The following is a 56626-nucleotide window of genomic DNA, read 5'->3' as shown; positions in this document are numbered from 1 at the left end:
TAGGAAGTTGGTGACGAGGTTGCCGCCGCGCCTGGTCGCCCCGGGTCGGAACAGGTAGACGTCCCGATTTCCTGGGCACCTGGTCTGGGCCGCCAGGATTGACTCCCAGGGGGGTCGGCACACGATAAGGCGGCTTCGTTTCCCGCGGACCGCCACGACCGTCGGCTGGTCCGTGTCCTCCTCGTCTTGCATGGGCGCATAGGTCGGCTTGGATCGGATAGCCCTCGGCATCGGCGAACAGCGCCAGCTTGGTCAAAGCACCTAACAGTTCGCCCGCCGGATTCCGGGCGAACGGCAGCGCGGCGGCCATAGCGCAGCGGACTTCGCCGGCTACGCGTCGCCAACCCGGTGGGTCGTCAGCAGGCAGGTAGCTCGCGACGACGCCGTCGAGCCCGTTGGTCACCTGGGCGAAGCTGACGACGCGTAAGGTCCGTCGACGCCATATACCGGATCAGATCGGGCGATATTCGGCCAAAGGGTCGGGGCTGGCGGTGCTGGCTGCTTAGCCGCAGTGAGGGTGAGGGGGTGTAGGAGGCGGTAGCCCCACCCGCGAGGCGAGCCGTGGCAACAGTCCGGGCACCACATGGGCGGGCAAGACCCTCCTCGGCGGTCCGATCGGCGAGCGGCGGCGGCGCGTGTTCAACGAGCGGGCCCTACCTCACGCCTACCCGGCAGTTGGCTCGCAAGGCCGCCAAGGAGGTCGCCTCGCACGGTCGTACGGGTCTTTACCGATCAAGGTTCACCCGGGTAGGTGCGGCCGTGAACTCTCGGCAAGGAGGCGTGCAATGTACGAGTCGAGAGCGGATCGCGGGATACGTCGAAGCTTCCCGATCTTGATTGACTCAAGCTGGCCGGTACGTAGAAGGTTGTAGACACGATCACGGCCGATGCCCAACATCTCAGCGGCCTGCTCCACGGTAAGAGCCAACCGTTCCACCTGGCCAGGTCCTTGGCCCTTGTTCGCACGGAGCCGGTCCTCGGTGGGGCTTGCAGACTCTGCCAGCAGGATCGGCGGCGGCCCAGTGGTGATTTCCATATCGAGCAACAAGGTCAGCCGGTACTTCCCTACAGAGATATTTTCAAGCTCCAGCTTGCACATAGTGATTCCCCGGCAACGTTCGTTGAGCATTGAGTGTCGGCTAAGTTACCTTCCGTGTAGCACCCCTGCAGGTACTAACCGTTCCCGGTCTGGGTCTACGCGGCTCCGCCCCTCTTAGGGTGTTGGTGACGGCCGCTAGCTATGGGTCCTTGTAGGTCAGCCAGCGAGTGTCTGCGAAGGTGGGTGCCGTCGGCGGAGCGGCGTCGAAGAGAGCGAGGACTCTGGGCGTCGCCGGTGTCGAGGACGCCATGAGACGGGAATCACTGCCAGGTCGCATTCGCTCATCCAGCAGATACACGGCGGGTAGTTGACATGGGCTCCCTTGCGAGTTCTTCTTCGCGGGCGCGGGCGCGGGCGCGGTGCGTGTGCAGGTGGCGGACGCGCCTCGGGTCTCCAGTACAAGTTGGATCGTGCCCGTAGGTAGCTGATGTGTCGCTCGTGCAGAAACATATGGATGGCCCGTAACAGTGCTGCCAACCTGTCCGGTCAGGTGGTGGAATGGACTCCTGTCGGGCAGCGTCATTAGGCTGCGGCCCGTGAGATCGGACAGGCAGGGCACCGCATGACGGGGGCGATTGACAATCCCATCCTCAACTCGCCGTACGAGCAACCAGACCGCTACTACGAGATCGGACCGCAGGGGCCGACGGGCGAGATCAAGGACGGGCGCCGTCCCAGCGAATCCTTCATCCCCATCGCTGTCACGAAGAAGGGCAAGAAGGGGAAGGACGGGTCTGAGCAGGCGGTCTTCGACTTCGACGTAACGGGAGAGCGTCGCGAAAAGAACAGCCTGATCAATGACATCCGCCGTGACGTGGCCAGGTGGCGCCGCGGTAGCGAGTACGCCGGGGTCACCCCGATCACTCGCAAGCTGCTTCAGCACTGGGCCGATCCCGACCGCGAGAACCGCGTCCTCTTCGCCCAACGGGAGGCGGCTGAGACCGCGATCTTCCTGACTGAGGTGGCTGGCCGCACCCACGGCTACGCCGACTGGCGCAAGCGGCTCGAACCCGAGAACGAAGCGCACAACGCTGGTTTGCCGCGCGTGGCCCTCAAGATGGCGACGGGCTCTGGCAAAACCGTAGTGATGGCGATGCTCATCGCCTGGCAGACTCTCAATAAGGTCCAGTCACCGCGGGATGCGCGCTTCACCAATCGGTTCCTCATCGTTGCGCCGGGCATCACCATCCGTGACCGGCTCAGGGTGCTGCTGCCGGAAGACACGGAGAACTATTACGACCTGCGCGACCTCATCCCGACCGATCTCAAGGGCGGGCTCGAGCACGCGCGAATCGTGATCATGAACTACCACGCGTTCCAGCTTAAGGACGCCAAGGAGATCAAAAATGTCGCCAAGAACACCCGCCTCCTGCTGAGAGGCGATCGCAAGGACGACCCTTTCAAGGAGTCGCCTAAGGCGATGGTCAGCCGCGTCCTGCGGGACCTCGGCGCTGACAAGCAGCAGATCATCGTCCTCAACGACGAGGCGCACCACTGCTACATAGACAAGCCGCTCCCGGCCGGCGAGAAGGCAGATAAGGAGCAGGCGGCTGCGAACGAAGAGGCCAGGGTCTGGTTCAAGGGCCTGCAGGCCATTGCGAAGCACGTCGGGGTGAAGCAGATCTTCGACCTCTCGGCGACACCGTTCTACCTGAAGGGGTCCGGCTACAACGAGGGCCACATCTTCCCGTGGACTGTCAGCGACTTCTCGCTGATGGACGCCATCGAGTCCGGCATCGTGAAAGTGCCCCGCACCCCGGTCGACGACGACGCCGCCCATGAGCTGGTTACCTACCTGCGGCTGTGGGACTTCGTCGGCGATGCGCTCCCGAAGCGGGCCGCAAAGGACAAGGTGAAGGACTGGCTTCCACCTCCGGAGCTGGAGGGCGCTCTGCGCAGTCTGCATCGCAGCTATGAGAAGGCATTCAAGCACTGGAAGGCCGAACTAGAGCAGCACGGGGAGACCCCGCCGGTCTTCATCGTCGTCTGCCCCAACACGGTGGTCAGCAAGTTGGTCTACGACTGGATCGCCGGGGAGCAGATCGAGGTCGACGGGGAGGTCATCGCGCACAAGCCGGGTAACCTCGAATTGCTCAGCAACGTCGAGGACGGTCAGTCGCTTGCGCGGCCGCGGACGATCCTCATCGACTCCGCACAGCTCGAGTCGGGGGAGGGCATTAAGAGCGACTTTAAGAGGGTCGCTGGCGCCGAGATTGCGTCCTTCAAGGCGGAATATCGCCGCCGCAAGCCTGGCGCCGATGTCGACAAGATCACCGACGAGGACCTGCTCCGTGAAGTGATGAACACCGTCGGCAAAAAGGGCAAACTCGGTGAGCCGGTCCGCTGCGTCGTTAGCGTCTCGATGCTCACCGAGGGCTGGGACGCCAACACTGTCACCCACATCCTCGGAGTCCGCGCTTTCCGTAGTCAACTGCTCTGCGAGCAGGTCGTCGGACGCGGGCTGCGTCGACGATCGTACGCCGTTAACGAGCAGGGCTACTTCGAGCCCGAGTACGCCAACGTCTACGGCATCCCTTTCCAGTTCATCTCTTCGGACAAGCCCATCGTGGACCCGCTCCCGCCCAAGCCTGTCCAGCAGGTCGCCGCCGTCGAAGGACGCGAACATCTTCGAATCGTGTTCCCCAAACTCACCGGCTACCGGGTCGAGCTCCCGGACGAGGACATCTTTCTCGACCTGGACTCCGCACCGACCTTCGAGATCGGTCCTAACACAGTCCCTCGCTGGGTGGAGATGCAGGGCGTCGTCGGCGCCGGTGAACGCGAGCGCGGTGAGGACCGCGACTATCGGACCAAGGAGGTCGCCTTCGCCCTAGCGAAGCGCATCCTCGACACTCAGTACAACACCGTCGACGACAAGCGGCCCTGGCTGTTTCCCAAGCTCGCGCAGATGTGCCATGACTGGATCGAGCAGAAGGTCCAGCTCGCCAAGGGCTACACGCTGGCCTACCTCATGACGATCACCGAGGCACAGGCCGAAGCTGCCGAGAAGGTGTGGGACGCGATCATCCAGCTCGCCGATCGGCGCGGCCGGCTCCGACCGATGCTCAACCGCTTCGACCCTGAGGGCTCAACCGGCGAAGTCGACTTCCCGACACGGAAGCGGACCGTCCCCACGGAGAAGTCTGAGGTCTCGCATGTCACCCTCGACGGCAAGGACGGCAACACCTGGGAGCAGCTGCTGGCCGCCGAGCTCGAGCTCAACAAGAACGTTGATGCCTACGTCAAGAATGACCACCTTGGCTTCACGATCCCGTACGTCTACAAGGGTCGGACCCACTCCTACGTCCCGGACTTCCTGGTTCGTCTCAAGAGGCTGGAGGGAGAAGCCTTCGACCGCACGCTGATCGTCGAGGTCTCGGGAACCCACAAGAGCCCAGGCCCTACTCAGGCGAAGGCCACCACGGCCCGGGACTCTTGGTGCGCGGCGGTCAACAACCACGCAGGCTTCGGCCGTTGGGGATACATCGAGATGACCAACCCGCTGGAGTTCAAGGCCCGACTCGCTGACGCGATACAGCTGGTCTACGGCGATGCGCCGATCATTGGCGACCCAGACCTGCTCGACTTCGATGACCACAGGAGCGCTCGTGGCGCGTAAAGACACCCCCAAGGGCCCGACTCCAGTCGACGCCATCAAGCACAGTGACAAGCGGACCAACATCCCGACAGCCGATGCGCACGAGTTCGTCGACCCCGCGATCGAGGAGGTTCGCACGGTCCGCTACGCCCGCGACGAGAGCCTCGACCCGCAGCTCGTCTGGCGCGGTAAGTACCCGCCTGCCGACACCGTCGACGGCTACAACAATGACCTCATCACCGACGCGCCGCCGATCTACATCCAGGAGAAGATCGACCCTCGCGTGCTGATCGAGAACCTTCGCCGCACGACCGCCAGGCCCGAGGACGAGCCGGAACTGACCCTCTTCGACACTTTCGACGGTCTCAATGAACTCGACCAGATCGATTTTTACAAGCACGACGCCAACTGGTCGAATCGCATGATCCTCGGCGACAGCCTGCAGGTGATGGCCTCGCTCGCCGAGCGAGAGAAGCTCCGCGGCAAGGTCCAGATGGTCTACATCGACCCTCCCTATGGCATCAAGTTCGGATCCAACTGGCAGGTCTCGACGCGGAATCGAGACGTTAGCGATGGTCGCATAGAAGATGCTGTGCGGGAGGCGGAGCAGATCAAAGCCTTCCGGGACACATGGGAACTTGGCATCCACTCTTACCTCAGTTACCTGAGGGACCGACTAGTGGTGGGGCACGATCTGCTCGCGCTATCTGGATCATGCTTCGTGCAGATGGGCGACGATAACGTGCACTTGGTCCGTGCGCTGCTCGATGAGGTGTTCGGGGCAGAGAACTTTGTGGCACAAATTGCCTTTACAAAGACCGCTAGCTTCTCCTCCGATCTGCTGAGCAGGACCCACGACCACCTTTTGTGGTACGCCCGCGACATCGAGTCGATCAAGTACCGCAGGTTGCTGACGCCTTTGGTCGAAAAGACCGATGGCGGAACATATACGTGGGTTGATATCCCCGGCAAGGCGCCGCGCCGATTGACGCGTGACGAACGGCGGGGAATTGTGCAACTCCCCGAGGGGTCCCGGCGCTTCAGGGCGGACAATATTACGAGCGCCGGTGCGAGTGAGAAAGGGTCCGTCGGAATCGACATTGATGGGAAGACCTATTTCCCGAGTCCCGGCACGCACTGGAAGACGACGATCGATGGTGTGAAGCGGCTTCATGCAGCTGGCCGTGTCTCCAAGACGGCGAATCGCCTCGGCTACCGGCGTTATCAGGACGACTTCCCGTGGATGACATACACGGATGTGTGGGAAGACACCACGATCGGAACGTTTTCGGAGAAGTGGTATGTTGTGCAGACGGCGGCTAAAGTCATCGAGCGTTGCCTGCTGATGTGTACCGATCCTGGCGATCTCGTGCTCGATCCAACTTGTGGGAGTGGCACGACTGCCTTCGTAGCTGAGCAGTGGGGTCGGCGCTGGATCACGGTGGACTCGTCGCGCGTCGCGCTCGCCCTTGCACGGCAGCGAGTTATGGGTTCGCGTTTCCCTTGGTACTACCTTGCTGACTCTGCGGAGGGCTACGCCAAGGAGAAGTCACTTACAGCACACTTCCATCCTCGTCAGATCTTCGCAAATGACATTCAGGAAGGCTTCGTCTACGACAGAGTGCAAAGAATCACGCTGGGCTCCATCGCGAAGAATCCCGATATCAGAGAAGGTATGTCGCGTGAGGAGATCGATGCTGCGATTCGTCGCCATGCCGAGTTTCAGCTCCTCTACGACAAGCCGTTCGAGCATCCCAAGAAGGTGCGCGTCGCGGGCCCGTTCACTGTTGAGTCATTGAGTCCCCACCGCTCGCTCTCATTCGGTGACAGTCCAGAATCGCTGTCCGAGACGGAGGCTGCGAAGGATGCCGACGCTCCTAATTTCGAGCAGTCGATCCTCGACAACCTTGCGAAGGCCGGCATCCAGAACGGTCGCAAGCAGGAGCGAATCGATTTCGCGTCGTTCGAGACCTACGCTGGCGAATACATCCAAGCGATCGGCGAGCGTGTAGCAGGTGAGGATGACGCTCCAAGCCGAATCGCGGTCGCCATCGGGCCGCAGTATGGCACTGTCAGCCCGTCGTACGTGAAGAAGGCCGCTCGCGAGGCGATCAACGCCGAAGACATTGACCTCCTCGCCATCCTTGGCTTCGCCTTCGACCCGCAGGTCACCGGCCTGACTGAGGACGATGGCATCAGCGTGGAGGCGTCGGACGAGGGTTTCGCCAACGTCGCCAGCGTGCGTAAGCTCGGCCGCATCCCGGTGCTCATGGTGAGAATGAACGCTGACCTGCTCATGGGCGAGGAGCTCAAGAAGACCGGCGGCGGCAACCTCTTTACGGTCTTCGGTGAGCCTGACATCGAGCTCATCGACACGCCCAACGGCTTGGTGGTCTCGCTCAGGGGTGTGGACGTCTACGACCCGACGACGGGCGTCGTCCGCAGCAACAGCACGGACCAGATCGCGCTCTGGATGATCGACACCGACTATAACGAGGAGTCCTTCTTCGTCCGCCACTGCTACTTCACCGGTGGGAACGACCCCTACAAGAAACTCAAGACTGCGCTGAAGGCGGACATCGACGAGGACGCCTGGGAGTCGCTCTACTCAACTGTCTCGCGACCTTTCCCGAAACCCGACAGCGGGAAGATCGCGGTCAAGGTGATCAACGACTACGGCGACGAAGTCATGAAGGTCTTCGAGGTATGACTCGTGATCAAGCAGAGTGGCGGTAACCGTCGCGCCAGGCAGTCTAAGTGCGCAGCACTCGATGAGAAACTCAGTCAGATGAAGGCTGCTCTGGAAGCAGTCAATCGGGAGCGGAGTAAGACTGCGCCAGAGAAATCTGGGTGTTTGCAGTCCACCGACGCTATTCGGAGAAGGTGGTCGCTCCGGCGCGAGCGGATGCTTCTCCTGTGCGTCGACAAGATAACAACTGCTGAACGCGCCAAACGCCCCCTGAGCGGAAAGCGCATGGTCCAGGGATCGGCAAGCGGAGTACGCACAGTTGTTCCAGGGTGGTTCGCTCGGTCTTGGCCGACGATCGTGACTGGAGCCCGACCGTGACGACCTACACCGCGGCTCAACAGGAGGCCATCGCCTGTCTGGATGAGCCGCTCCAAATCATCGCGTGCGCCGGCTCAGGCAAGACACAGGTGATCTCGCAGAGGATCGCCGCCATCCTCGCCCAGCCCGACATTGAGCCGAGAAACATCATCGCGTTCACCTTCACCGAGAAGGCCGCAGCCGAGCTCAAGGACCGCATCCTCTCGATTCTTGAGAAGGATGGCCTCGATACGCTTGGGCTTGCCGAGATGTATGTCGGCACGATGCACGGGTACGCGCTCGACCTCCTGCAGCGGCTGGTGCCGGAAACCTTCAAGTTCTCGGTGCTGACCGAGATTACCGCCCGGATGTTCGTTGATCGGAGCAGCCGCAAATCCGGCTTGACGGTGTGTCCGACCAATTCCAGCGGTACCCCATACCTCCGTAGATTCCTGCACTCCCGACTTTTCCTACAGGCGACGAGCGTCCTGCGCGAGGACTCCGTTGACTGGAACCTCGTTCCTGGGGGTGTGGTCTCGTCGTTCGGCGACTACATGAAGCTGCTGTACGGAAATGCCTACTTCGACTTCACCGAAATGATTCACCTCGCGGTGCAGTTCCTGGAGGGCGACGTCGACGAAGACGAGAGCGCCGGCGTCGTCCAGCAGCACATTCGTGACGACATTCGCTACGTGGTCGTAGACGAGTACCAGGACGTGAATCCGCTTCAGGAGCGACTCGTCCGCGGGCTGACACAGTTCGGCGCGAATCTGTGTGTCGTCGGCGACGACGATCAGACTATCTACCAGTGGCGCGGGAGCGAAGTCTCCAACATCGTCACTTTCAAGGACCGCTATACCGGCGTCCGTCAGGTCACGCTCGCGGAGAACTTCCGCTCGAGCGAGGGCGTCGTCGAAGTTGGACGCTCGGTCGCTGAGCGGATTCCGGATGATCAGCGGCTGCTCAAGGCAATGGTCCGGGCCGGGCACCAGCGGTGGAGCCGCGGCGACATGATCGCCCGTGAGTTCGCCGACGAACGCGGGGAGGCTGCGTGGATCTGCGATCGCATCGAGGCGATGCGCGGGCTAGCCTTCAACGACGCCGCCGAGTCCGAAGCACGTGGCCTCTCCTGGTCTGACTTTGCCGTCCTCTATCGGTCTGTTGCTAACGATGCTGGCCCTCTGGTCGAGGAGATGCGGCGCCGGGACATCCCGTACGTCGTGAAGGGACTCAATCGGCTTTTCGACAGTCCGGAAATCCAGGCTGTCGTCGGTATCTTCCGCTACATGGCTGGCCTCACCTCGGCGGCGGGCCTGCGCAGCCTCTGGGACGACGCCAGGCTTGTTCCGTCCTCCGGGTCGTGGGAGGACGCGCTTGCCGTACTTGATGAAGGCCGCGACTTCGACCGAGGCGAGCGATGGGGCGTCTACAACGTTCAGCGCCTCTACTTGGAGTTCCTGGAGGCGCTGGGGCTCCGCGAAGAGACCGTCTCCGGTGAACCGGTCCGGCGCGAGCTTGTCTTCTACCAGCTTGGGAAGTTCAGCCAGGCGATCTCAGACTTTGAGCAGATCTACTTCAACACAGCGCCGCGGCAGAAGTACGAGTCATTCGCTGCGTGGCTCGAACACCAAGCACCCGGCTACTACGCGGAGTCCGACGCCGACGTGGGTTACGCGACGCCCGACGCTGTGACGCTGACGACGGTCCACCAGGCCAAAGGTATGCAGTGGCCGACGGTCTTCCTGCCCTGTCTGCGGGCGAATCGTTTCCCCGCCAAGCGGCAAGGCGGGCTTGGCCTGTTCCACGTCATCCCCGAAAGCGCCATCGACAACGCGGAACGGTACAAGGGCACGCTGGAGGACGAGACTCGACTTTTCTATGTCGCGGTCACCCGGGCGCAGAAGTATCTCTTCGTGTCCTTCTCACCCGGGTCGAGCCAGTTGTACCGAAGGCGATCTGTCTTCTTTGATCATTGCGCCGCGCAACAGTGGTTCTCGACCCGAGACCAGGGCGTCCCAGCAGATACGCTGCGGCTTGAACCGCGGGCTCGGCACGAGACTCCCAACGTCACGCTGTCGTTCTCCGAGTTGAAGTACCTCTTCGAGTGCCCCTACCAGTTCAAGCTTCGATTCCTCTACGGGTTCAACCCGCCCCTCCACGAGGCACTCGGCTACGGGAAGGGCCTCCACGACACGCTCGCCGAGATCCATAAGCGGGCGATCAACGGCGACCTGGCTTCACGCGCCGAGGCTGAAGACCTCGTTACCCGGCATCTGCACACTCCGTATGCGTACCCCGAGCTCAGGGCGACCCTCCACCGCGCGGCCGTCGCGGCAGTCCAGCGCTACCTCAGGGAGCATGAGACTGACCTACAGCGGACGGTGCACAGCGAAAAGCAGGTACAGGTGCACGTGGCGCCGGGGATCACCGTTGACGGCCGAATCGACCTCGTCCGCAAACTCGACACCGACGAGCTCTCGATCGTCGACTTCAAGTCGACGGCTCGAGCTCAGGACGAAGACGTGACCCGAGACCAGCTGCACGTCTACGCGGTGGGCTATGAGGAGCTGACGGGTGAGCGCGCGGATCTCATTGAGGTGCTGAACCTCGATGAGGAGGGGAAGACGATCCGCGAAGAAGTCGAGGATCCACTGCTCGTCGGTATGCGGGAACGGATCAAGGAAGCTGGAGACTCACTGCGCGACAACAACCTCCCTCGGTTGTCCGTCTGGACCGAGCAGTGTGGCAAATGCGACCTGGCCGAACTCTGCCGAGACGTGCCAATGGAGGTGAAGCGGGACCGACGGGCGGCGACGGGGCGTTGACGTTAGTCGGCAGTGGTTGAGTGTCCCGGTGATTGACCGAGCAGTCTCCGCGTCGAGGGAGCGGTCGGGGTGCCTGACTCGTCGCGCTCGACGTCCGGTTCCGCAACGTCCTTCCAGCCACCGTCGAATCCGAAGTAGTCGATCCGGCTGGCAGGGTTCTGGACACGGTAGATCTTGAAATCGTCGTCTTGTGCGTTCTCGACGACGTAGAGCCAGAACAGGTCTCCATCCTCGACCGCCTGCTGATGCTGACGGCGCGACAGCATGACGCCAGCGGTGGACCACTGGCCGCCCGTCGACTTGATCTCGATCCGCCTGGCGAGCTCGCCCCGCTTGTCGTATGACGCGACATCGAAGCCTGCGTTGCTGTGCGCCATCTCGCGGGGCTCACGGCCGCACTTGCGTTCATATTCCAGTACGCGCGCAACGCCGGCCATGTCGATCGGCGACAGGTCGGGAGCCTCGTCACCAACGGCCCCGCGATCGCCCTCATCCTCATCGGTCTCTACGACGTATGAGCGCAGGCGAGTCTGTCGCCCGGTTCGGACATCCGATCCACCGCCGTTGCGCATTCGCGCGCCCTGTCTCTTGCCATCGCCGACGCCAGCGCCCAGACCACCGCCGACCGTTTCTGCGCGGCGGCGGCTCTCTCCTCCGTCGTCAGGAGCCTCCTCTCTGCCTGGCTCCATGGCTTCACCGTCGCTGCTTCCAACGACGTTGCCCTCGTCGTTGGAATCCGCCGGCGTATCGTCCAAGTGTTCGGCCGCGGTGGCTTCGTCACCCACGTCTGCAGCGGGGCTCCATGAGGCTTCGTGCTCGGTCGTGTCGAGTTTTGCGATACCGAAGTCATCGAGCGCGCGGTGTGCCTCGTCGGGTGAGGTCGCACTCAGGATTGGCTCAAGCCGCATGGCGAGTGGCCCAGGGTCGTCGTCGGGCGCGATGGCCCGGGCAATTTCTCGCGCGAGTGCTCGATCCGATGCCCCATCCGCGTACACGAGATGGTCCTCGTCAGGTAGGTATATCGCGTCGGCGCCTTCCGGACCGATCTCATACGGATGGCCGAAGAGCTCGGCGCGATAGGAAACCTGGAGCCGGGTTGCGCGCAGGATCGTGAGTTCTTGTAGCTCATCTAGGACCTGCTCGTCGTCAAACACCCGCCGGAGGGCACTGAGACGGCCTGCGATCCTGCTTGGGAGCTTGGTGTCGACCTGGGGATCGACGTCAACGAGCTTGGCCTTGATGAGTTCCTCAACCCGCCGCACTCCGGCTTCGGTAAGGGCCGGCCAGGTGCCATGAACACGAGGGATCACGTTGTGAGCGAGCTGCGGGAAGCGCTTGTGAAGCGCTCGGCTGTCCTCGAAGAACAATCCGTCCGGCCGCTCCAAGAGTCTGCGTGGATCAAGGGTTGAGCGGATGCGCCCTAGAGCAGGGAGAACACTGCTGGCCTCGGGATGCTCCAGGAGCTCGGACAGCCGGCTCCAGCAGCCGTGGATGGCCTCCGCTCCGTCCTGGTCCACCCAGTCTGTGCCGTACTCGGCAAGGATCGACCGCAGTACCGCCGCGATCTCGGTCGGTCCGGGTTCCTGCTTCACGCCGACTACATCGAAGAATGGCTTGTACGGAAGCCACTCCTCGGGAAGCGTCGTGGCCCACCTGCCGAAGGGCGACTGCTGCCAGAATGCGGTTGCCGGTATCACAAAGCGTCCTCGGCCGACGTGTACGCACGGCGTCCCTCGCAGTTGCTTCACGGCTTGTTGATCTGCGTTGTTGCTCAGCACCCGATAGACGTCTGGGTGCATCTCGCTGCCGATGGTTGCACAATGTTTCAGGTGAGCCACGACCGTCGCGACCGGCGGAGCCGGCGGCATGCCGAGCCAGGTCAGTTGCGCGAAATAGCGGTTTTGGAGGTCCGGGGCTAGTCCGAATTCGTTGCCCTGCATGCCGTACAACTGGCGGGCGTTGGTGGGTAGCACCTCGCTGGGCTTCGCTCTTCCGCCGCGCTTGAGTGGAAGCCATCGTTGTGCGGTCAGGAACTCGGGTGGGCTCTTCGGCAGGTCAGCACGTGCCTGGAGCGTCCGCAACACCGCCTCGACGACGGAGGCGTCCGGATCTTCGTCTGCGATGGCAAGACTTTCGGCCGCCACGGCGAGGGCGTGATCGGAGGGTGCTCTCCGCACACCGAGCCAGTCCAGGACAGCGGGAGCTACGCCGACGCTGAGTGCGACGGGCAGCTGGGGCGCCAGCGTCGATATTTCCCGGGATGGCAGGTGTACCTCCGGCGCCGGGTGTAGCCGCTCGTCGGTGCAGGGCACGAGTGCGACTGATGCAAGGCTCTCCCGGAGCCCGGAGAGCTCCTCCTGGTGAACGGCGATTAGCTTGAGGAGCTCGGTGGCCTGGCTGATGGAGATTCGCCGCGACTCTGCCGCTGGGAGAGCATGGACGCGGATGTAGTCGACAATGTTGAGCGGCCGCGCGCCAAGCGTGCTCAGAAGTTTGTGATAGTCGAGCGCCGCAGCTTCGGCTACCAGGCTCGCGACCCCAATCGGGTCCCGGAAGTCGTTCGGAAGCGACAACTTCGTCAAGGGCTCAAACCCAGAGGCGGTCGGGAAGATCGGAAGCTCGGCGATCTTCCGACATGTTGTGGCGTCAGTGATCCCCGCCATGTTTCGGTTCAGCCATTCGAGCAGATCGTCAGCAAGTACGCCGAGCGCTTCGGTGCCTACCTCCAGCAGAATGCGCGCGGCAGACGCTATGTCTAGGAGCGAACATGCCTCCCGGAGCCCCGGGCAGTGCGTCTCGATCGTCTCCACATCCGCAATCAGCAGATCGTCGTCCAAGACCTCGAACAGGGTGCCGTCGTCCTCCGATGCTGGCCACACGACCTGAGATGGCGGCGCGAACATGCCATTGCGGCAAGGAACGATCGCCACATCCCCGATGCCATCGACGTTGGCAACCTTTCCCGGTAGACGTTTGAGCGCGTCGAGAAGCTGGATCAGATCATCGCGGCCGAGCGGGCCGGCTGACGGGTCGAATGCCTCGGTGATGCCTTTCAAGTGGAGTTGATCGACGACATTCCGGCTGGTCAGCAGGCGTATTCCAAACGCCGTATATACGGTGTTCGTGTGTAGGCGCCGGTGCAGGTGCGGCGCAACTATCGGCAGGCCAATCTTAGCCAGCGCCTCGGCAGACTCGTAGAGCTCTGAGTCTGCCGGAAGTAGCGCGTCCGTCGGCAGCGCATATGTGCCGTCGATCGTGTCGACGACGGGAAGGCTCGGGACAACCTGGCGCAAGGCACTGAGATACGTCACAGCGTGGTTCGGTTGGTCGATGCTCGCTCCACGATCCAGATCCGTGATCCCGCCTAGGAACTCCCAGAACGCTGGCACGCCAAGCCGCTCCGCGATGCTGCCTGCTTCCTCCGCTATGCCTCGTGCGGCCGCAGAGATTGCTGCGCGGTTCCATTCCGAGTGGTACCCGGAGGACTCGAAGCGGACTGCCTTCCGGTCAGTGCTGGGAAAGAAGGCGGCATTGACGTTGGCGGGTAGTCCACTGGGAGTCTGGGTCGGCAGCGTCGCGTAGAGCACACCGGACTTGATGCTCTGATCGACCGGCACGGCGATGGTGACCGTCGTGGGTCGCTCCGGATTGATGAGGCCATCTGCACGGTCTACCAACAGGCGAGCATCCGTCTGGAAGTCCGACTGGAGGGTGAGCCACCGCGTGCTGGAGGCCGCATCGCGGACGACCAACCCGCCCTTGACATCTTCGCGCTCGACGCAGGACCTGCCCCGCGAGGTTTCGAGTTCAATGCGGGTCACGTGCTGCAGAAACAGCACCGTGGCGTGAGCGTCCTCAAAGAGCGCTGTCTCAAGTTCCGCGATCGTGTCGTCACTTACCGGCGGGACTTCGAGTTTCTCCCGAAGTCGACTGGCGACGCGGGCCCACGGCAGAACGAATGTTGTTCCTGGCCCTCCATGCCTTCTGGTGCACTGCCCGTCGCATGATCGGAGGCGTTGGTCCTGCTGGGCAGTTTCATCAAGAATCCAGTGCTCATCGCCGTACAGAAGCTCAGGAGCATCCGTGATCTGGTAGACCGAGGTAAAGCCCACCCCGAAAGCTCCAGTTGTAGATACGTCGGCCGCCTTGGTGCGGCCGGCGAACCGGCGGAAGGCGTGAAGGTCACATCGCCTTGACCACGGGCAGTTGTCGCCGTCCTCTCCGCAGTCGGTGAAGGTGCCGTCATTCCAGACCGTGAGCGCCTCGTCGGTCACCGTGAATCTGATGGTGGTGGCGTTGCCAGCGTCGTCGGCGTTCTGGGTGAGCTCATGAGGGATAGTCGTCGCCCCACCAAGGTCTCGCAGCGTCGTCGCTAGCGCGTCGAGATAGTCGGAGGACTTGGAAAGTGTCCGGCGCATCTGCCTGCTCACGACAGGCGTAGCTGGTCGTCGAGCGGGACGGTCATGAGGGGGAGCGTCATAATCAATAGCTCGTCAGCGGATCGTTTTCCTGCGCGGCCGGCTGCCGTGTGGCGGGTAGTTACCAGAGGCTTGCTGATTCGCCAGCGGCGTACACCGAGCACCTCGCGGTCGACCTCCGATGGGGTCATGCGGTTGCACGCACACAGCCACGTGCTTTGTGTGAGCATCGGTAGTCGTCGTAGCTGAGCAGCCACCTGAGTTGCCCCTCCGTTCGCAGGTAGTCAGCGGGGCTAAGGTGGAGTATGTCATCGCTGGGTCGGCAGGCACCCAGTCCGTCACCCCGTAACCGCACAGCGGGTCGAATGAGGTTCGGTAGACGACTGACGACTTCTCGACGAATGACCGGTCCAGGTATGCGACCACCCGAGGCGGTAGAGGCTGTGGGTAGTGCTCGGGGACGTCATCGAGGGTCTGGCGCCAATCCTTGCGCCGGACGTCTACGAGGCGTCCGAAGTCATAGAGATGGCCGATGTATCGGAGTCGCTCGGTGATCGCGTCGGGATTCCAGCGGCAGCCGATCGGGTAATCACTGGTCTCGGTACGTCCGCCGACGATTCCTCTCACCGTTGCCTCCCTCCATCGGCCGCACAGTAGCCCCGCGCATCCGCCCCAGTGGCTTCGATCCTGGGTTGTTCGAGACGCTACACGTGGCCACGGACAGATAGTGTCGGCCACAAAGGGGCTGGCGTGTAGATCTCGCTGAGATGTCCTTGAATCCTCCGTGGCGGGAAGTTCGAACGGATTGGTGAACTAGCCGGGTAGCCAGACTGGCCTAGCGTAACCGGATAGTGCGTGTCACCGGTACGACGTAGCGAAGTGGATCTCGAACCACTTCGCGGTCGAGCAAACGGTTGATCGCCCGCGCCAAAGTTTCCGGCACGCGACTCGTCGCTAGCCTTCATGAACGGCCCAAGCTATCGGTCGAATAAACGCCCAGGGCGCGTCCTCACCCCCGGGAAGGAGACCATCGAGTAGAACAGACAACAGGGCCAGGACCTGGGGAATTACTTGAGCACCATCATTGGGAAATTACGTGGCGTTCGACACGGGTTTCCCCTGCCAAGACATCAGCCACGCCGGCCGGGCGCCGGGATCAGGGAGGGAACCCGCAGTGGGCTGTGGCTTATCATCGCCGAAGCCCTTCGGCTACTACGACCCGGACTCGTGGTTCTGAAGAACGTGGCCGCCCTGCGAACACGCGGACTCGCCACTGTTTTTGGGGGACCTGGCCGCGCTCGGGTACGAAACGACATGGACGTGCGTACGTGCCGTCGACGTAGGAGCCTCGCACCGCCGCGACCGCATGTTCATCGCTGCTGCCCACCCGCAAGCCCACGAATCACGCGGCCGGCCCTGTGCCCAGCGCCGCGGACAGCAAGGGCGCCAGGTGAACCTGTGCGATGTGGCGTGTGCCGACCTGCTGCCCACGCCGACGCCTGCAACGCCAACGATGGCGAGACGTTGATCTCCTGCCTGGGCTGCAGGGGCCGGCAGCAGCCCAGCTGCGCTATGCCGATCAGTATTGCCGTACGATTCCTGCCAGCCCCTCGCGCCAGCGACGCGACCAAAGGCAGCTCGAACCAGCACGGCTCCGAAGGCGACCTCACCCTGCCCTCAGCGGCACTCAACCTGCCGCACTGGCGACCTCCGTCGAATGGGGCGTGTACGAGCCGGCGATCCGCAGATGGGAAGCGATCGTCGGCCGCCCCGCGCCCCAACCCACCGAAACCGGCACCACCGGAACAGGCGCGCCTGAGCGCACGGTTCGTCGAATGGATGATGTGCCTGGCCGCTGGTCGGGTCACCGGCCTCCCCTTCACCCGCACCGCCCAGATGCGCCTGCTCGGCAACGGCGTCGTACCTCTACAGGCCATCACCGCCCTCCGCGAGCTCGATGGCAACCTGCCTGCTGACACGCCCGGCTCCGCTGGATGCCTCTCGTGACCGCGCGATCCGGAATCGAGCGCCGCACGCCAGTCGCGGGAGCTTCGTCCGAACGTCGCGCGAAGATCACGCTGCTGTTGAGCAGCGGCGATGCGAAAGACTTCGGCAGGCGGCACCGCAAGGCGGCAAGAGGCGGAAATGCTAGCTATTCGTTCGCGTCTTTCGACTGTCCACAGGTTGTGGATAAACAGGGATGGAATCGCAGCCGTTGCCGGGCGGCTGTCGCTTCTGAAGCTGGCCCTGGTGGGGTCGTATGACTCCCGGGCCGCAAAAGGGCTGCTCAGGGGCTCCCGAATCGGGTTCAGCTCCGTACGGTGACGGGAACGGCACGGACGCGCTGCCTCGGGAGGCTGGCGTCACTGGGCTGAGCGAGTCCGCTGTCAGCGAGAACGACGGCAGCGATCAAGCGCTGACGGTTCGTGCAGAGTTCGTCGCGGTGGGCGGAAGCGAGGGCGAGGCGTTAGAAGCCCGTCAACTCGCGGTGATACGGGAGATTCTTTTATGGCAACATCGGCAAACCGCCCCACCGGTATTGGGAGAGTAACCCGACCTGCCGAGGCCGCCGACGTGGTTCTGCCCTGGAGGCGAGGCGACGAGAGCTCGGATCCGCTTGAGGGGGTGGCTGACGCCGGGCTACCGGTGCCAGTGGCCTGGCTGGGCCGTACGTCCACCGAAGATCAGCAAGACCCATCGCTCTCCCTCCCCCGGCAACTGCGCAAGTCGCGGCAAGCGCTCCCTGACGGATACGTCATCGTCGCCCACTTCTACGACGTGGAGTCGGGCCGCAAAGAACTGGGGGATCGTGGGTACAGCCGAGCCCATGAGCAGTTCGACATCGCGATCCCGCGCGACGGCGGCATCCAGGATCTCCTCGCGGAAGCTGGTCGGCCAGACCGGCGTTTCGTTGCCGTCATCTGCGAGTCGATCGACCGGGTGGCGCGCCGCACCTACTTCGGCACGAAGATCGAATACGAGCTCGAGCAGAACGGCGTGCTGCTCCTGGCGGCCAACGAGCCGATCGCTCCGGCTGCCGGAGGCGGTCAGCGGTCCCGGAAGCGAGCCGGCCCGATCCTCACCCGGAGGATCAACCAGGCCATCGCCGAGTGGTGCGTCGTTCAGATGCTCGAACTGTCTTGGGACGGCTTCTGCGAGCACACCGAGCAGGGTTGGAACATCGGCCGCCCTCCATACGGCTACCTGGCTGAAAAGCGTCCGCATCCTGTGCCGGCGAGGCGGGCGGAGGGCAAGACCAAGACCCGTCTGGTCCTTGACCCGGCCAAAGGGCCGACGGTGACCCTGATCTTCCAGCTGCGGGCTCTGCAACGGCTCGGCTATGACGAGATCGCCGATCGACTGAACACCGATCTCACGCGGCACCTGCCTCCCGAACCCGTCGATCCGCGGCGTGCGGTCGGCCGATGGACGGGTTCCGCAGTCCGCGGCATTCTGGCGAATCCGAAGTACACCGGCCACATGGTCTGGAATCGCCGAGCGAGCAAGAAGGGTGGTCGTTGCAATCCGCCCAGCGAGTGGGTCTGGTCGCCACGCCCCACCCATGAGCCTTTGGTCACCGAGGAACTGTTCAAAGCCGCCTCACCGGTGGCCAAGTACCGGCAGGGCTCCCGCACGGGCGCCGGAATTAATCACCACCCACAGGCGAAGCGCTCTTACCGGCTGCGTTCCTATGTCACCTGTGACCTCTGCGGCCGCCGTATGTTCGGGAAGACCAGACACGCCATCGCCTATCTCGCGTGCGAGCCCCAGCGGCAACATCACAAGGGACGCGCCGACTGGTTCGGCGATCACCCCAAGAGCCTGTGGGTACGCGAAGAGATTCTCTTGGAGGCCGTTCGAAGCTTCTTCACCCAGCGAATGTTCGCCCCGGACCGTCGGCGGCACCTTCGTGCCCCGCTTCAGCGTTCCGCCAAAGATCAACGCAACGACAGCGCGACCGACCGGCACAAGCAACTCACTCGTGAACTCGCAGGACTCCAACGCCGCAAGGAAAACCTCATCGACCAACTGGAGAACTTCGAAGCCACCGCCGACGCCGACGCCGACCGGGAGTACCGGCAATCCATCCAACGACGCTTCGCCGAGCTCACCACTGAACGGCGCACCAAGCAGTCCGAACTCGACCAGATCAACATCGATGCACCAACAGCTGGAGATGCCGCCGACCTACTCGATCAGATCTCTCGGTTGCGGGTCGATTTGACCGAACTCCCGGAAGGCCTCGAACGCAAGCTTTACGACGCCTTCCACCTGAAGGTCCTGTACAACCGGACTCGCCACGAAGCGACCATCCAGGTGATGATCCGGGAAGACACGATCACGATGTCCGCGAAGGCGACACAGGGCAGGTGAGATGCAGGAGAGGCCGCGCCGAACCATGAACGTTCACCGGGTGTGATGACACGCCCTTCGAGGTCAGCGACACCGTGGTGATCGGGTCCCCGCGCTACCCGCTTGCCGGCGGCCTCTGATCCCAGCGCTGCGGGTCGAAGTCGTAGGTGTCCAGGTCGCCAAGGCCAGCAGTGCCTACAGCACAGTCGGTGAGCGAAGTCATCATCGCGACAGCATCCGCATCTTGATTGGTATCGGCGCTTGCAACCTGGATTTCGGTGATTTCCTTCCTTGCGGCGCCTCACGCCGAGTGCGATCCTTCGGACAGCGGAGGTGAGGGGTAGCGATGACTCAGGGATGGTCGGTTGACTCCGGCGCGACGTTCGTACGACGCCTCGGGAAGTCTGCGGCCGAGTTAGGCAATACGAGTCAGGGCAAGACCTGCCCCGACGTGTGGGAGCTGAGCAACGGCGACATCGCTATCGTCGGAACCGACGTGACTGAGGCTTTCGCCGACCGTCTGCCGGATGATGTATCTGTCGGAGCTCACGAGCGGCTGGTTGTGATCCCACGGAACATGGTCATTGCGGCCAAACCAGAACTTCCCGATGATTGATCTCATACCTGACATATCGGGGCCCGAGCTGGATTTGGCCTCTTACTCAGACGCCTTTGATGAGGCATACAAGCAGATCGTCTTCTGGAAGCTGGAACGGCGGCAGATCTTCCGGGAGCCCGGCATGCCGAGCTGGGAGGCGTTCGCTGCGGGCGACTGGGACCGCGCGCTGGAACTCAACGAGCGCGAACGCGACACGGTGCGCGCGAAGGTCGCCGAAGACGAGAGCCTCGGAGTGGAGTCGCGGCGACTCCGTGTGGTGGAGCATCCGGTCACGCCGTATCTCCAGTGGGAGATGCAGTACTTCCGGCTCCTGGCCGAAGCCGGCGAGGACCTGCGAGTCATCGATGCATCCAGTGTCCGGTATCTGGAAGCCGATCGCCTACTGCCAGAGATCGTGATCCTCGGGGACCGGGTCCTCTTCGAGGTGCTGTATGACGTGGAGGGAACGGCGTACGGTGCTCGACGGATCGATGATCCACAGGTGATCACGGAGGCTGGCAGGGAGGTGGCCGACCTGTACGCTGCTGCCGAGCCGTTGCTCGATTACTTCGCGAGAGAAATAGCTCCACTTCCTGCCCCCGCGCTCTGACGAGGGAAAGTTTGATATGCGGCGCGGCGCGCCGGGTTCGAGCAGGGTCTCGCTGATCGTTATCCTGCTGCTCATCGTGGTGCTGAGCGTTGGTCTCATCGGCGCTTCGCCGCTTGCGCTCGATGTCTTCCATGGCTCGACGAGTCATTGGAATCGCCTGAGCGCGATCGGCCAGACGTACGGTGCTGCATCGGCCATCCTGTCAGTGCTGGCCGTCATAGGCGTCGCCGTGACTCTGGCTCTCCAGGCACGCGACTCCAGAGCTCTCCGGCTTCAGGCGATCCGTGAATCGCACATCCGCCTGTTGGAGATGGCGATGAACGACCCTGAACTCAACAAGGTCTGGGGCCCATCGGGACTGTCGGATCCATTCATCCAGCAGCGTCAAAGCATGTATGCGAATATGATCCTTTCCCAGTGGGAGATGTCCTACGCGACGCGTACGCTGACAGACGACCACCTCAAGCTGCTGGCCACTGAATTCCTCTCTGGCACCATCGGAAGAGACTTCTGGTCCCTTGCGCGTCAGGCGCGCCTTGATACGTCAGAGACCAAACTTAATCGGCGCTTTCACGAGATCATTGACGATCAATACCAGCGTTTGCTCCCAACTCCAGCCATACCGCCGCCCGAGCCGGAAGAACCTTCACGCGGCGCAGACCGCCGTCAGCGAGGTACGCTCGCCATCGGCGCAGCGATCGTCGGCCTTGGTGTGGTGATCCGATTCATCCGGCGCGGTAAGAGGCCTTGAAGAGCTCGGCCTGTTTGGCTTCGCCCGACAGTGATTTCGGATGGGGCGAATTCGCTGAACGCTGGGGGCTGACCCTGCCAGACGCGTTGGCCTACATGGTCAGCAGCGGACGGCGAGCGGCGTTCATTCGTCGGAGGTCTTGTGTGATGTGAAGTCGACGGAAGTAAGCATTCTGTGGCCTTCACTCCACTGCAGTCTGCCCTCATACTGCAGCCGTCCCACGACGATTCCAGGGGCGATCTGTGCGAACTTGGCAAATGCTTCGATGTTGCGGAACGGTTTGGGGTGCTCGCTGAGTCGGCGGTACTGCTCGGCGTAGGCGGGAGGTATAAGGGTGTCGGCGGCGAACCTATTGGCCTCCTCCTCTTCGGCGGAGACACCGCTTTGAGCGGCGGGATTCTCATCGAGAAAGGTTAGACGCTTTCCGTGTAGAACGATGTGTCCGACTTCGTGGAAGAAGGCAAACCAGAACTGGTCGATTTTTTTGAATCTGTCGCTGAGGGCGAGCATGACCTTGTCCGTAGCCAGCCAGCGGGTGGCGCCTGACAGAAAAGTTCTTGGCATGGCCGGCTCAAAGACCACGGCGACGCCCGCTTGGGCGCATATTCTTGGTAGTTCAGCGAGCCAGTGTGCTGGTTCGGTCAGGGTGAGAGCCCGTATCTTTGGGATAAGAGCGATAAGTTTTCCTCGGCTGTATGGATCGCACTTAATCTCGCGAGCGGAGCGCAGGGCCAGCTGGAGCCAGACCGCGGTGGCATAGTCGTCGGGGACCTTGGTTGTCGAGCGGCGGAATGCAACCTTGTAGCTTCCCCATACATTCTCGGCGGCCTCTGGTGTACCAACCTCCAGGAATTCCAAAAGCAGGCGTAGATTGTCGACCGTCTTCGCCCGATTGGGGATGATGCGGCGTGCTACCAGTTCACGCAGGGAGAAGTTGTCCAGCCACGACAACCTCTCCTGAAGCGCTGCAGCATCCTGGCGACGTTGTTCCTGGGTGCGCCAGCTCGCCTCCAAGGCGTTCCACACGTCGGCGGGAACGTCCAAGACGCGTTCCAGCAGAATCGCGGTCTCGGGGGTGAGGACAGCAGCACCCAAAGCGATCTGATTAATATGCTTAATTGATAGGCCGGTTCGCCGCGCGAGGTCGGCCTGGCTGATGCCTAGGAAGTCCAGGTTCTCCTTCAGGGTCTCCCCGGGCGGCTTCGCGTTCCGTACCTCGTAGGTGATCTGGTCGGCGCCGGCGCTCATCGCGTCGTCTCCCCTCGGTGTGGGCCGGGCGGTGGATGCCGCAGGGGGATGTGCCTCGGGTGTTCTACCCATCATGCGACGGCCACCTCGGTCACGAGAAGCTCCGTGACTTTCTGTTCGTCCAAACTCCCGTCAAGGAGTAACGGGACGAGGCCGCTGCGGAGCTGAACCCGCAGGTCTGCTCCCTCCCCGAGGGCGACGAGCAGCCCGCCCTCCTGCGCCGGGTCGGAACGCAGCCGTGCGGCCGGAATTCGCCGGAGCATGGCCAGGTGCGTGGCGGCCACCATCTCGCCGAGCCGCCGGTGCAGCACCGACGCCAGTGCTCGCCCATAAGTGCGCTCGCTCGTGGCCTCGTCCGCGCACCTACGCGCGAGGTCGGTGCTGCAGAAGAAGACCTTCAACCGCCCACCTCAGCCGTCGCATGCCCACCTACCGGAATGCATCGTATAGAGCCTCGGTCCTTCAAATCGCATGAACCTACGAGTTCCATGCTAGCCTCTGGCTCGTTGGGTAGATCAGATGCACCTGCTGGGTTCATGAGATCACTTAAACGCTGGCAGCAAGGCCGTAGATGATCTTGTTGGGTGCCATCGCCGCTCGTGTGTATGGCGCGAATCCACCTTGGGTGTGTGACGGGGAGAGGGGAAACATGGCGGGGGTCGAGCCAGGCGTGCAGGGGAGGAGCGACGCTGGGCACAGCCACAGCGTCGAGATCATCAAGGAAGTGGCGGCGTTGGGCTATGACCCGGTTCCGTGGAAGCCCGACGTGCCCTGCGCTGGCTCCTTCGAGCGCGTCGACCAGTGCCCCGGGCGGGGCACCTTCATCAGCGGTCAGTGGGTGGAGGACGGAGAGGCCGGATGAAGATCCATGAGTGCGTGCTGGCGGAGGAGGTGGTGGGCGCCGACTCGGCGGAGCGCGGGTTGTGGGAGGCCATCATCGTGTCGGGCGACATCAAGGAGCGGCTGCGTAACCAGGCTCTGTTGTCTTTGACAGTGCGGCCGGTCGTGTCGTTCGCAGTGACGGCGCTGCATGGGCTGTGCACGCTGTACGGGCCGCCCGGCACGGGCAAGACCACCCTGGCCCGGGGTCTGGCGGCGCAGATCGCCGCCTATGTCGCGGGCGGCAAGGTCCGGCGGATCGAGATCGACCCGCACGGGCTGATGAGCCCGGAGCACGGGGTATCACAGCAGCGCGTCAGCGAGCTGCTGACCGAGTACGTGCCGGCGTTGGCATCGGACGGCATTCCGACCGTGGTGGTCCTCGACGAGGTGGAGTCGATGGCGGTCGCCAGGTCGGCGGCCTCGCTGGCCGCCAACCCGGCCGACGTACACCGCGCCACCGACGCGGTGCTCACGGCGCTGGACTTCAACGCCGACAGGTATCCGCACCTGTTCTTCGTCGCGACTAGCAACTTCACCACCGCGCTGGACGAGGCATTCCTGTCGCGATCGGACGCCGCGATCTTCGTCCCGCTGCCGCAGGCCACAGCGCTACGGGAGATTCTGGCGTCCACGCTGCTGTCCCTGGCCGGCACGTATCCGGGGCTGCGGGCGCTAGCCGAGGCGCCGGGACTGGACGGTCTCGCCCAGGCCGCCATGGGCCTGGACGGTCGACGGACCCGCAAAGTGGTGTTCGAGGCCTTGGCCCAGCGGCTGGACACCGTCCTTGACCCCAGCGTGCTCACCGAGCAGGACCTCTCCGCGGCGATCCGCAACGCGGTCAGCGGCACGGACGGTGACACCACGCATGTGGAGGCCGCCAATGCTGCGCACTAGGGAGGTGGCGGCCGCGCCAGTGCGCAGCGCGAGCGCGACCTGGGCAGTGATCGCGACGCTGGTCGCCGACACTGTCGAGCGTTCCTCGTCTCTGACCCGCGCGGAGGCCGAACAGGCCATGGATGCGGCCGCGCCGGTCGGGCGGATGCTGGTGGCCGGAGGCCATTTGGACCGCCGCCCGGTCACCCTGATCACCGGAATGGTGTACTGCCAGATCAGCACCGTGTCCGGCACGGCGGCCCTGACGCTGCAGGAGAACCTCAACCCGGTCCCCGGAGCGGCGGGAGCGAAGGACTTCACGGTCTACCTGCCCTCCCCCAGCCCGCTGGAGGGCCTGGTCGAGGCCGCCGCCGACGGTCATCCCCGCCTGTCCGCGGCCTCGCCGCGGAAGGTGCCGCAGCCGACGCAGGCCGCCGCCGGCTCCGGCTCGCTGATCGACCAGGACGCGCTGCGAAGGGCCGCAGGGCGATGACCACCACCCACACCTACAGCTACACCCGCACCCATACCGCCACGCACCTGACCGACGTCATCCTTGGCGCGATCGCCGACATTCTGTCCGACCTCGGCATCGGCACCAGCCGGCTGACCAACGACTGGGTGCAGAACGAGAACGCGCTCAAGGCGTGGATCGAAGAAGGCTCACTCGACATGGTCGTGCTGGAATGCCACCAGCCCTCCGGCATCGTGGCACCGGTGCTGGAGTTCCCGGTCTCCTACACCGCATCCGGCTCCGGTGATGCGGAGTTCACCGCGTCCCGCGCGCGCATGGCCCGCTTCCGCACCAAGCTCGACCACGTCCCTGCGGGCACCACGTACCGGCTCTTCTGCAGCTTCAACGGCCCCCGTACCCCCCAGCCGGGGTGGGGCCCGGGGCTGCGAGCCAGTACCGACGGACTGCGTGGCATCACCTTCGGCACGCTCGGCTCGGCGCCGCACGCCTCGGCCGGCATGCGCTACCTGCACACCTAGGAACAAGGACCGGTATGGGCTACATCGACGACGCCTTCACCAAGCTCAAGAACAACCTGGAGATCACCAAGACGGAACAGGATCTGGCCAAGGCACGGCACGCGGCCATCCGCGACTTCGTAAAAGTGCATTGGGATCTGACCGACGACTTCCTGACCGGCAGCTACCGCCGCGACACCAAGACCAAGAAGCTCAAGGACATCGACATCTTCATCGTCATCGACGTCGACGGCCCGCAGGGAAAATTCCGGGACCAGTCGCCGATCCAGGTGATCGACGCTCTGGAGACACTGCTGCACCGCAAGTGGGACGGCGCCCACCGCGACGGCATGGCGGTCGTCATTCCCTACGGCCCCGACGACGAGGTCATGTCGATCGACGTGGTGCCCGCCTTCGAACGCGAGGGTGAGGGTTACTTCATCCCCAACCCCTCGGCGGGCAACTGGCTGGCGACCAATCCCAAGCGGCACCACGAGCTCAGCATCGCCAAGAACGAGGAGTGCGGCGGCAAGTACGTGCCGCTCGTCAAGATGATTAAGGGGATCAACCGAGAGTTGGGTGAGCCAGTCTCGCCGTCGTTTCTGCTCGAGGTCATGGCGCAGCAGCTGATCAAGCCACCGTTCGGCCGTTATCAGGACGAGATCGTGCTGTTCTTGGCCACCGCCGCCGAGCGTATCTTCGATGTCTGGCCCGATCCTGCGGGCCTAGGCGGCGACGTCAACGCGGTCATGAACGCCACGCAGAAGCGGCTCGCCGCCGACGCCCTCAACCAGGCCCGGGTCATCGCCGAACGCGCGGTTGACCTGGCAGACGAGGACCAGGAGCACGCCTCCTACGAGCAGTGGAAGAAGTTGTTCGGCGGCCGGATGACCCGGCCATGACCACCCCCGGTACCCCCTCGTACGCCGCTGCCCACGGCGGCGTACACGGTGTGCCCGCACGCCCCATCCACGAGCGGCAACTCGATGACGAGATGCTGCGCTTGCAGCGTGCCGCGTCGGCAAGCCATCAGCGGGGGCAGTTCATCGAGGCCATCCGGGTCGGAGCGGCCGCCGTCCTCGCCGCCGCCGGCGTCCTGGCTACCCTGCTCGGTCACGGGCGGCCCTGGGTGTCCATCGCCGGGTTCGTGTGGTTCTTGATCTCCGCCTTCCTGCTCAAGCGTATGGCGGCGGCCACTGCACGCCAGGGCGCGCTGCTTCAGGAGATGTTCGACACCACGCTGTTCCTGCTGCCCTGGCGTTCCACTGTGGCGGGCGACCCCGTACCCGACCCCGACATCCACCGACTCGACCGGAAGCTACAACGCGGCTCGGCCAAGGACCAGCGCATCACCGACGGCTGGTACGACTCCACAGCCGATGTCCACCACCCGTACGACGTGCTCATCGCCCAGGAACAGAACCTGGCCTGGGACACCCGGCTGCGCCGCCGCTATAGCTACGTGGTCGCAGCCGCCGCGGTCACATGGACCGCCTGCGGCCTGGCAGCAGGTTTGGCGATCGCGGATACGACTCTGCCCGACACGCTGCTCAGCTTCTTCGTTCCTTCGCTGGCCGCCTACCAGATCGCCATCGAGATATGGGCCGGCCAACAGCGCCTCGCGGACGAACGCGAACGCCTCGCCAAGACCGTCAACACCGAACTGCACAACGCACGGCCCGGCCCAATCCCCGATCCCGAGTGGCAGCGCCTGCGCGACGTCGCTCGCGACGTCCAGGACGGCGTCCTCCGCACCCGCCTGGATCCCACCCGGGTACCCGAATGGTTCTACCGCCACTACCGCGACGGCGACGAACGCGACTTCGCTAACACTGCCGAAGGACACCGCCGCCGTCTCGCCCGGAACAGCTCAACATCCGCATAGCCGTAGCAGGCCCGGACGCCAGTGGAAGATGATCTTGCTTGGCGTGGAATCCAGGATGGACACGCCCCTGCGCCGCTGCTGGTCAAAGAGTTTCGTCGGTAGCCCACGCGAGACTGGGCCATCGTGGTCGCCCCCCTTCTGGGGGCTTCCCCGGTGGTCCGCGTCATTTCTCCCGGGGGGACGACCCCCCGGAGCCCCCCGAGGTGGGGGGCTTTCGCCCCCCACGCCCCCCGCGGGTTGTTGTCTGTGATTGCGGGTCGGTCTGGCTACCTCTGGTTGCGGGGCCGTCCGTAGATCTTTTGGGTGGCGGCCTGTGCGGCTCCAGGTGGCTCGCTGTTTTTATGGCGTAGGCCGTCGTAGAGGATCGTGGCGATGGTTGCCGCGTCGTCTTTCCAGCCGGTGGTGCGGATGCCGCAGACTCCGCCGAGGGCGCGTAGAACCAGCCGGCCGGTGATATCGGTGCGGATGACGCCTGCTGCGGCGCCTGCGAGGAGAAGTTCGTCCAGTGCCGTCGCCATCCTTTCGCGGGCCTCGCCGAAGACGGGCGAGTCGGTCGCCATGATGCTCTCCAGCGCCTCGCCCATGCCTCTGCCGACCGCCGCGTGTTCCACGAGCAGCAGCAAGAAGGTGCGCAGTGCCTCCTCGGGAGGTTGCCGGGCGAGCAGCCTGGCGGGAGTCGCGCAGAGCTCCACGACCTCTTGGCGGTAGACCTCGGCGATGAGGGCTTCACGGGTGTCGAAGTGGCGGTAGAGGGTGCCGATCGCCACGCCGGCCCGCCGGGCGATCTCGTCCACGTGAACGTCATCCTCGGCCAGGAGCGCTTCTCGTGCGGCGGCCGGCGGCTGCGCCCCACCGACGCCACCGACCTCGATTCCGCCGGCTCCCGTGTGTACGCCAGCCCAGCCGGTCATCCCTTCTGCCTGCGTACTACCTGAACCGAAACGGGTCGGCCGAGCCGCCACGCGGCCCCAGAGCCTGCACCGCGCCCGTCAACCGCACGTGCGGTCTCCGGCGGCATCGCCTTCAGACGCGTCGCGCCGCGACCAGCACGGGCCCGCCCGGCACCGTGGGGAATCGCCGTTCGTCCCGCAGGCCGTACGCGGTGAGAGTCTTTGTCATCCGGTCCGCGTCGTAGGCGTTGCCGCCGTTGGTATGGCATGCCAGCCGCCGGCCTCGCCGTGGTCCCCCGCAGCCGCCGTGGCTTGGCGCAGCGAACCAGGGGGCCGCGGTGGGCCGTGACCGCTCAGGGGACCCGGGCGACGCCGACGTGGAAGCCGCTGCGCTCGGGTGCCGGCGCCGGGTCCTCCCGGTACCACTCGGTGGCGAACACCAGTCCCGGTGCGACGAGCTCCAGTCCCTCGAAGAAGGGTTCGACCTCACTGCGGCTACGCAACCGCAGCGGGATCGCGCCCTTCTCGTATGCGGCCTCGATCTTCCCCTTCCACTCCGGGTGCTGGTCGGCCGTCCCGTGCGAGAGGAGCAGGAAGCTGCCCGGAGAAAGTGCTTCCACGAGGGTGCGCACGATGCCGTACGGGTCCTCGTCGTCGGTCAGGAAGTGCAGGAGGGCGATCAGAGACAGGGCGATGGGGCGTTCGAAGTCGAGCTGTGCACCGGCGAGTTCCAGGATGGCCGCGGGCTGCCGCACATCCGCGTGGAGGAAGTCGGTGACACCCTCCGGGGTGCTGGTCAGCAGCGCTTCCGCGTGAGGCAGGACGCTCGGGTCGTTGTCCGCGTAGAGGATCCGGGCGTCGGGCGCGATCGCCTGCACGATCTGGTGCATGTTGGGCTCGGTGGGGATGCCGGAGCCGATGTCGAGGAATTGGTCGACGCCGTTCTTCGCCAGCCAGGCGGCGGCGCGGTGCATGAACGCCCGGTTCCGTGTCGCGTTGCCGCGCGTTTCCTCGGGCAGCGCCTGGCCGACCTTCTGGTCGACGGGGTAGTTGTCCCTGCCGCCCAGCAACCAGTCGTAGACACGTGCGGGGTGGGGCTTGCCGGTGTCGATGCCGGGGCGGGATACGCCGGCGGTCATTGGACATTCCTTCCTACGCGGAACCTCGGGCGCGAGTCCCACGCGTGCACTGTGGCTGAGGATCGCCTGCACGGGTTGACCGGATCGGCTTGTTGCCTTCACCGTCTTGGTCATAGGGCAGGCGTGCAGGGAAGCGGTGTGCCGACGAACATGGAGTCCGGGTCCACCGCGGACTTGATGGCGAGCAGGCGTTCGGTGTTCGGCCCGTAGGAGTGGGCGACCTGATCCGGGGTCTCTGGGCCGAGGAAGTTCACGTATCCGCCCGGCAGCGAGAACGGCTCGAGCGCCGCATGCAACCGCTCGACCCAGCGTAGATGCCGGGCCCCGCCCTCACCGGCGCTGTCGTCGCCCTTCTCCCACAACGAGATCAGCTCCGCCATCTGGTGGGGCTCGCGTCGGCCGAAGGCCGTCGAGTCGAGCGGTACCCGGGCGGCGGCCCCATGGAACTGGTGCAGCAGGATCGCGGAGAACGGTGAGGTGAACGCATGGGCCCCCTGCACCAGAACATCGGTAATGGAGGCAGAAATGCCGGATATGTTGCGGGAACGAATTGCGCCCATCCGCCCGACCGGGAACATGGCATCCGTCGCAGCCAGCCCGGCGGAACGAGTAGTCCGCCCGATGTCGACCAGCAATGGCATGCCCAGCCGGGTCAGCGCGTGCACCGGCCCGTTCTCGGTAGCTCCCTCGTCCAGGTCTCCCGACCATGTGGGCGCGACGTAGACCGCAGGGGCTCCGTCCGCGCTGGGAAGAAGACCCACGTCCACCGTCAACTCGTCCGGACCGCCTTGGAGGATCTCGCCGAGATCGCCAAGAACGCGAGAAGCCTGCGATATCGGGTAGAAGATGGTTCCGGTCACGACGGTCGGCACGGGGTGCAGACGAATCCGCGCCGACGTCACGACACCGAAATTGCCGCCCCCGCCACGCAACGCCCAGAACAGGTCAGGCTCGTGTTCGGCGTCAGTGTCCACTCGGGAGCCGTCGGCGAGGACGACCTCGGCGCCGAGCAGATTGTCGGCCGCGAGCCCGAACCGCCCGGTCAGCGGGCCGTATCCGCCGCCCAGCGTGATCCCGACCATGCCCACGGCGCCAGCCGTCCCGGTGACGGCGGTCAGGCCCACCCGCTCGGCGGCGGCCACGACGTCGGACGAGAGCGCGCCACCTTCCACCGTCGCGACTCGCCGGTCGGCGTCGACACGGACTCCGCGCATGTCGGCCAGATCGATGACCAGTCCCCCGGGGCGAAGCGCCCGCCCCCAGAAATCGTGTCCGCCACCGCGTACCGACACCGGCACGCCGTGCTCGCCGGCCGCCCGTACAGCGGCCTGCACGTCGGCCGCGGTCGCACACCGCACGACCACGGCGGGACGGATGTCGGCTGCCCCGTTGAACAGCGTCACGGACCTCTCATACTCCGGACCACCGGTGAGCACGCGGCTTGAGCTGATCGTGGACCGCAGATCTGCCAACAGCGCGGCGTTCACTTCATCACTGCGATCGACGTCGGGACGAGACGGCATGGACACTCCTGCCACAGGTCAAGGGGGTTGTTCGAACGAACGACAACGCGGCGAGGCGTCGTGTCATATTTCGCGTGTATGTATCGCTCACTACACATAACTCAGTTCACGTGGGCGGCGCATACGGAGTGCACCGCCCCCGTGAGCGCCTGGCGGTGAAGGGCGTCCAGCCGTTCCAGCGCCGCGCCCGAACCGGCGGCCACGGCGAGTTGCACAGTGCATGCCGTCGGCTCGGCGCGCAATCGGACCGTGGCCTTCAACTCGCGGAGCAGGTCCGCGGTCAACTGGTCGAGCCGCGTGCGGATCTGTCCTAGGTCGGGACGGGTCGTCGGGGCTTCTTCGGGGTGTGCGGCCCAGCGTGTGAACAATCCTTTTTGTACGACCTTGCTCGCGGTGATCTGGTCCTGGAAGAAGGCCGTTGCCGAAACCGGATCGAGCCCGAGGTCGCCGGCCTGGTTTCGCACCTGCTCCAGAACCTGCTGCTCGCGCGCGGGATCGTCGATCGGTGAGCCGGTGCCGAACTTGGACGCTGCCACGTCATCGCTCACGCGGAGCCGCTGGATGATGAGGTCGGTCAATGGGCCGAGCCTGCCGAGCGACCTGCCCGGCTGGAGGGCGCCGGTCGAGGATTCGGCGTTCGCCGGTGCACCTGCGGCGTCGGCTTGGGGAACGCTCACTCTGGTCACGCCGACCACCAGTGCGGTGACCGCGAGGCCGCGTGCCACGGTCCTGCTCGACTTCAACTGTCAGCCCTCCTTCGCGGCGCGGCTGAGGCGGATGGCCGAGATCAAAAAGAAGACGCCTCCGGGGATGGCGTAGCCGGCCGCGTTGGTCAGCGTCGGGTTCTCCGCGGAGGCGCCGATGATGAACGAGCTACCGGCGAGCACGGAGATCGCTCCGCTGATGATCATCGGCCACTGGCCGCCCATGGTGCGACGGGTGATGCCCACGATCAGTTGGACCAGCCCGGCGACGACCGCCCAGGCGCCCCACACTCTCAGGACCGCCGGAATACCGGACGCGCAGGCGATGGCCACGCCGACGGCGGTGAGCAGGCTGACCACGATGTTCACATACAGCAGCACGGGCGATCCGGTGGTACGCGACGCGCGGGCGTCGACGATGGCGGCGGCCACGTCGAACAGCGGGTACAGCACGAGCAGAGTGACCGCGAGCGGACCCAGTTTCGAGGCGGTCGTGAACATCACGAGGGCCCAGAGGATGGCGAATCCGAAGCGGACGAAGTACAGCCGCCGCAGGGTGTAAGCGGTCCCGGCGATGCTGCTCGAAGCGATTGTGGTCACAGTGGCCCTTTCAACGGTGGTGTGGCGCAGGGAAGCACGTTCAGCGGGTAAAGAACGAACGTTCTGTCTGGACGAGCATGGCAACTCTGCCATGCACTGTCAAGACAGAACGTTCTACTCCAATAAACGTAGAAGGTAGAACGTTCTGTCTTGACGTCTCGGAGGAGCCGTGCCATCGTTGGCCGCGATAGAACGTTCGGTCTCGTCAGTCTCGGATCCGGTGGTTCAAGCATCTGGTCGAGGAGGCCGGCGGCGGGCGTTCGCTGACCCGCATAGCCCTTGTCCGCTGATTGTTCGAAAGGATCGTCGTGACCGCCGTTGCCTCATCCATCCCCCGCGGGATCGCGCCGGCTCTACGCCGCCTGTATCTCGTTCGGTTCGGGTTCGCCATCGTCTGGGCCCTCCTGCTGTTCGCCACCAAGTCGGACCTCGGGCCGGTCGGCGCCACCCTGCTCGTCGTGTATCCCCTGTTCGACGTGGCCGCGGCAGTCGTGGACACTCGTTCGTCCCGCACCACCGGGCCGGCGCGCGGGCTGTACGTGAACATCGCGATCAGCCTGCTCGCCGCCATCGGGGTGGCCGTCGCCTGCGCGTCCGGTGTGCCGGCCGTCCTGCGCGTGTGGGGCGCCTGGGCGATCGTCTCCGGGCTCGTGCAGCTGATCGTGGGCGCCGCGCGCCGCACGATGGGCGGCCAGTGGCCGATGATCCTCAGCGGTGGCATCTCCGTGCTCGCCGGCGCTTCGTTCGTCACGTCGGCCTCCGCGGCGAACCCGTCGCTGGCCAACATCGCCGGCTACGCGGTGCTGGGGGGCATCTTCTTCCTCATCTCGGCGCTGCGCCTCGGCCGCGCCGCCAAGGAGCGCTGACATGGACACCACGACGTACGACGTCATCGTCATCGGCGCGGGTCCGGTCGGGGAGAACATCGCCGACCGGGTGGCGCAGGGCGGCCTCAGAGCCGCGATCGTCGAGCGGGAACTGGTCGGCGGCGAATGCTCCTACTGGGCCTGCATGCCGACCAAGGCGCTGCTGCGGAGCGCGGCCGCGCTCCGGGCGGCCCGGCACGTGCCCGGCGCCCGTGAGGCGGTGACGGGTGACCTGGACACGGCGGCCGTGCTCCGTCGTCGCGACTCCTTCGCCTCGAACTGGAAGGACGACGGGCAGGTGTCCTGGCTCAGCCAGGCGGGGATCTCGCTGTACCGCGGGCAGGGGCGGATCAGCTCCACCCGGGTCGTCGAGGTGACCGGCGAGGACGGCGCGACCACCTCGCTGACCGCACGGCACGCGGTCGTGATCGCGACTGGAAGCGGCGCGCTGGTCCCGGACATCGCCGGTCTGCGCGAGGCGGCACCGTGGACCAGCCGGGAGGCGGCTGCCGCGAGTGCGGTTCCCGGCCGGCTCGCCATCATCGGCGGTGGCGTGGTGGCGTCGGAGATGGCGACCGCGTTCGCCGGTCTCGGGGCTTCGGTGACGATGCTGGCCCGCGACGGTGTGCTGCCGCTCGCGGAGCCGTTCGCCGGCGAGCGGGTCGTCGAGTCGTTGCGGGACGCCGGTGTGTCGGTACGCCTCGGTGCTGAGGCCGGATCCGTGAAGCGCGACGACGACGGAACCGTGTCCGTCGCTCTCACCGACGGTGAGCAGATCGAAGCCGACGAACTCCTCGTCGCGATCGGCCGTACGCCGAACACCCAGGACATCGGTCTTGACCACATCGGTCTGACGCCGGGCGCCTGGCTCACGGTCGACGACACGTTGCGCGTCCTCGGGGACGACGGGGCGCCGATCGGTGACGGTTGGCTGTATGCCGCCGGTGACGTCAACCGGCGCGTGCTGCTGACGCACCAGGGCAAGTACCAGGCCCGCGCCGCGGGCGACGTCATCGTGGCACGCGCGAAGGGCGAAGCGGTCGAGGACGGCCGATGGGGCCGGCATGCGGCAACGGCCGACGAACGTGCGGTGCCACAGGTGGTCTTCACCGAACCGGAGATCGCGTCCGTGGGACTGACCGCGGCCGCGGCCGCGGCCGCCGGACTGCGGATCCGGGTCGTCGACCACGACCTGGGCGCCGTCGCCGGATCCGCCCTGCACGCCGACGGGTACCGGGGGCACGCGCGCATGGTCGTCGACGAGGACCGGAAGGTGATCGTCGGGTTCACGCTCGCCGGTCCCGACGTCGCGGAACTGCTGCACGCGGCGACGATCGCGGTCGTCGGGGAGGTTCCGCTGGACCGGCTCTGGCATGCGGTTCCGGCGTTCCCCACCGTCAGCGAGGTGTGGCTCCGGCTGCTGGAAGCCTACGGCCGCTGACCGCTCGGCAGAGATCCGCCCCGTCGCGATGGCGGCGGGACGAGACGACAGCACTACAACTTCCCGAAAGGTTCGATCTGCCATGCGTTTTCGCTTGTTCCGCGGTGCCGCGATCGTCGGTGTTACCGCACTCGGCCTGCTCACGGCGACCTTGTCGGCCGTGGCGGCGACTCCTGGCAAGCCGGATGACGGCCCGAAGCCGACCGTCGTACTCGTTCACGGAGCGTGGGCGGACTCCTCGAGCTGGGACCCGGTCATCGAGCGGCTGACCCGCGACGGTTATCCCGTGCGGGCCATCGCCGATCCGCTGCAGGGCCTGACCAGTGACACCGCCTACGTCAGCAGCTACCTGTCCACGATCGACGGTCCCAAGGTGCTGGTCGGCCATTCCTACGGTGGCGCCGTCATCACCAACGCCGCGACCTCCGTCCCCGACGTCAAGTCCCTGGTCTACATCGCCGCGTTCATCCCCGCCAAGGGCGAGACCATCGGTGAGCTCGCCGCCAAGTCGACCCCGGCGCTGCCGCTGGTCTCCACTGAGGTTCCCGGCGGCACGGAGGTCACCATCGACCCGGCGCGGTTCCGCACCGCCTTCGCCGGTGACCTCGACAAGGCCACCGCCACGGACCTCGCCGTCACCCAGCGGCCCGCCAACACCAGGGCCGTCACCGATTCGAGCGTCGATGAGGGCTTTCGCAGCATTCCCTCCTGGGCCCTCATCACCCGTCAGGACCACGCCATCAGCCCCGACGTGCAGCGCTTCATGACCGCCCGGGCCCACTCGCGCACCACTGAGGTGGATGCCTCCCACGCGGTCATGCTCAGCCGTCCCGACGCCGTCACCAAGATCATCGAGCAAGCCGCGCGGTGACCTCTGCGTCCGGCGGCCGCCGCCCCGCCGGACGTCCGCGGGACATCTCGAACCAGAATGCGACCGGGCAAGGGGACCCATGACCGTCGAAGTCGACACCACCGCACAGGCCGGGACCGTGCCGATGACTCGCGCGCGGATCGGGCAGGCCGGCCTCGCGCTGCTCGGTCTCACCCGGCAGGACACGGCGTACGGGCAGCTCGCACTGGCCATGGGACCGCTCGGCATCGGGGACGGGCCGCGATGATCCCCGGCGAAACGATCGCGAACCTCGAACGCGAGGTCGCCGTTTTCGTGCGCCAAGAGGGCGCCGCGTCAGGACGGCTCGGCCGTGAGACCCACCCGGATCTCACGGCCGCCACCTACGGCCTGCTGGCTCACCTGGCCGACCGCGGGCGGCGCCGGCCCACTGAGATCGCCGAGCACATGGGCATAGCGTCTCCCGTTGTCTCGCGCCGGCTCCAGCTGCTGGAGACGCTCGGCCTCATAGAGCGGTTTCCCGTGCCGAACGACGGCCGGGCCTATCTGGTGGGCCTCACCGACGAGGGCCGCCACCGCGTTGCCGAGGTCCAGGACGTCCGCGGCAGGCGGCTGGGTGAGCTTCTCGAGTCGTGGCCGGAACGCGATGTCCGCACCTTCGCCGAACTCCTCGCGAAGTTCAACGGCAGTGCCGCCGGGCCGGCTCGGCACCGCGTGACGACGGGCGGTGACGTCCGTGGGTGACCGTTCTCCGGCGCGGTCGCGGCTGCTCGGCACGGCGAGCCGCCTGTTCTACACCGAGGGGCTTCACTCCGTCGGCATCGACCGCATCGTGGCCGAGGCGCAGGTGACTCGCGCGACTCTCTACCGGCACTTCCCGAGCAAGGACCACCTTGTCGTCGCCTATTTGAGAGAGGTCGACAAGGCCATTCGCGCCAAACTGGCCGAGACCGCCGCCCGGGAAGAGTCCTCGGCCGACGTCGTACGAGCCGTCGGTGAGTCGATCGCCGCCGATATCCGGGCTCCCGGGTTCCGCGGCTGCGCCTTTCTCAACGCCGCGGCCGAATACCCTGACCCCGCGCACCCCGTGCACCGAACCGTTCTCGTCCACCGCGAGTGGTTCCTCCGCACGATCACCGATCTGATGACGCACGCCGGGGCCACCGCACCCGATCCCGCCGCGAGGCACTTCGTCATGTTGCGGGACGGGGCGATGGCGGCGGGCTCCCTCGCCGACCCGGAGCCGATCTGCCGCACGCTTCTCCGCGGGGTCGAAGGTCTGCTGAAGTACCAGGATGCCCGCGTCGTCTAGCAGGCGGCGGGTCGCGGTCTGATCGTCGGAGCCTTGGCTCTCAGGCGATCTTCGCCCCGGACCCGCCAGACGTGGAGCCGGTGCGGTGCTGCAGGATTCCGTCGACACCCTGGAGGAACGTGTCGCAGACCTCCACCGGGTCGGAGAGGCAGCCCTCGGCCATCGCCCCGTCCCGCAACATGACGAAATGCCGGGCCGCGAGCTCGGGTGGCGTCTCGCCGACTTGCGCGAGCAGATCAGTGACGGTGTTCAGGAACCACTCGCGGTGAGCGAGGACGGTCTTGTGAACGGGATGCTCGGGATCCGGATACTCCGCGACGGCGTTGAGGAAGGCGCATCCACGGAAGGCGGCTGACTGGATACCGTTGGCGATCGACTTGGCGATGGCTCGCAGGATGTCGGCGGCCGGTTGGTCGCTGCCGAGGGCTTGGCCGACCTGATCGCGATCAGCCTGGTGGACCGCCTGCAGGTACGCGACGACGAGTTCTTCCTTGCCGGGAAAGTGCCGGTACAGCGTCGCGCGGGTCACCTTCGCCTCCGCGACGATCCGATCGATCCCGACGGAGTGGATCCCCTCGGCGTAGAAGAGCCGGGTGGCGGTCTCGAGCAGCCGCGATCGTGCTTCGGAAACCTGACCTTGAGCGTTGTGCGCCATCGTGGGGGAAGTCTAATCGATAGAACGTTCAGTATCCCGAGGCCCCTGAACATGGTGGGTTCGCATACGTCGGCGATATGTCGCGCTGTTTAGGCTTCGATGGTGCGTGTGCTGATCGTGGAGGATGAGCCCTACCTGGCCGAAGCCGTCCGTGACGGCCTGCGGCTGGAGGCGATCGCCGCCGACATCGCCGGCGACGGTGACACCGCCCTGGAACTGCTCAGCGTCAACTCCTACGACCTCGCGGTCCTCGACCGTGACATCCCCGGCCCCTCCGGGGACGAGATCGCCCGGCGGATCGTCGCCTCCGGCAGCGGCATCCCGATCCTGATGCTCACCGCCGCCGACCGGATCGATGACAAGGCTTCGGGGTTCGGGCTCGGCGCCGATGACTACCTCACCAAACCGTTCGAGCTGCGCGAGCTCGTCATGCGGCTGCGGGCGCTGGACCGCAGGCGGGCGCACGCCCGGCCCCCGGTCAGGGAGATCGCGGGGCTGCGGCTGGACCCGTTCCGCCGGGAGGTCTTCCGCGACGGACGCTATGTCGCGCTCACCCGCAAGCAGTTCGCCGTGCTCGAAGTCCTCGTCGCCGCCCAAGGCGGTGTCGTCAGCGCCGAAGAGCTACTGGAGCGGGCCTGGGACGCCAACGCCGACCCCTTCACCAACGCCGTCCGCATCACCGTCTCGGCCCTGCGCAAGAGACTCGGCGAACCACGGCTCATCGCCACGGTGCCCGGCGTCGGCTACCGAATCGACACCGGCACGGACTGATGAACAGACGCCCAGGGCTCAGCGCCCGCCTGAAACTCACCATCAGTTACGCCGGATTCCTCCTCCTCGCCGGCGCTCTCCTGCTGGCCGTGGTGTGGATATTCGTGCTGCGCTGGCTACCCGAGATCAACGCCAGATCCATCCAGAGAAGGTTCGGCGCCGTGATCATCACCGGGCCCAACCGCTCCGAGGTTCTGCGCGGCTTCGCCCCCGCGATGGCCATGGCGCTGGCCTTCCTGCTGGTGTTCGGTCTCGTAGGAGGGTGGATCCTCGCCGGCCGGATGCTCGCACCCCTCACACGGATCACCGAGGCGGCACGGATGGCGGCGAACGGATCGCTGTCCCACCGGATCCGGCTACCGGGCCCCAACGACGAGTTCCGCGAACTCGCCGACGTGTTCGACACCATGCTCGAACAACTGCAATCCCACGTCACCGAACAGCGCCGATTCGCCGCGAACGCCTCCCACGAACTGCGCACCCCCCTGGCGATCTCCCAGGCACTCCTCGACGTCGCCCGCAACGACCCCACGCGGGACCAGGGCGAACTCATCGAACGCCTCCACACCGTCAACACACGGGCGATCGACCTCACCGAGGCCCTCCTGCTACTCAGCGGCGCCGATCGCAAGAACTTCACCGGCGAACCCGTCGACCTGTCCCTCATCGCCGAAGAAGCCGCCGAAACCCTGCTTCCCCTCGCCGAAAAACGCCAGATCACTCTCGACGTCACCGGCGAGAGGACGCAGGCATTCGGCTCCGCCGCGCTCATCCTGCGGATGGCGACCAACCTCATCCAGAACGCCATCGTCCACAACCTCCCCGGCGGCGGCACCGTAACGATCCACACCGAACCGCGACACGACGCGAGCGTGCTGCGAGTCGAGAACACCGGCCATCGAGTCCCGCCGGAACTGCTACCGACCCTCACCGAACCCTTCCAACGCGGAACACAACGCGCACGCACCGACGAGCACGCCGGTGTCGGCCTCGGACTGGCCATCGTGCACAGCATCGTCCGAGCACATGACGGGACCCTCGACCTCACCCCCCGCCCCGCCGGCGGCCTCATCGTCACGATCCGACTTCCCAGCGAGCCGCAGGCACCGCCGCCGGCGGCGTAGTGATCGCGCGTATCGCGGGCGTATCGAAAAGCGCATACGCCACCGCAACGGCCCTCCGACTTCAGTGGAGGCATGGACCACGGCGGTCCATGCCGAGGGCATGGTGCCCCGCATCGGAAGGTGATCAGAAGAGATGCGCGTCGTGTCACGTAAGAACGTTCGTCCGCCGCTGAGGAGGGCCGGTCTGGCCGCCGGTGTCGCCATCCTGACGATGGCCGAGGCCGGGCCTGCCACCGCCGCCCCGGCGCCGACGGGGAGCGTGCAGAAGGCGGTGGAGGAGCTGGCCGCCGTTCCCGGGGTCGTGGGGGCCGTCGGCGGGGCCTACGTCGACGGGAGGCCCATCGGACTGGGCAGCGCGGGCTCCCGGTTGCTGGACGGCAGGGGCGGGAGGATCCCCGCGAACGCTCGCTTCCGGATCGGGTCACAGACCAAGCAGATGGTGGCCACCGTGGTGCTGCAACTGGTCAAGGAGGGCAGGTTGAGCGTGGATGACAAGCTCAGCGACCTGCTGCCCGTGGTGGTGAAGAAGGATCTGGTGGAGCGGGCCGACGAGATCACGGTACGGCAGATGCTCCGGCACACCTCCGGCATTCCCGACTGGTACGCCGCCGAGCCGAAACCGGACGGGAGCGAGGGGGACATCTCGTTCGACCCGTTCGACTTCACGACCTACTATCGGCCGCTCGATCTGGTCAAGTGGAGCCGCAGCCGGCCCCGGACCGGGGAACCGGGCGAGAAGTTCTCCTACTCCAACACCAACTACACCCTCCTCGGCCTGATCATCGAGAGGTTGACCGGCCACGACCTGGCCACCGAGCTGCACGACCGCCTGTTCGACCCGCTCGGGATGACCAGAACCTACTTTCTCGTCAAGCCGCCGGACGGCATCAAGGGGCCGCACGGCCACGGCTACTACCCCGACGCCAACGGCGAGCCGCGCGACGTCGACCGGTTCAACGCCAGCTTCGGCTCGGGGGCCGGAGGGGTGGTCTCCACCACGCACGACGTGAGCGCCTTCTACCGGGCGTTCACCCAGGGCAAGCTGCTGCCGCCGGAACTCCAGCGAGTCCTGACCGACCCGTTGTCCAATGACCCCGCCCAGGGCAGCGGCCCCGACTTTTGCGGCGGAAAACTCGATGGCTGGATTTGGGGCGGTACGGCCCCCGGCTACTTCACCATGACCTTCTACTCGAAAGACGGCCGCCGCCAGTTCTCGATGTCGGCCACGCTGAGCGTCAAGGACACCACCGAGCCGGGCCAAGCGATGTTCAACGCCGTGGAGAGCGTCTTCTGCCCATCCTCGTCGCGACACCCCCGGGAAGGGCAACGATGAACAAGGCCTCTGTGTTGCTGGCCGCCTCGGCCGCCGCCCTCGCCCTGACCGTCACGGGATGCGGCGGCTCCGGCGACGCGAAATCCGGCTCGTCCAGCTCGAACCCCACGTTGGAGAAGGCGGTGAAGTACGCGCAGTGCATGCGCGAGAACGGCGTGACCAACTTCCCCGACCCCAACAAGAACGGCAGATTCGTGATCGCGGCTGGGGGGCCGAACCGAAACTCGCCGCAGTTCAAGAAGGCACAGCAGGCGTGCAAATCGCAGGAGCCGCCCGGAATAACGGACGACCCGGCGGAGATCGCCAAAGACCAGAAAGAATGGCTGAAGTTCGCGCAGTGTATGCGCAAGAACGGCATACAGGACTTCCCTGACCCGCAGGACGGGCGCCTTCTGGTGCCCAGGGACAAGATCAACGTCAACTCGCCGCAGTTCAAGAAGGCGCTGAACGCATGCCGTGACGTGGCCCACGTGGGAGGAGGCGCCGAGGATGGCAACGGCTGAGATCGGGACTCCGGCGAGCACGGGCGTTTCTCCCGAGGCGCCGGCCCGGCCACGGCGGCGGCGTAGGCGGCGCGGACTGCTCGGCGGCGTCGTGGCCGTGGTCGTGGTCGGCGGCGTGCTTCTCGCCGTGACGGGCCTGTTCGGCGACGACGGGAAGCCCGCCACGAGGGCCGGCGACGCGACGTCGCTGGTGGCGGTCCGTGAGGGTCCGCTCTCCTCGCAGGTCAGCCAGAGCGGGACGCTGTCGTACTCGGCCGGCGCCGACGGGAACCCGTACTCGGTGGTCAACCGGGCGAGCGGGACCTACACCTGGGTGCCGGCGGCGGGCGCCCAGGTCGACTGCGGCGAGACGCTGTACAAGGTCGGGGAGAAACCGGTGATCCTGATCTGCGGAAGCACGCCCGCGTACCGGGACCTGGCCGAGGGCGACGACGGCAAGGACGTCCGGGCGCTGAACAGGACCCTCGTGAACGAGGGCTACGCCGACAAGTCCGACCTCGATCCCGATTCGCGCTATTTCGGCGCGGGAACCGCCGTGGCCCTGGAGAAGCTTCAGGACGAACGCGGCGCCGACGTGACCGGCAGGCTGGATCTCGGCCAGGCGGTGTTCCTGCCCGGCCCGTTGCGGATCAGCAAGGTGACGGCCAAGAACGGCACCAGCGCAGCCCCGGGCCACCCGATCATGGAGGCGTCGTCGAACCGGCGCCAGGTCACCGTGAAGCTCGACGCCTCCCAGCAGTCCGAGGTCAAGAAGGGCGATCAGGCGCAGATCACGCTGCCGGACAACCGGATCACGTCCGGCGTGGTCCGCCGGATCGGCACGGTCGCGACATCCTCCGGCAAGAACGACTCCGACTCGGCGTCCGCCACGATCCCGGTCTACGTCACGCTCGAGCACCCGAAGGACGCCGGAACCCTTGAGCAGGCACCGGTCCAGGTGCAGATCACCACGGACGGCGTCAAGGACGCGCTGATCGTGCCGGTGACCGCGCTCATCGGCCAGGCCGGCGGGGGATACGCGGTCGAGGTCGCGGCGGGGGACGGCGGCCAGACCCGGATCGTTTCGGTGACGCTGGGACTGTTCGACGATGCCAACGGGCAGGTGCAGGTCTCCGGCGCCCTGTCGGTCAGTGACCGAGTGGTGGTGCCGTCGACATGAGCAGGACGAATGTCCTCGAACTGGAGCAGGTCACCAAGACGTACGGCTCGCAGCCCCCCGTCCACGCGCTGCGCGGCGTGAGCTTCACCGTACGGAGCGGGGAGCTGGTCGCGATCGTCGGCCCGTCGGGGTCGGGCAAGTCCACGCTGCTGCACATCCTCGGCACGCTCGACCGGCCCAGCGGCGGCACGGTACGGATCGACGGGGAGGACGTCGCGACGCTCACCGACCGCCGGCTCGCCGCCCTGCGGGCGCGCAGCATCGGCTTCGTCTTCCAGCAGTTCCACCTGTCCGAGCACACCACCGTCCTGGAGAACGTCGCCGACGGCCTGCTGTACGGCGGCGTGGCGCCCGCCGAGCGGCGCGAGCGCGCCGCCGAGGCGCTCATCCGGGTCGGGCTGGCGGATCGGGCGGGCTTCCGCCCGGGCGCGCTGTCGGGCGGACAGCGCCAGCGCGTGGCGATCGCCCGCGCTCTGGTCGGCCGCCCGGCCATCGTGCTCGCCGACGAGCCGACCGGCAACCTCGACAGCAAGACGGGGGCGGCCATCATCGAGCTGCTGCACGAGCTCAACGCCGACGGGGCGACGATCCTCGTGATCACGCATGACAGCGGACTGGCGGCCCGGCTTCCCCGCCAGTTGCACGTCCTCGACGGGCGGATCGTCGCCGACAGCGCGGCGCGTCCGATGGAGGACGCATGAGGCTGTCCGACCAGCTGCGCGTGGCCGGTATCGGGATCCGGGCTCGCCGCCTGCGGGCCGCCTTGTCCGCGCTCGGAATAGCGATCGGCACCGCGGCGATCGTGGCGGTGCTCGGCCTGTCCGCGTCCTCCCAGGCCGGGCTCCTGGCCCAGATCGACCGGCTCGGCACGAACCTGCTGACCGCGAACACCGGCCAGTCGTTCACCGGCGGGGCGGCACAGCTCCCGGTCGCCTCGCCGCAACGGATCTCTCACCTGCCCGACGTCGAGCACGTGGCGCACGCCGGTGCCATCGAGAACACGAACGTGTACCGCAGCCCGTTGATCCCGGTGGTCGAGACCAACGCCCTGAAGGTACGGGCCGCCAGCCTCAACCTCCCGGAAGTGATCGGGACCAGCGTGGCTCAGGGCCGCTGGCTGAACCCGGCGACCGAGCGCCAGCCGGTCACCGTGCTCGGTGCACTCGCCGCGCAGCGCCTCGGGATCGATCGCGTCTATCCGGGGCAACGGATCTGGCTGAAGAACCAGTGGTTCTACGTCGCCGGCATCCTCAAGCCCGCGACGCTGTCGACCGACATCGACACCAGCGCCTTGATCGGCTATCCGGCCGCCGAGCGCTACCTCAGCTACGCGACCGTCGACAAGGGCAAGGCGGTGGCCGGACCTCCGACGACGGTGTACGTGCGGGCCCGTACGGACAAGGTGGAGTCGGTGCAGGGAGTGCTCGCGCAGACCGCGAACCCCGAGTCGCCCAGCGACGTCGACGTCAGCCAGCCCTCCGACGCGCTCACCGCGCGAGCCGCCGCGAAGGGCGCGTTCAACAGCCTGTTCCTCGGGCTCGGGCTGGTGGCGCTGATCGTGGGCGCGGTCGGGGTCGCGAACATCATGATCATCTCGGTGCTGGAACGGCGATCGGAGATCGGGCTGCGCCGGGCGCTCGGCGCGACCCGGGGACAGATCCGCACGCAGTTCCTGTCCGAAGCGGTCATGCTCGCGTTGCTCGGCGGGGTGGCCGGAGTCGCGGCCGGCGCGCTGACCACCGCGATCTACGCGAGCACGAAGGGCTGGGCGGTGGTCATCCCGGTCCAGGCGTGGGTCGGCGGGATCGGCGCCGCGATCGTGATCGGCGCGATCGCCGGCCTGCTGCCGGCCCTTCGGGCCGCCCGCCTGTCCCCCACCGAGGCACTGCGCACGCTTTGATCGGACGCCGGGAAGTGTCGGACAGCCCCCGAGCGGCGAGCTCGGGGGCTGCGCTGCCCGGCGAGGGGCCGGCGTCGGCGCCTGACGGGTCAGGGTTCGGCTCCGGCCATATCGCGGTTCAGGTCGTCGATCACGCCGACGACGCCATCGGGTGCGGCGGCCAGCCGTACGACGATCGGGATCAGGTCTCTCTGCCGCATCGTGCCGCTGAGGGTGACCACGCCGTGACGGACATAGACCGAGACCTCCGTGGGGTCGGCCAGGGCGAAGACCTCGTGCCGGACCTCGTCACGGATCTCCTCGTCGGTACGGGTGAAGACGCTCAGCAGGTCGCGGCGGCTGACGATCCCGACGAGGCGGTTCTGATCGTCGGTCACCGGCATGCGTTTGATCCGGTGCTCGTCGAGCAGCCGAGCCGCCTCCACGATCGTCGCCTCGGGACGAACCGTGATCGCCGGCGCGGTCATCAGGTCTTCGGCGGTCAACGCCCGAGCCTTCGCCCACGACCCACGGCGTCTGCCGAACCAGCGCCGCCTCCCGCCGTCCTTGTGCTCCTCCTTGGCGAGCAGATCGGACTCGGAGACGACACCGGCCACGCGATGGCCCTCATCGACCACCGGCATCGCCGTGATACCGCGTTTGATCATGACCTGGACGATGTCCTTGAAGCACGCGCCTCGGTACGCGCTCACGACCCCCTTGGTCATCACGTCGTTCACGGTTCGGCGCCTCATAGTGGATCCCTCCTAGGCCCTCAACCGGACGATAGGCCGCTGTCACGCTGTAAGACATGAGGCCGAAGTCCCGTCCGAAGGTCCCGACGCCCGACCGCCGGGGCGGAGCCCCTGAGGTGAGTCAGAACATCGCGCCGTTGGCGCGTACGGTCTGACCGGACACCCAGCCGGCCTCCTCGCTGATCAGCCAGCCGACCACGGGGGCGATGTCGGAGGGCCGGCCGAGCCGGTCGCGCGGGCTGTGGTGCGTGGCGGCCGCGATGGACCCCGCCCACCACGCCCCAGGGCCGGCCCCTGCGCCGCGTGCGCCGCCTGCACGATGCCTACGTGGAAGCCCGGCCGTCGCTCAGCCGTCGGCCTCGGCGCGTCCCAGCCGGACGAGGTGGGCGGCCACGGCGATACCCCAGACCGCGCCGCCGAGCGCGATCGCTCGCTGAACCAGGCCCTGATAGGAGGCCGTCTGGGGGGCCAGCACCGCGAGCAGGCCGGCGACGAAGACGACGCCCAGCAGTACAGAGGGCAGGGCGAATCGGCGCCACTCCGGCAGCCGCCTGAAACGCCGGGCGAGCACGAACGGCGTGACGATCAGCAGGAGGACGCACGCGAACCCGATCGCGTTGTGCGCCTGCGCATGCCAGGAACCGGCCGCCTGCGCCTGGCCGCAGCCGTCGGCGGCGCGGCAGTCGAGCCGGAACGCCGCGTCGGTCACGTCCTGGATCCCCGAGAGTGCGGCCAGCCAGGGACCTGACCGGCCGGCTCGCCCGGCATGGGCCAGTGCGGGGCGCAACCCGAACAGGACGAACGCGATGGTTCCGGCGCCGGCGAGCGCCTGCGGGATGAGGAACGCCCAGGCGTGCGGAGCGGTGAGGGCACCCATGTCGCTGATGTCGTCGTGAACCAGGCTGTAGCCGGGCCCCTGCCACGCGCCGGCCCCCAGCCAGGTGCACACGGCGACGATCTCCGCGACCAGTCCGGCCATTCCCCATCGGGCGAGGGAACGGGAGGCCGGCCGTACGGTCACCGTGCGGGCCGCCGGTCGGATGCCGGTCGGATGCCGGTCATGGTGTGCTCTCCCTTCGCGGGCCGGGAGCATCCGGGTCCGCGGGCTCCCGGCGCACCCCCGGTCGCCGGGCCTTCGGCCGGGCGGCGGTCGTGCGGATGCGCCGGGCGTGGCGGGCCCGGCGCTCGGACCCGTCGGCGAAGAACCGGAGCAGGGTCTCCAGCTCGGACACGGAATAGCGGTCGAGCTCGGTGGCGGCTTCGGCCGCGAACGGTTCGAAGATCTCGGCGATACGAGTGAGCAGGGCGGGCGTGAGCTCCACGCGGATGCGGCGCCGATCGTTCGCGTCGCGGGTTCTGCGGGCGTACCCGGCGCCTTCGAGGCGGTCGAGTGCGGTCGTCATCGCCGACTGGCTGAGACCCGCCTGGTCGGCCAGCTCGGTCACGCTGAGCGGCCGGTCGAGGAGCAGGTCGACGCATCGAAGATCGGTGCGGTTGAGACCCAGTCGTTCGGCCACGGCCTGGTCGAGGGCGTCGATGTCGCGCTGGTAGCGCCGGATCGCGGCGGTCAACCTCGCGACTGTGGTCTCTCTGTCCGGCACAACTTAGATTCTAGGATATTACGAAAATCGAAGCAATCACCTCTCGGTCGGCGAGAGCAGTGCGTCGAAGGCGCGTTCAAGGCGAGTCGTCAGGTCGGCGGGGTCGGTGTCGGTGAGCGCGGTGCTCTGGAGCACGGTGCGCATCAGCCAGAACCCGGCGATCAGCGAGTTCGCGAGTGCCGCGCGTCGCTCGGGGTCCGGCCCGTCGAGAAGTTCGGCGAGGCGGTGGCCGGCGTGGCGTTCCGTACTGGCCCGCATGATCTCCGCGGCCCGCGGATTGGGCGCCGAGCGCAGCAGGAGCAAGAACGGGTCGAGGGCTTCGGCGTCCGGATCCGTCCGTTCGACCAGCCGCCGGGCGATGGTCGCCGCCAGGGACGCGGAGTCCTCGCGGATCACGGTCGCCGGGGCGAATGAGGCGTCGACGGCCTCGGCGAAGAGTTTCTCCTTCGAGCCGAAGTAGCGATTGACCAGCATCGCCGTCACTCCCGCGTCGCGGGCGATCTCGCGGACTCCGATGCCGTCGTAGCCGTGTTCGGTGAAGGCCCTGATCGCCGAGTCGAGGATCGCCTTCCGTGTGGCGGCGGCGTTGCGCTGTCGCTTGGGGCCGGTGGAGTCCGGCTGCCTCTGCTGGTTCACAGTCGAAGTATACGCCCGTAGACATATCCTGGCGAGGAGGTCTACAGTCGTAGACATTGGTCGCGAGACCAGTCTGATCCGACTCTGTGAAACACGGGTGAACCCATGGATTTGAAACTGTCCGGCAAGCGTGCGCTCGTCACCGGATCCAGCTCCGGGCTCGGTGAGGCGATGGCCCTGCTCTTGGGGGCCGAGGGTGCCGAGGTGGTCGTGCACGGCAGGAACGAGACGCGCGCGAAGTCCGTCGCCGCGGCGATCACCGAGGCGGGTGGCAGGGCCGGGTACGCCATCGGCGACCTCGCCACGGACGAGGGCGCCGACGCGGTGGCCGGTGCGGCTCTGGAGGGCGGCCCGATCGATGTCCTGGTCAACAACGCCGGGTCATACGAGCACCTGTCGTGGGCGGACGCGAGTCCCGAGGACTGGCGCGAGACCTACGAGGTGAACGTGATCTCCGGAGTCCGGATGATCCAGCGCCTGGTGCCCCCGATGCGCGAACGCGGCTGGGGGCGGGTGATCACGATCGGCGGCGGTCTGGCGATCCAGCCGATGAACACTCACCCGCAGTACAACGCCACCCTGGCCGCACGGCACAACCTCGCGGTGTCGCTCGCCCGCGAGCTGAAGGACACCGGCGTCACCTCCAACGTGGTCGCCCCGGGAGCGATCCTGGTCGAGGCCGTGAAGAACCTGCTCACCCGGATCGCGCCCGAGCGTGGCTGGGGCGAGAGCTGGGAGGACATCGAACGGGCGTCGACCGAGCGACTCGTGCCCAACGACACCGGGCGCATGGGCCGGCCGGAGGAGATCGCCTCGGCCGTCGCCTTTCTCGCGAGCCCGCTGGCCGGTTACATCAGCGGAGCGACCCTGCGGGTCGACGGCGGGACCGTTCGCAGCGTGCAGTAGGCGCCGGTGCCCTCATGACGCGGAGCCGGCGTGACGCCGGTGAGGCCCCTAGAGCGCCTTGCCGAGGAAGGCGCGCAGTCGCGGAGCCACCTGGGGCGCGAACGGGCGAGTGGCGTCCGGGTAGTCGACGCTGGGATTCGGTGTTCCGGAGACGACCTTGAAGAGGTGGTCGGCGTCGGGGATGTCCGCCTGGACGGCGGCCCGGTTCGCGCGGAATCCGGTCATGAGGTGCTGGACCTCGCCCGCGCTGACCTGCACGTCCTTGAGGCCGCGCAGGACCAGGGCCGGGAAGGCCGGGCCGAGGCCGCGGGCCAGGTCGGCGGGGTCGAGCCGGTCGGCCTGCCGGAGGAACGGGATGTTCGCCGGGCTGAACACGGTCTTGAGCGTCGGGTCTGACAGGTCGGCGGGGAGTGTGCCGGTCTTCCTGATCGAGGAGACGGTCTCGCGCAACTCGTCCAGGAGGCTCGCCACCTGCTGGGCGCTGAGGCGGCCCGCCGCCTGTGCGGCCCGGTACTGCTCGGTGAGCTGCTTGCTCAGCAGGTCGAGGTAGCGGATCCCGATCGGAGCGGCGAGGACCACGGCGCGTGGGGCCTCGGACGTGCCGCGCAGGCGGTCGGCGAGCCAGAGCGCGAGCAGCCCGCCCTCGCTGTGGCCCACGACGATCAGCCGGTGCGGGTCGACTCCCGGCTGGCGGGCCATCGTCCGATAGGCGTCGAGAGCCTCCTGGGCGAAGAGATCGAAGTCGATCCCGCGGCCGCCGGGGTGGTTCTCCGTCCCGGCCTGACCGGAGCCGAGCTTGTCGTAGCGGAGCGAGGCGATCCGGTCCGCCGCGAGCGCCTTCGCGAAGTTCCGGTTGGTGTCCAGGTGGGGGAACTGCCGGTCATTGCCGTCGCGGTCCGTCGGCCCGCTGCCGGAGATGATCAGCGCGGCCGGCCGTACGCCGGTCCGGCCGGCGGCCGGTTGGAAGGTCGCGGGCAAGGTGTCGGGGCCGCTGCGGAAGGTGAGCTCACGTGTGATCGGCGCGTCGGACGACGCGCCTTGCGCGGTGACCGATGAGCAACCGGCGATGAGCAGGGCTGTGACCGCGCAGCCGAACAGACGGGAGGGGGAGATATCGAGCATGTTTGATATAGAACAACTAGAACAAACTGTTGTCAAGGAGGTCCGGGCTGCTCCTGGTTGTTGCGCGCGTACACGACCGCCGGTTTGCCGTCGCCGGGGCTGCGGCGGTCCAGGTCGAACTGCCCGATCGCGGCCATGAGTTCGCTGAGCTTGGGATAGCCGTAGTTGCGGGAGTCGAAGTCCGGGCGCTGCTTGGTGACGATGTAGCCGATGTTCGCGAGGTTCGCCCAGCCGTCCTCGTCGGAGGCCGCGTCGACCGCGTTGACGAGCTGGCCCAGCAGTTCGGCGTCCGTCTTGAGCGACACCGCCAGTGACGCCGCGGTGGGTTCGGGCAGCGCGTGGGCGGGGGAGGCGATGCTGCGGGAGTACGGGAGGTTCTCGAGGTAGACGAACTTGTCACAGGCCGAGACGAACGGCTTGGGCGTCTTGCGTTCGCCGAAGCCGTACACGGTCAGGCCGGACTCGCGGATGCGCGCGGAGAGGCGGGTGAAGTCGCTGTCGCTGGAGACGATGCAGAAGCCGTCGAAGCGCCCGGTGTACAGCAGGTCCATGGCGTCGATCACCATCGCGGCGTCCGTCGCGTTCTTGCCGGTCGTGTACGCGAACTGCTGGATCGGCTGGATCGACTGGGCCAGCAGCTGGTCCTTCCAGCCCCGCAGGCTGGTCCCCGTCCAGTCGCCGTAGGCCCGCTTGACGTGGGCGGTTCCGTACTTGGCGACCTCGGCCAGTAACCCGTCGGTGACGCCGGGCCGCGTGTTGTCCGCGTCGATGAGTACGGCGAGCCTTGCGGCGTTCTCCCTGACCATGATGCTTCTCCTTACGAGCGGGCCGCGAACCACTCGTCTTTGTCCGGTAGTGGAGCAAGTGTCGCGATCCGGGGATCAGGCGTCCAGCGGTTCGGCGTTCGCCCTGGTTGGGCGCTGTGGTGGCGGGAAGTTCCTGCTCTGGAGGCGCAGATCTCTCTGGAGCGGAACAGGACTGCTGATGGCTGATGACAGTGAGGCACCCGGGCGGCCGGTGCCGGAGGTGCTGGACGAGGCCGAGTGCCTGCGGCTGATCTCACCGGGGGGTGTCGGGCGGCTCGGCTACAGCGGCCGGTACGGCCCCACCGTCGTGCCGGTCAATTACGGGGTGCACGAAGGCGCGATCGTGTTCCGGACCGCGTACGGCAGCCCGACGGATGAAGATCTTCGCACCGGGATCGAGGACGCCGACTACAAGGTCGCGTTCGAGATCGACGAGCTGCGTCCGGAGACACGCGAGGGCTGGAGCGTTCTCGTCCGGGGCTCGGTGCGCCATGTGGAGTCCGAGGACGAGCGGGCATCGGTCCGGGAGGCGGGCGTCGAACCCTGGGCGGGCGGCGCACGGGAGCTCTTCCTGCGCATCCAGCCCACGCACGTCACCGGCCGGCGTATCAGCAGGCCGCCGACGGCCCGATAGCCAGCCAAGGGCCCCGTTCGGCGACCTCCGCGGCGAACTCGGCACAGGCGGACCGCAGGCGGTCGACGATCCACGTACGGTCCTCGTCCCGGGCGGGTTCGGTCCGCGCGTAGTCCAGCCTCAGCGGCAGGGCCGTCACCCTCACCTCTCCGAGGTCGCCGATCTCGACACGCCACGCGAGACCCAGCTCGTTGCGCAGGTACTCGTCCGTGGCGTAGTCGTCGATGAGGTCGCCCAGGTCGTACAGCACGTTGCCGTTCACGCCGTGGAAGACGTGGGCGGAGTGGCCGGCGACCAACGTCGCTCCGGCGTTCAGGAGGCCCTCCGCCGCCCGGCGGACGTACGGCAGGGGTTCGCTGGTCATGTTGGGGCCCCAGTGCGGCGTCACCAGGACGACGTCGTGTTCCGCCGCCGCGTCCTCGATCCGGCGGGACAGCCACGACGGCACGCCCTCGCTCAGCGGGGCGTACGCGACTCCGGGCGTGGTCTCCGACGCGGCGAAGTCGCTCGGGTGGTCGGTCACGCCGATCACGGCCACGCGCCTACCGGCCCTCTCCAGCACGGCCGGCTCCCGCGCCTCCTCGCGGTCACGGCCGGCGCCCACCACCGCGATGCCGGCCCCGGCGAGATGGCTCAGCGTGTCTTCCAATGCCTCGTGGCCGTAGTCCAGCGCATGGTTGTTGGCCAGGGTCACGCAGCCGACGCCCAGCCCGGTCAGCACGCCCACGGCCTCCGGCGGGGCGCGGAAGTGGAACGGCTTGCCCGGCGCGGCCCACCGCCGGCCCCGATCCGAGACGCAGCACTCGAGGTTCAGGACGGCGAGATCGGCTTCGGCGAACGCCGCGCGTACCTCCGGGGCGAACAGGCCCTCAGGCCCGGCGTCCGCGATCACCTCGCCGACGCCGCGGCCCAGCATCGTGTCGCCGCCCAGGGCGATCGTCACGGCCATGTCCGCTCCCCCTTTCCCAGCATCGCGCGGCCGTACGTGCGGGGCGGCCGACATTCGGCGCGGCTCGGTGGACCTTCGGCCCTATCCCGGCCGTGCCCCGCCGGGCGACGGTGACCACATAGCCGGAGATGGGAGGGGACGATGCGAGCGCACACGGGCGACGCGTTGCTGGTCCGGGGCCACCACGTCGGGGACCACGACCGTCAGGCCGTGATCATCGAGGTGCACGGAAGCGATGGGGCACCGCCGTACCTGGTCCGCTGGGAGGACGGGCACGAAAGCGTGTTCTTCCCCTCCTCGGACGCGTTCGTCGAACGGATGCCCCAGCGGGAGAAGACCGACTGAGCGGTCGCCCCGCATGTGAGACTGCCGGACATGAGTCTGGCTAGGGAACTCGAAGCGATCGGCCGGCCACTCGTCGAGGAGCAGCTCCGCCACCCGACGGTGGCCGGCATCGCACGCGGCGACCTCGACCTCACCGTCTTCCGCGGGTGGCTGGAGCAGGACTACCTCTTCCTCCACGACTACGTACGGGTGTTCGCGCGGCTGGCGTGGCAGGCGCCCGACGGGCATCTGGGCGACCTGGTGGAGCTGGCGCACTCGACCTTCTTCGACGAGCTGTCGCTGCACCGGGCCCTCGCCGAGGAGTTCGACGCGGACCTCGCGGGCGCCGTCAAGGGGCCCGCGTGCGCGGCGTACACCGCGTTCCTCCTGGACGCCGCCGCCTCGTACGGGGAAGGGCTCGCGGCTCTCTACCCCTGCATGTGGGGGTACTCCACGCTCGGCCGGATCCTGGCGGAGGATCCACCGGCCGACCCCCGCTACCGCCGCTGGGTGGACGCCTACGCGGATCCGGGCTTCGCGATGCTCGCCGGTCGGGTCGCGGTCATGCTCGACGAGGCCGCGCCGGACCCCGCACGGGCACGTACGGCGTTCCTCGAGGGGATGCGCCACGAGCTGGCGTTCTGGGACGTGCCTTCCTGAGCGCCTTTGTCCACAGGGCTGTGGACAAGGGCTTAGCCTTGGGGCATGCCGGAGCTGCCGGAAGTCGAGTCCCTCGCCGCGTTCCTGCGCGAGAACGCCATCGGCCGGGCGATCGCCCGCGTCGACGTCGTCGCGATCTCGTGCCTGAAGACCTACGACCCGCCGATCACCGCGCTGAGCGGGCTGTCGATCACCGATGTCACCCGGTACGGCAAGTTCCTCGACCTGGACGTGGACGGCCTGCACCTGATCGTCCACCTGTCGCGGGCGGGCTGGCTGCGGTGGAAGGACAAGCTGCCGGCCGCGCCGCCGAGGCCCGGCAAGGGACCGCTCGCGATGCGCGTCCACCTCGACGACGAGTCCGGCTTCGACCTCACCGAGGCCGGCACGCAGAAGCGGCTCGCCGTGTACGTCGTCCGCGACCCGCAGGACGTGCCCGGGATCAGGACGCTCGGTCCGGATCCCCTGCGCGAGGAGTTCGACGCCGAGGCGCTGGCGAGCATTCTCGACGGCCGCCGCACGCAGATCAAGGGCGTACTCCGCGATCAGAGCGTGATCGCCGGCATCGGCAACGCCTACTCCGACGAGGTGCTGCACGTCGCGAAGATGTCGCCGTACAAGCTCGCCGCGAGCCTCACCGAGGAGGAGATCGCGACCCTGTACGAGGCGATCGTCACGACGCTCGGCGACGCCGTCGAGCGTTCGAAGGGCCTCGCGGCCAAGGACCTGAAGGGCGAGAAGAAGTCGGGCCTGCGGGTACACGGCCGCGCCGGGGAGAAGTGCCCGGTGTGCGGCGACACGATCCGAGAGGTCTCGTTCGCCGACCGGGCACTGCAGTACTGCCCGACCTGCCAGACGGGCGGCAAACCACTCGCCGACCGCCGCATGTCCCGCCTGCTCAAGTAGTCCCGGCCGTAGTTATCCACAGGCTGTGGATCCCTTTGTCTTCGCGGGATCTCGCAGTGGCGGTCTGCGGTCCGTGGAGAGCGGCGTTCGGCCGAAACGCCCTAGTCTTCGTGGTCGTGATCAAGTGGTGGAACGTGTTGCCGGACGACGAGCGGCAGCAGTGGACGCTGGATCCGTTCGTGAGCGTGGGACCGCTCCGTTTCGGCATGAGCCCCGGCCACGTCTCGCAGGCGCTGAGCGGTGTCACCACGGAATCCCAGCGACACACGCTTCACCGTCCCGCCACTGAGGGCGTCTCCACGGTCGTAGAGGGCGACTACCAGGAAGTCGGCCTGAAGCTCTACTACCGCAAGGAACGGCTGGCCTGCGTCGTGGTCGACGCACTGCGGGGGCCTCAGGTGTTCGCGGACGGTACGGCGTTGGTCGGCCGCGTTCCCTCGCTGTTGGAGCAATGGATGGTCCAACGAGCCGAGGCCCGCGAGCCTTACTCAGAGCTCACCTACATGGCCGCAGGCGTACCCGGTTCGGAGACCCTGGGTGTCGTGATCGATGTGCAGCGAGCAGGCGACCACCTACTCACACGGCCGGTGTTCATACCCCCCGAAGCAATGGACGACCTTCCCCACTTTCTCCCGAGAGAGGCGTGGTCGGCTTGCTGAGCACCGGTCCTTCGATCAAGGCGTCCCTCGCCCTTGACGCTGACTGATCACGCCTCGCCCCACGATCGGAACGATGATCCCAGGCGAGGCGGTCACGTCGGGCGGAACCCAGGTCAGTGTGTCGGTGTGTGCGCCAGGGGTCCGAACAGGGCGGCCAGGTCGTTCCAGCGCTTGATCTCGCAGCCGTTCTTGCGTCCGAACGTCGTGTCGACCTTCTTGCCCTTCCACGTGCCCTTGACCGTGGCGGTCTGCGGGCCGCCGAAGATCTGGGTGCACATCTGGCCCTTCGGCGTCGGGGCGAACGGGTCGCCGCCCTTGGCCGCGGCCACCTTGTCCAGGCTCGTGCACGCCTGGGCCGCGTTCGGTGCGTTGCCGCCCGGCGGGTCGCAGGTGAGCGTGCGTTTGATCGGGTCCGAGGTCGGTGACATGCGCACCGTGATGGTGAGTTTGGTCCCGTCCGTGCCGATCTTGCCGCCCGGTGGCGTGGTGGGGGTCGGCGAGACGGGCGCCGGTGTCGGCGAGCCGGGTGTCGTGCTCTGTGCGGGCTGTGAGGCCTGGTCGCTCGGCTGGCTCGTCGCGGTTCCGTTGTCCTTGCAGCCGGTCAGCGTCAATGCCGTGACCACGCCCGGCACGACGATGGCCGTCCTTCCCAGTCTCGATAGAGATTGCCTCATGACGATTCGACTCCGGCCGCTCGCGCATGGTTCCGTGGATGTGTGAATCTTTTCAACAACCCGCTGCCCAGCGTCGCGGTCGCCGAGGTTCCCGGCGATGGCTACCTGCTCGACGTCCGGGAGAACGACGAGTGGCACGCCGGGCACGCGCCCGACGCCGTGCACATCCCGCTCAGTGAGCTGAACGCCCGCGCCGGCGAGGTGCCGGGCGACCGCGATATCTACGTTATCTGCAGGTCAGGGGCGCGATCCGCGCAGGCCGTGGCGGCGTTCAACAACTCCGGGTGGAAGGCCGCGAACGTCGACGGCGGCATGCACGCCTGGGAGGCGGCCGGGCTGCCGATGGTGAGCGAGTCCGGCGGCGACCCGTACGTCGCCTGAGCCCGCCGACGTCATCCGTGCGGCGTGAAGCCGAGGGGTTAATAGAGGCGGCGGGTCACCAGGGCGGCGGCGACGGGGCGAGCCTCGTCATCCGCCACGAAGGACGCCGTCGGAACGGTCATACCCTGATTCCTCCCCGGGCCGCGCGGCGTGCGCGGCCTGTGGCATGGGTCTCCTGCCGATGGAAAATCCGCTGAACCGGTATACATTGTCACCGGCCAACTTGATATCGCGGGAGCTCGGGCGTCGACCGGGCTGAGAGGGCGGCTTCACAGGTGCCGCCGACCGCTCGAACCTGACCGGGTAATGCCGGCGTAGGGAGTGTGCTCTGTGAGCACTGCCGTCGACCAGCCACGCAACGAGGCTCCGTACACGCTCGACCAGCCCGCGCCCAGGGTGCTCAGCTTCTGGGATCAGAGCGCGTTCTGGGCCAACCTGGGCGTCAGCCTGCTCGCCTTCTCCGGCGCGGTCACCGTGCTGGCGCCGGACGCTCAGGGCACGCCGCAGCTGCCGATCATGGCCGGCATCGTCGCCATGATCGTCGGTACCGCGATCGGCGGGATCATGCTCGGCCTGGCCGCGGTGCCCGGCGCGCGGGCCGGCGTACCGGCCATGATGCTGCTGCGGGGCCTCTTCGGCACCCGGCTGTCGTACGTGCCGACGGTGTTCAACATCCTGCAGATGATCGGCTGGGGCACCTTCGAGCTGATCGTCATCGCGGACGCGGCCGAGCAGATCTTCGGCGGTGGTCCGCACTGGATGTACGTCGTCGTGGCCGGGGTGATCACCACGGTGCTGACCATCTGGCCGCTGGGTTCGGTACGGGTGCTGCGCCGCTACGTGACCACCGCGGTCGTGATCGCCCTGGTCTACTTCTACGTCCAGCTCACCCGCCAGCCGCTGCCGAACCTCACGCACGGCTCGTGGAGCCACTTCTGGATCGGCGCTGACGCGGCGCTGGCGGTCTCGATCTCCTGGGTGCCGATGGCCGCCGACTACACGCGGCACTCCCGGTCCGAGCGCGCCGCCTTCGGCGCGGCCAGCGTGGCGTACGGGGTGACGCAGATCGTCGCTTACGTCCTCGGCCTGCTCGCCCTCGCGCTGGTCGCCGAGGACTCCACGAAGGTGTTCGGGCCGTTCCAGCACGTGGCGCTCGGCACGCTGTTCTTCGCGGTGTTCGTCCTGCGTGAGGCCGACCAGTCCTTCGCGAACGTCTACTCGACCGCCATGTCGATCCAGAACCTCGCGCCCCGGCTGGACCGGCGCCTGCTGACGGTCGTGCTGGGGGCGCTGATCACGGTGTTCGCGCTCGCGCTGGACATGAACGACTACGCCGGCTTCCTCACACTGATCGGCTCGGTGTTCGTGCCGATGCTGGGCGTGCTGGCGGTCGACTTCTTCTGCTTCGGCGGCCGCCGTGGCTGGGACGTGTCGGAACGGGCCCCGGCCCGCTGGTCGATGATCGTCGCCTGGGCGGCCGGCATCGCCACGTACCAGCTGATCAACCCGGGCACCGTCGGCTGGTGGTCCCGCCTGTGGACGGACGCCCAGAGCGCACTGCACTTCACCCCGTCGAGCTGGATGAGCGCCTCCCTGCTGTCGTTCGCCGTCGCCGGCCTGGTCACCGCGGCCATCGGCGCCCTGACACGTACGGAACGCCCGGCCACCGAAGAGGCGTGACCCGGCCGGCTGTGCGCGCCGGCGGG

53 protein-coding genes and 1 riboswitch are annotated in these 56626 nt (G+C 66.7%); of the genes, 35 read left to right on the top strand and 18 right to left on the bottom strand.

Translation table 11 applies throughout. The annotated features are described in order from the left end of the window. Window positions 1-739: 739 nt before the first annotated feature. Complete coding sequence (locus ACQEV1_RS01280; protein WP_433390227.1) at window positions 740-1099, bottom strand: helix-turn-helix domain-containing protein; 360 nt, start codon at window positions 1097-1099, stop codon at window positions 740-742. A 562-nt stretch (window positions 1100-1661) separates the two neighbouring features. Between ACQEV1_RS01280 and ACQEV1_RS01275 the strand changes: the two genes are divergently transcribed. From ACQEV1_RS01275 to ACQEV1_RS01265, 3 genes are all read left to right on the top strand, one after another. After that, complete coding sequence (locus ACQEV1_RS01275) at window positions 1662-4718, top strand: BPTD_3080 family restriction endonuclease (protein WP_433390224.1); 3057 nt, start codon at window positions 1662-1664, stop codon at window positions 4716-4718. Beyond that, window positions 4708-7407 carry a site-specific DNA-methyltransferase gene (locus tag ACQEV1_RS01270; RefSeq protein ID WP_433390221.1) on the top strand — a complete coding sequence of 900 codons (2700 nt, stop codon included), beginning with the start codon at window positions 4708-4710 and terminating at the stop codon, window positions 7405-7407. The genes ACQEV1_RS01275 and ACQEV1_RS01270 overlap by 11 nt, the downstream gene beginning before the upstream one ends. Window positions 7408-7760: 353 nt before the next feature. After that, window positions 7761-10568 carry an ATP-dependent helicase gene (locus tag ACQEV1_RS01265; RefSeq protein WP_433390218.1) on the top strand — a complete coding sequence of 936 codons (2808 nt, stop codon included), beginning with the start codon at window positions 7761-7763 and terminating at the stop codon, window positions 10566-10568. A gap of 2 nt (window positions 10569-10570) precedes the next feature. Here the strand turns inward: ACQEV1_RS01265 and ACQEV1_RS01260 are convergent, their stop codons facing one another. Then, on the bottom strand, window positions 10571-14998 hold the full coding sequence (locus tag ACQEV1_RS01260; RefSeq protein ID WP_433390216.1) for a DUF3883 domain-containing protein: 4428 nt from the start codon (window positions 14996-14998) through the stop codon (window positions 10571-10573). A 1267-nt stretch (window positions 14999-16265) separates the two neighbouring features. Between ACQEV1_RS01260 and ACQEV1_RS01255 the strand changes: the two genes are divergently transcribed. From ACQEV1_RS01255 to ACQEV1_RS01235, 5 genes are all read left to right on the top strand, one after another. Next, window positions 16266-16514 (top strand): DNA cytosine methyltransferase, encoded by a 249-nt coding sequence (locus tag ACQEV1_RS01255; RefSeq protein ID WP_433390213.1) that lies wholly within the window; start codon window positions 16266-16268, stop codon window positions 16512-16514. A 1097-nt stretch (window positions 16515-17611) separates the two neighbouring features. Beyond that, complete coding sequence (locus ACQEV1_RS01250; protein ID WP_433390211.1) at window positions 17612-19360, top strand: recombinase family protein; 1749 nt, start codon at window positions 17612-17614, stop codon at window positions 19358-19360. A gap of 325 nt (window positions 19361-19685) precedes the next feature. After that, on the top strand, window positions 19686-19955 hold the full coding sequence (locus tag ACQEV1_RS01245; protein ID WP_433390209.1) for a hypothetical protein: 270 nt from the start codon (window positions 19686-19688) through the stop codon (window positions 19953-19955). Further along, window positions 19948-20547 (top strand): DUF6879 family protein, encoded by a 600-nt coding sequence (locus ACQEV1_RS01240; RefSeq protein ID WP_433390207.1) that lies wholly within the window; start codon window positions 19948-19950, stop codon window positions 20545-20547. Before ACQEV1_RS01245 ends, ACQEV1_RS01240 begins: the two co-directional genes overlap by 8 nt. Before the next feature lie 16 nt (window positions 20548-20563). Continuing rightward, window positions 20564-21298, top strand: coding sequence for a DUF6082 family protein (locus ACQEV1_RS01235; RefSeq protein ID WP_433390203.1), 735 nt, complete (start codon window positions 20564-20566; stop codon window positions 21296-21298). A gap of 123 nt (window positions 21299-21421) precedes the next feature. On the opposite strand, the gene ACQEV1_RS01230 is transcribed toward ACQEV1_RS01235, so the two are convergent. Both ACQEV1_RS01230 and ACQEV1_RS01225 read right to left on the bottom strand, forming a co-directional pair. Then, window positions 21422-22546: a helix-turn-helix domain-containing protein gene (locus ACQEV1_RS01230; RefSeq protein WP_433390201.1), complete on the bottom strand. Its 1125-nt coding sequence runs from the start codon at window positions 22544-22546 to the stop codon at window positions 21422-21424. Window positions 22547-22617: 71 nt separating this feature from the next. Next, window positions 22618-22947, bottom strand: a complete 330-nt coding sequence (locus tag ACQEV1_RS01225; protein WP_433390198.1) for a hypothetical protein — start codon at window positions 22945-22947, stop codon at window positions 22618-22620. Between the two features lie 248 nt (window positions 22948-23195). Between ACQEV1_RS01225 and ACQEV1_RS01220 the strand changes: the two genes are divergently transcribed. From ACQEV1_RS01220 to ACQEV1_RS01195, 6 genes are read left to right on the top strand one after another with little or no spacing between them, the layout of a single operon-like run. Next, complete coding sequence (locus ACQEV1_RS01220) at window positions 23196-23408, top strand: hypothetical protein (RefSeq protein ID WP_433390195.1); 213 nt, start codon at window positions 23196-23198, stop codon at window positions 23406-23408. After that, on the top strand, window positions 23405-24322 hold the full coding sequence (locus tag ACQEV1_RS01215) for an AAA family ATPase (RefSeq protein ID WP_433390192.1): 918 nt from the start codon (window positions 23405-23407) through the stop codon (window positions 24320-24322). Before ACQEV1_RS01220 ends, ACQEV1_RS01215 begins: the two co-directional genes overlap by 4 nt. Then, window positions 24309-24794, top strand: a complete 486-nt coding sequence (locus ACQEV1_RS01210) for a hypothetical protein (RefSeq protein ID WP_433390190.1) — start codon at window positions 24309-24311, stop codon at window positions 24792-24794. The genes ACQEV1_RS01215 and ACQEV1_RS01210 overlap by 14 nt, the downstream gene beginning before the upstream one ends. Beyond that, on the top strand, window positions 24791-25294 hold the full coding sequence (locus ACQEV1_RS01205) for a hypothetical protein (RefSeq protein ID WP_433390187.1): 504 nt from the start codon (window positions 24791-24793) through the stop codon (window positions 25292-25294). Before ACQEV1_RS01210 ends, ACQEV1_RS01205 begins: the two co-directional genes overlap by 4 nt. 14 nt (window positions 25295-25308) lie before the next feature. Continuing rightward, window positions 25309-26175, top strand: a complete 867-nt coding sequence (locus ACQEV1_RS01200; RefSeq protein WP_433390184.1) for a CBASS oligonucleotide cyclase — start codon at window positions 25309-25311, stop codon at window positions 26173-26175. After that, window positions 26172-27158 (top strand): S-4TM family putative pore-forming effector, encoded by a 987-nt coding sequence (locus ACQEV1_RS01195; RefSeq protein WP_433390181.1) that lies wholly within the window; start codon window positions 26172-26174, stop codon window positions 27156-27158. The genes ACQEV1_RS01200 and ACQEV1_RS01195 overlap by 4 nt, the downstream gene beginning before the upstream one ends. Before the next feature lie 266 nt (window positions 27159-27424). Here the strand turns inward: ACQEV1_RS01195 and ACQEV1_RS01190 are convergent, their stop codons facing one another. From ACQEV1_RS01190 to ACQEV1_RS01170, 5 genes are all read right to left on the bottom strand, one after another. Then, on the bottom strand, window positions 27425-27952 hold the full coding sequence (locus ACQEV1_RS01190) for a TetR/AcrR family transcriptional regulator (protein ID WP_433390179.1): 528 nt from the start codon (window positions 27950-27952) through the stop codon (window positions 27425-27427). 449 nt (window positions 27953-28401) lie between these two features. Beyond that, window positions 28402-29187, bottom strand: a complete 786-nt coding sequence (locus ACQEV1_RS01185; RefSeq protein ID WP_433390176.1) for an SAM-dependent methyltransferase — start codon at window positions 29185-29187, stop codon at window positions 28402-28404. A 110-nt stretch (window positions 29188-29297) separates the two neighbouring features. Beyond that, entirely contained in the window at window positions 29298-30710 is a 1413-nt protein-coding gene (locus ACQEV1_RS01180; protein WP_433390173.1) for an FAD-binding oxidoreductase, read from the bottom strand. A gap of 101 nt (window positions 30711-30811) precedes the next feature. Further along, window positions 30812-31435, bottom strand: coding sequence for a chorismate mutase (locus ACQEV1_RS01175; RefSeq protein ID WP_433390170.1), 624 nt, complete (start codon window positions 31433-31435; stop codon window positions 30812-30814). A gap of 21 nt (window positions 31436-31456) precedes the next feature. Then, window positions 31457-32014, bottom strand: a complete 558-nt coding sequence (locus ACQEV1_RS01170; protein ID WP_433390167.1) for a hypothetical protein — start codon at window positions 32012-32014, stop codon at window positions 31457-31459. 308 nt (window positions 32015-32322) lie between these two features. Between ACQEV1_RS01170 and ACQEV1_RS01165 the strand changes: the two genes are divergently transcribed. From ACQEV1_RS01165 to ACQEV1_RS01140, 6 genes are all read left to right on the top strand, one after another. Beyond that, window positions 32323-32880 carry a hypothetical protein gene (locus ACQEV1_RS01165; RefSeq protein ID WP_285629083.1) on the top strand — a complete coding sequence of 186 codons (558 nt, stop codon included), beginning with the start codon at window positions 32323-32325 and terminating at the stop codon, window positions 32878-32880. Between the two features lies 1 nt (window position 32881). Next, window positions 32882-34321 carry a dihydrolipoyl dehydrogenase family protein gene (locus ACQEV1_RS01160; protein ID WP_285629085.1) on the top strand — a complete coding sequence of 480 codons (1440 nt, stop codon included), beginning with the start codon at window positions 32882-32884 and terminating at the stop codon, window positions 34319-34321. An 82-nt stretch (window positions 34322-34403) separates the two neighbouring features. Further along, window positions 34404-35192, top strand: coding sequence for an alpha/beta fold hydrolase (locus tag ACQEV1_RS01155; RefSeq protein ID WP_433390162.1), 789 nt, complete (start codon window positions 34404-34406; stop codon window positions 35190-35192). Window positions 35193-35271: 79 nt separating this feature from the next. After that, complete coding sequence (locus tag ACQEV1_RS01150) at window positions 35272-35439, top strand: hypothetical protein (RefSeq protein ID WP_433390159.1); 168 nt, start codon at window positions 35272-35274, stop codon at window positions 35437-35439. Next, entirely contained in the window at window positions 35436-35915 is a 480-nt protein-coding gene (locus ACQEV1_RS01145; protein ID WP_285629090.1) for a MarR family winged helix-turn-helix transcriptional regulator, read from the top strand. The genes ACQEV1_RS01150 and ACQEV1_RS01145 overlap by 4 nt, the downstream gene beginning before the upstream one ends. Next, entirely contained in the window at window positions 35908-36483 is a 576-nt protein-coding gene (locus tag ACQEV1_RS01140; protein WP_433390155.1) for a TetR/AcrR family transcriptional regulator, read from the top strand. The genes ACQEV1_RS01145 and ACQEV1_RS01140 overlap by 8 nt, the downstream gene beginning before the upstream one ends. 40 nt (window positions 36484-36523) lie before the next feature. Here the strand turns inward: ACQEV1_RS01140 and ACQEV1_RS01135 are convergent, their stop codons facing one another. Beyond that, window positions 36524-37138, bottom strand: coding sequence for a TetR/AcrR family transcriptional regulator (locus ACQEV1_RS01135; protein WP_433390153.1), 615 nt, complete (start codon window positions 37136-37138; stop codon window positions 36524-36526). 102 nt (window positions 37139-37240) lie between these two features. Here ACQEV1_RS01135 and ACQEV1_RS01130 point away from each other — a divergent pair, with 102 nt between their 5' ends. From ACQEV1_RS01130 to ACQEV1_RS01100, 7 genes are all read left to right on the top strand, one after another. Next, a complete protein-coding gene (locus tag ACQEV1_RS01130; RefSeq protein WP_285629096.1) occupies window positions 37241-37909 on the top strand; it encodes a response regulator transcription factor in 669 nt (222 codons plus the stop codon). Next, on the top strand, window positions 37909-39033 hold the full coding sequence (locus tag ACQEV1_RS01125) for a sensor histidine kinase (RefSeq protein WP_433390151.1): 1125 nt from the start codon (window positions 37909-37911) through the stop codon (window positions 39031-39033). The genes ACQEV1_RS01130 and ACQEV1_RS01125 overlap by 1 nt, the downstream gene beginning before the upstream one ends. A 133-nt stretch (window positions 39034-39166) precedes the next feature. Beyond that, window positions 39167-40366, top strand: coding sequence for a serine hydrolase domain-containing protein (locus ACQEV1_RS01120; RefSeq protein WP_433390149.1), 1200 nt, complete (start codon window positions 39167-39169; stop codon window positions 40364-40366). Continuing rightward, on the top strand, window positions 40363-40869 hold the full coding sequence (locus tag ACQEV1_RS01115) for a hypothetical protein (protein ID WP_433390147.1): 507 nt from the start codon (window positions 40363-40365) through the stop codon (window positions 40867-40869). Before ACQEV1_RS01120 ends, ACQEV1_RS01115 begins: the two co-directional genes overlap by 4 nt. Next, window positions 40856-42028 carry a hypothetical protein gene (locus ACQEV1_RS01110; protein WP_433390144.1) on the top strand — a complete coding sequence of 391 codons (1173 nt, stop codon included), beginning with the start codon at window positions 40856-40858 and terminating at the stop codon, window positions 42026-42028. The genes ACQEV1_RS01115 and ACQEV1_RS01110 overlap by 14 nt, the downstream gene beginning before the upstream one ends. After that, a complete protein-coding gene (locus ACQEV1_RS01105; protein ID WP_285629106.1) occupies window positions 42025-42729 on the top strand; it encodes an ABC transporter ATP-binding protein in 705 nt (234 codons plus the stop codon). Before ACQEV1_RS01110 ends, ACQEV1_RS01105 begins: the two co-directional genes overlap by 4 nt. Next, window positions 42726-43928, top strand: a complete 1203-nt coding sequence (locus ACQEV1_RS01100; RefSeq protein WP_433390141.1) for an ABC transporter permease — start codon at window positions 42726-42728, stop codon at window positions 43926-43928. The genes ACQEV1_RS01105 and ACQEV1_RS01100 overlap by 4 nt, the downstream gene beginning before the upstream one ends. Before the next feature lie 89 nt (window positions 43929-44017). Here ACQEV1_RS01100 and ACQEV1_RS01095 read toward each other — a convergent pair whose 3' ends face one another. The 4 genes from ACQEV1_RS01095 to ACQEV1_RS01080 form a co-directional block, all read right to left on the bottom strand. Next, the gene (locus ACQEV1_RS01095; protein ID WP_433390139.1) at window positions 44018-44662 is read right to left on the bottom strand and encodes a CBS domain-containing protein; all 645 of its coding nucleotides are present in this window, start codon (window positions 44660-44662) and stop codon (window positions 44018-44020) included. Between the two features lie 346 nt (window positions 44663-45008). Continuing rightward, window positions 45009-45641 (bottom strand): DUF998 domain-containing protein, encoded by a 633-nt coding sequence (locus ACQEV1_RS01090; protein WP_433390136.1) that lies wholly within the window; start codon window positions 45639-45641, stop codon window positions 45009-45011. 79 nt (window positions 45642-45720) lie between these two features. Further along, a complete protein-coding gene (locus ACQEV1_RS01085) occupies window positions 45721-46233 on the bottom strand; it encodes a MarR family winged helix-turn-helix transcriptional regulator (RefSeq protein WP_285629115.1) in 513 nt (170 codons plus the stop codon). 66 nt (window positions 46234-46299) lie between these two features. Beyond that, complete coding sequence (locus ACQEV1_RS01080) at window positions 46300-46899, bottom strand: TetR/AcrR family transcriptional regulator (RefSeq protein ID WP_285629117.1); 600 nt, start codon at window positions 46897-46899, stop codon at window positions 46300-46302. A 105-nt stretch (window positions 46900-47004) separates the two neighbouring features. On the opposite strand from ACQEV1_RS01080, the gene ACQEV1_RS01075 reads away from it, so the two are divergent. Further along, window positions 47005-47805, top strand: a complete 801-nt coding sequence (locus ACQEV1_RS01075) for an SDR family NAD(P)-dependent oxidoreductase (RefSeq protein WP_285629118.1) — start codon at window positions 47005-47007, stop codon at window positions 47803-47805. A 48-nt stretch (window positions 47806-47853) separates the two neighbouring features. Here ACQEV1_RS01075 and ACQEV1_RS01070 read toward each other — a convergent pair whose 3' ends face one another. Next, on the bottom strand, window positions 47854-48927 hold the full coding sequence (locus ACQEV1_RS01070) for an alpha/beta hydrolase family protein (protein WP_433390132.1): 1074 nt from the start codon (window positions 48925-48927) through the stop codon (window positions 47854-47856). A 32-nt stretch (window positions 48928-48959) separates the two neighbouring features. Next, window positions 48960-49733, bottom strand: a complete 774-nt coding sequence (locus tag ACQEV1_RS01065; RefSeq protein ID WP_285629122.1) for an NYN domain-containing protein — start codon at window positions 49731-49733, stop codon at window positions 48960-48962. Between the two features lie 178 nt (window positions 49734-49911). Between ACQEV1_RS01065 and ACQEV1_RS01060 the strand changes: the two genes are divergently transcribed. Next, complete coding sequence (locus ACQEV1_RS01060) at window positions 49912-50367, top strand: pyridoxamine 5'-phosphate oxidase family protein (RefSeq protein WP_433390128.1); 456 nt, start codon at window positions 49912-49914, stop codon at window positions 50365-50367. Here ACQEV1_RS01060 and ACQEV1_RS01055 read toward each other — a convergent pair. Beyond that, a complete protein-coding gene (locus ACQEV1_RS01055; RefSeq protein ID WP_433390125.1) occupies window positions 50342-51316 on the bottom strand; it encodes a CapA family protein in 975 nt (324 codons plus the stop codon). The genes ACQEV1_RS01060 and ACQEV1_RS01055 overlap by 26 nt on opposite strands. Before the next feature lie 141 nt (window positions 51317-51457). Here ACQEV1_RS01055 and ACQEV1_RS01050 point away from each other — a divergent pair, with 141 nt between their 5' ends. Genes ACQEV1_RS01050 through ACQEV1_RS01035 form a run of 4 tightly spaced genes read left to right on the top strand, consistent with a single transcriptional unit; the run spans window position 51458 to window position 53865 of the window. Then, the gene (locus ACQEV1_RS01050) at window positions 51458-51661 is read left to right on the top strand and encodes a DUF1918 domain-containing protein (RefSeq protein WP_285577544.1); all 204 of its coding nucleotides are present in this window, start codon (window positions 51458-51460) and stop codon (window positions 51659-51661) included. Window positions 51662-51691: 30 nt separating this feature from the next. After that, window positions 51692-52300, top strand: coding sequence for a TenA family protein (locus ACQEV1_RS01045; protein WP_433390121.1), 609 nt, complete (start codon window positions 51692-51694; stop codon window positions 52298-52300). A gap of 45 nt (window positions 52301-52345) precedes the next feature. Next, complete coding sequence (locus tag ACQEV1_RS01040) at window positions 52346-53206, top strand: Fpg/Nei family DNA glycosylase (RefSeq protein ID WP_433390119.1); 861 nt, start codon at window positions 52346-52348, stop codon at window positions 53204-53206. A gap of 56 nt (window positions 53207-53262) precedes the next feature. Continuing rightward, entirely contained in the window at window positions 53263-53865 is a 603-nt protein-coding gene (locus ACQEV1_RS01035; RefSeq protein ID WP_433390116.1) for a hypothetical protein, read from the top strand. A 113-nt stretch (window positions 53866-53978) separates the two neighbouring features. On the opposite strand, the gene ACQEV1_RS01030 is transcribed toward ACQEV1_RS01035, so the two are convergent. Further along, the gene (locus ACQEV1_RS01030; protein WP_433390114.1) at window positions 53979-54497 is read right to left on the bottom strand and encodes an SSI family serine proteinase inhibitor; all 519 of its coding nucleotides are present in this window, start codon (window positions 54495-54497) and stop codon (window positions 53979-53981) included. 84 nt (window positions 54498-54581) lie between these two features. Between ACQEV1_RS01030 and ACQEV1_RS01025 the strand changes: the two genes are divergently transcribed. Next, a complete protein-coding gene (locus tag ACQEV1_RS01025; RefSeq protein ID WP_285577553.1) occupies window positions 54582-54920 on the top strand; it encodes a rhodanese-like domain-containing protein in 339 nt (112 codons plus the stop codon). Between the two features lie 221 nt (window positions 54921-55141). Continuing rightward, window positions 55142-55259, top strand: a riboswitch (TPP riboswitch). After that, entirely contained in the window at window positions 55251-56600 is a 1350-nt protein-coding gene (locus ACQEV1_RS01020) for a purine-cytosine permease family protein (RefSeq protein WP_433390111.1), read from the top strand. It overlaps the preceding riboswitch by 9 nt. The last annotated feature ends 26 nt before the right edge of the window (window positions 56601-56626 follow it).

Source organism: Actinoallomurus sp. CA-142502, from assembly GCF_050936355.1.
Lineage (GTDB): Bacteria > Actinomycetota > Actinomycetes > Streptosporangiales > Streptosporangiaceae > Actinoallomurus > Actinoallomurus iriomotensis.
The sequence above is the reverse complement of the archived record's forward strand: the minus strand, read 5'-3'. Positions and strand labels throughout refer to the sequence as shown.

Bases quoted from the DNA above. Each gene is read 5' to 3' on its own strand.
- ACQEV1_RS01210 (WP_433390190.1), top strand. From the start codon at position 24,309: ATGCTGCGCACTAGGGAGGTGGCGGCCGCGCCAGTGCGCAGCGCGAGC.
- ACQEV1_RS01200 (WP_433390184.1), top strand. From the start codon at position 25,309: ATGGGCTACATCGACGACGCCTTCACCAAGCTCAAGAACAACCTGGAG.
- ACQEV1_RS01155 (WP_433390162.1), top strand. From the start codon at position 34,404: ATGCGTTTTCGCTTGTTCCGCGGTGCCGCGATCGTCGGTGTTACCGCA.
- ACQEV1_RS01110 (WP_433390144.1), top strand. From the start codon at position 40,856: ATGGCAACGGCTGAGATCGGGACTCCGGCGAGCACGGGCGTTTCTCCC.
- ACQEV1_RS01180 (WP_433390173.1), bottom strand. From the start codon at position 30,710: ATGCCGTCTCGTCCCGACGTCGATCGCAGTGATGAAGTGAACGCCGCG.
- ACQEV1_RS01185 (WP_433390176.1), bottom strand. From the start codon at position 29,187: ATGACCGCCGGCGTATCCCGCCCCGGCATCGACACCGGCAAGCCCCAC.
- ACQEV1_RS01240 (WP_433390207.1), top strand. From the start codon at position 19,948: ATGATTGATCTCATACCTGACATATCGGGGCCCGAGCTGGATTTGGCC.
- ACQEV1_RS01040 (WP_433390119.1), top strand. From the start codon at position 52,346: ATGCCGGAGCTGCCGGAAGTCGAGTCCCTCGCCGCGTTCCTGCGCGAG.
- ACQEV1_RS01145 (WP_285629090.1), top strand. From the start codon at position 35,436: ATGATCCCCGGCGAAACGATCGCGAACCTCGAACGCGAGGTCGCCGTT.
- ACQEV1_RS01280 (WP_433390227.1), bottom strand. From the start codon at position 1,099: ATGTGCAAGCTGGAGCTTGAAAATATCTCTGTAGGGAAGTACCGGCTG.
- ACQEV1_RS01090 (WP_433390136.1), bottom strand. From the start codon at position 45,641: ATGGCCGGACTGGTCGCGGAGATCGTCGCCGTGTGCACCTGGCTGGGG.
- ACQEV1_RS01160 (WP_285629085.1), top strand. From the start codon at position 32,882: ATGGACACCACGACGTACGACGTCATCGTCATCGGCGCGGGTCCGGTC.
- ACQEV1_RS01150 (WP_433390159.1), top strand. From the start codon at position 35,272: ATGACCGTCGAAGTCGACACCACCGCACAGGCCGGGACCGTGCCGATG.
- ACQEV1_RS01125 (WP_433390151.1), top strand. From the start codon at position 37,909: ATGAACAGACGCCCAGGGCTCAGCGCCCGCCTGAAACTCACCATCAGT.
- ACQEV1_RS01245 (WP_433390209.1), top strand. From the start codon at position 19,686: ATGACTCAGGGATGGTCGGTTGACTCCGGCGCGACGTTCGTACGACGC.
- ACQEV1_RS01100 (WP_433390141.1), top strand. From the start codon at position 42,726: ATGAGGCTGTCCGACCAGCTGCGCGTGGCCGGTATCGGGATCCGGGCT.
- ACQEV1_RS01045 (WP_433390121.1), top strand. From the start codon at position 51,692: ATGAGTCTGGCTAGGGAACTCGAAGCGATCGGCCGGCCACTCGTCGAG.
- ACQEV1_RS01235 (WP_433390203.1), top strand. From the start codon at position 20,564: ATGCGGCGCGGCGCGCCGGGTTCGAGCAGGGTCTCGCTGATCGTTATC.
- ACQEV1_RS01135 (WP_433390153.1), bottom strand. From the start codon at position 37,138: ATGGCGCACAACGCTCAAGGTCAGGTTTCCGAAGCACGATCGCGGCTG.
- ACQEV1_RS01215 (WP_433390192.1), top strand. From the start codon at position 23,405: ATGAAGATCCATGAGTGCGTGCTGGCGGAGGAGGTGGTGGGCGCCGAC.
- ACQEV1_RS01230 (WP_433390201.1), bottom strand. From the start codon at position 22,546: ATGAGCGCCGGCGCCGACCAGATCACCTACGAGGTACGGAACGCGAAG.
- ACQEV1_RS01050 (WP_285577544.1), top strand. From the start codon at position 51,458: ATGCGAGCGCACACGGGCGACGCGTTGCTGGTCCGGGGCCACCACGTC.
- ACQEV1_RS01095 (WP_433390139.1), bottom strand. From the start codon at position 44,662: ATGAGGCGCCGAACCGTGAACGACGTGATGACCAAGGGGGTCGTGAGC.
- ACQEV1_RS01075 (WP_285629118.1), top strand. From the start codon at position 47,005: ATGGATTTGAAACTGTCCGGCAAGCGTGCGCTCGTCACCGGATCCAGC.
- ACQEV1_RS01065 (WP_285629122.1), bottom strand. From the start codon at position 49,733: ATGGTCAGGGAGAACGCCGCAAGGCTCGCCGTACTCATCGACGCGGAC.
- ACQEV1_RS01115 (WP_433390147.1), top strand. From the start codon at position 40,363: ATGAACAAGGCCTCTGTGTTGCTGGCCGCCTCGGCCGCCGCCCTCGCC.
- ACQEV1_RS01195 (WP_433390181.1), top strand. From the start codon at position 26,172: ATGACCACCCCCGGTACCCCCTCGTACGCCGCTGCCCACGGCGGCGTA.
- ACQEV1_RS01120 (WP_433390149.1), top strand. From the start codon at position 39,167: ATGCGCGTCGTGTCACGTAAGAACGTTCGTCCGCCGCTGAGGAGGGCC.
- ACQEV1_RS01275 (WP_433390224.1), top strand. From the start codon at position 1,662: ATGACGGGGGCGATTGACAATCCCATCCTCAACTCGCCGTACGAGCAA.
- ACQEV1_RS01070 (WP_433390132.1), bottom strand. From the start codon at position 48,927: ATGCTCGATATCTCCCCCTCCCGTCTGTTCGGCTGCGCGGTCACAGCC.
- ACQEV1_RS01220 (WP_433390195.1), top strand. From the start codon at position 23,196: ATGGCGGGGGTCGAGCCAGGCGTGCAGGGGAGGAGCGACGCTGGGCAC.
- ACQEV1_RS01105 (WP_285629106.1), top strand. From the start codon at position 42,025: ATGAGCAGGACGAATGTCCTCGAACTGGAGCAGGTCACCAAGACGTAC.
- ACQEV1_RS01060 (WP_433390128.1), top strand. From the start codon at position 49,912: ATGGCTGATGACAGTGAGGCACCCGGGCGGCCGGTGCCGGAGGTGCTG.
- ACQEV1_RS01205 (WP_433390187.1), top strand. From the start codon at position 24,791: ATGACCACCACCCACACCTACAGCTACACCCGCACCCATACCGCCACG.
- ACQEV1_RS01055 (WP_433390125.1), bottom strand. From the start codon at position 51,316: ATGGCCGTGACGATCGCCCTGGGCGGCGACACGATGCTGGGCCGCGGC.